The following is a 56,337-nucleotide window of genomic DNA, read 5'->3' as shown; positions in this document are numbered from 1 at the left end:
CGGCCGTCGCCAGGACACCGCCCGCCCGGACCGTGCGCACCGCCCCGAACCGGTCCACCACCCGGTCGCCGGCCAGCCGCGCCCCGGCCATGGTCAGTGCGAACGCGGTGGTGGAGGCGGCCGCAAGGCCCGCGTCCGTGTGCAGGACGTCCCGCAGGTAGACCGCCGACCAGTCCAGGCTCGCACCCTCCGCGAAGACCGCGGCGAAGCCGATCGCGCCGATGAGCAGGGCCGAGCGGGGCGGCAGCGCGAAGTGCGGCGGCGCCTCCTCGCCGGCCGCGCGGCGCAGGTCGAGCACCCCGCGTACGGCGACCAGCCCGGCCGCGGTCAGCACGAGCGCGGCGATCAGGTGGTGCAGCCGGGCGTCGGCGCCGGCGTGCGCGGCGACCGTACCGGCGGCCGAGCCGAGCAGGGCGCCGACGCTCCACATGCCGTGCAGCGAGGACATGATCGAGCGGCCGAGCCGGTTCTCGGTCTCCACGCCGAGCGCGTTCATGGCGACGTCCGACATGCCGGCGGTGGCGCCGTAGACCAGCAGTGCGAGGCAGAGGGTGAGCAGGTTCGGGGCGAGGCCCGGCAGGATCAGCGACAGCGTCCACATCGCCAGCAGCCCGCGCAGCGCGGCGCGGGCGCCGAAGCGGTGGTTGATCCGGCCGGCCAGCGGCATCGCGAGGGCCGCGCCCACGGCGGGAAAGGCGAGCGCGAGCCCGAGGGTGCCGGCGCTGAGCTGGGCGTGCTCCTGGATCCAGGGGATCCGGGTGGCGAAACTGCCGGTGACGGCGCCGTGCGCGCAGAACACGGCGGCGATGGCGAACCGGGCGCGGCGCAGGCGCTGGGGAGTGGGATCGGGGGCTGGGGCAGGCAGGGCGGCTGTCATGAGCGCTAAACTATCAGGGAGCCTGCCTGATAGATAAGACCCGGAGGCCGATCACGATGCCTAGGATGAGCGCGTGACCCCTGTCGTGCCCGCCGCCACCGCGCCGTCCCCCGCCTCGCCGAGCACGGCGCGGGCCCTCAACGACCGGCTGGCACTGCGGCTCCTCCAGGACGAGGGCCCCCTGACGGCCACCCAGCTCAAGGCCCTCACCGGACTGTCGCGCCCCTCGGTGGCCGACCTCGTCGAACGCCTCGCGGCGGCCGGGCTCATCGAGGTCGTGGGGGAGTCGGGCGAACAGCGGCGCGGCCCGAACGCCCGCGTGTACGGGATCGTCGCCCACCGCGCCCATCTCGCGGCGCTCGACGTACGGACCGACAGCGCGATGGCGGTCGTGACCGACCTGCTGGGGCGGGTCGTGGCCGAGGCGGAACTCCCGGTGGACGCGCCCCGGGCGGCGGTGGGCGAACTCCTGCGGGTGGCCCGCGCGGCGGGCGCGGCCGAACTGCACACCGTCGTGGTCGGCGCGCCCGGCCTGGTCGCACCGGCGACGGGCGAGCTGCGCGACACGTCCGGGCTGCCCGCCTGGCACCGGGAACTGGTCGCGGTGCTCCAGCGGGAGCTGCCCGCGCGGGTCCTGGTCGAGAACGAGACCAACCTGGCGGCGGTCGCGGAGCAGCGGGTGGGGGCGGCGCGCGATCTGGACTCGTTCGTGCTGCTCTGGCTGGGGGCGGGCGTCGGAGCGGCCGTGGTCCTGGACGGACGGCTGCGCCGCGGGGCGTCGGGCGGGGCGGGCGAGATCGGCTTCCTGCCGGTGCCGGGTACCGGCGGCCTGCCCTCGGCGACCGACTGCGGGGGCGGCTTCCACGCCCTGGTGGGGCGCGAGGCGGTGGCGGAACTGGCCGCCGGGTCCGGCTTCGCGGGCCCGGTGGAGGAAGCGGTGGCGGGTGCGGCGGGACCCGGGTTCCTGGACGCCCTGGCCGAACGGCTCGCGCTGGGAGCGGCGGCGGTGGCGGCGGTCCTCGACCCGGGATGCGTCGTCCTGGGCGGCGGCCTCGGCCTGGCGGGCGGCCCGCCCCTGGCGGCCCGCGTGGCGGCCCGCCTGCGCACGCTCACCCCGGTCCCGACGGAGGTCCGCGCCACGACCCTGGGCGACGGCGCGGTCCTGGAGGGCGCGCGCCTGGCGGGCCGGGACGCGGCACAGGAGGCGGTGTTCGGGGGGTAGCCGGTGGGGTGGTAGCCGGTGGGGTGGTGGCCGGTGGGGTGGTGGCCGGTGGGGTGGTGGCCGGTGGGGTGGTGGCCGCCACCCTTGTCCGCTGCGCGTTGGGCGTTGGAGGGGATAAGGGTCTCAACGCCCGCCGGAGCCCAACACCCGCCCCCGCTCCGCCGCGAAGTCGCGGAACGTGCCCTTGCCCACCGCGCGGTGGGGGGTCAGGTGGCCGCCGCGCCGGAAGGCGGCGTAGGTCCTGCCCGCCAGGGGGATCTCCACCACTCGCTTCGTGCTGCCCTTCGCCGCCAGGTAGGTGCGGGTCAGCGCGGCCAGGGTGAAGGTCTCCGGGCCGCCCATGTCCTCCACGCGGCCCGCGGGGGCGCCCGCCGCGAGGTCCGCCAGGCGGGCGGCCACCTCATCGGCCGCGATCGGCTGGCACCGTACGCCCTTGGGCACGGGGACGACCGGAAGCCTGCCCAGGGCGTCCGCGACCCGGCCCACCAGGTCGTGGAACTGGGTGGTGCGCAGGATCGTGAGCCCCAGCCCCGACTCCTCCAGCATCCGCTCGACCTCGAGCTTGGTCTTGTAATAGGGGAGCGGGACCACGTCCACTCCCACGATCGAGATGTAGACGATGTGGCCGACGCCGGCGCGGCGGGCGGCCTCGATCAGGTGGCCCGCCGCCTTCGCGTCGGCGCCGCCGCGCGGCGAGGTGGCGCAGTGCACCACGCAGTCCGCGCCCGCCATGGCCGCGTCCAGGCCCGTGCCCTCCATCAGGTCGACGGGGTGGTCCGGGGCGTGCCGGCTCAGGACGCGGACCTCGTGGCCCGCCTCCCGCAGCCGTGCCACGACCAGGGTGCCGAGGGTGCCGGTGCCGCCGGTCACGAGGATGCTTGTCATGATGTCCTGTCCTTTCGCCGAAGCCTGAAGCCCGAGGCCCGAAGTCCGGAGCCTGGAGTCCTGTCATCAGTAGAGACCGGACAGCCCTGCGGAATCTGACAGCCCACGCCACGCTCCGGGCGTGCCGCAGGGCCCGGCGGCTCATGGCCGCCGGGCCCTGCGGGCCTCAGGTCACCTGATCACCGCGTCAGCAGGCTCCCTGGTCCTTCCAGACACCCCATTCACCGGTGGTGCCGGGCTCTTCGTTCTGCGTCCACCACTGCGCCTTCCAGTAGCGGCCCTTGTGCGAGACGACCGTGCCGCCGTTGTAGACCGTGCCCGCCGTGTACGCCGGGCCCGTGCAGGTCCCGCCCGGGGGCGTGGTCGGGGGCGTGGTGGGCGGGGTGGTGGGAGGCGTCGTCGGGGGCGTGGTCGGAGGTGTGGTCGGGGGCTGGGTGCCGCCCGGCTGGGTCAGCGTGGTGCCGCGCGCCAGGTCCCCGGCGAGGGCGTAGGTGGTGCCGGAGATGGTCACGGTCCAGTTGGAGGGCGTGGACACCGGCAGGTAGTAGTTGAAGGCCAGGTCGACCGAGGCGCCCGGGGCCAGCGTCTGCCAGGCCGGCAGCTTCAGGGAGACCCGCTGGAAGTCGCCCTTCAGGCCGCCGATGTTGTTGCCGGTGTGGCCGCTGCTGATCACCTTCGTGCCGAAGCCGGACTGGTCGGAGGCGTTGTTCGGGGCCGAGGTGCCGTAGTCGAACTGGAACTCGGTGCCGCCGGGCAGCGTGGCGTTCGTGTTGTTGGTGATCTTGAGCTTCGGGGTGAGCGGGTAGTTGGAGTCGCCCAGCTTGAACTCGGTGAACTCCGTCTTGATGTCCACGGCCTGGGTCGGCAGGGCGGTCGCGCCCGCCTTCTTCGCGCCGTAGGGGGTGGCGGCCTTGAACTTGTCGTACATCAGGGAGGTGAGCGTGTCGCCCATCTCGTACTGGCCCTTGGCCGCGTTGTAGGAGTAGTCGCCCGCGAGTTCCCACACCATGGTGCCGCCGATGCCCTTGTCCACCACGTAGTCGGCCTTGGCGGCCACCGACTGCTCGTCCTCGGTGGACAGGAAGACCTTCTTCTGCGCGTTCCACAGCCACGGCGCCACCAGGGTGGAGTCGTACTTGCGGGCGTAGGTGCCGGTCAGCGTGGTGTTCGCGGGGAAGCCGTAGCGCGTGACGTAGTCGCCGACGACGCCCTTCTCCAGGTTCTTGGCGTGCCACATCGGGTTCGAGCCCGCGGGGGACTCGACGCCGTTGGTGTCCTTGTCGTGCCACAGGTTGTCGATGCCGACCGCGCCGTCGCCGCACTTGGTCAGGCCCGCGCCGGCCGGGCAGCTGGTGGCCGGGGCCTTGCCCCACAGGCCGTCGGTACCGCCCTGCACGTTCTTGAAGCCGCGGGTGTAGTACGGCAGGCCGATGTTGATGCGGCCGGCCGGCATGGAGCCGCGGAAGTAGTGGTAGGCCCAGTCGGTGTTGAGGTAGCCGACGCCGCCGTACTGGGAGGTGGAGTAGACGCCGGCGGCGGCGAGTTCGCCGTCCTTGCCGTCGTCGAAGAGCGAGGCGTTCGGGCCGACGTACTCGTTCCAGGCGCCGTGCAGGTCGTAGGACATGATGTTGACGTAGTCCAGGTACTGCTGCATCTGGAAGGTCTCCATGCCCCGCAGCAGGTAGCCGGAGGAGGGGGCGGCGACGGTGAGCAGGTAGTGCTTGCCATCGGCGGCGCCGGCCCGGTCGAGCTTCTCGCGCAGCGTCTTCATCAGGGCCGCGTAGCCCTTGACGAGGCCGGCCCGGCGGGCGTTGGCGAGCTGCCAGTCCAGCGGGTTGCCCGCGTCCTTCATCGTGGTCGGGTACTCGTAGTCGATGTCGACGCCGTTGAACCCGTACGTCTTGATGAACGCGACGGTGGAATCGGCGAACGTGTCGATGCCGGCCTGGTTGACCGAGCCGTCGGCGTTCGTGGCCATGGAGTAGAAGCCGCCGGAGGCGACCCGGCTGCCGTCGTCCGCGAAGTAGCCGCCGGTCTCGGCCCAGCCGCCGACGGAGACCAGGGTCTTGACGTTCGGGTACTGCTTCTTGAATTTGTTCAGCAGATTGAAGTGGCCCTTGTAAGGCAGTGCCGGGTCCATCTCGGCGCCCGCGACGCCCGGCCACGTCATGCCGGTGGCGGCGTTCAGCGGGCCGTCGGAGCCGACCGAGATCTTGTTGTCGGAACCGACGTGGGCGAAGGCGTAGTTGAGGTGGGTGACCTTCGACCACGGAATGTTGTTCGCGAGGTAGGCCGGGGTCCCGTCCTTGCCGGTACGCCAGCCGGTGAAGTAGCCGATGACGCGGCGCTGGTGGTCGGCGCCCATCTTCTCGCGGCCCTCGGTGTCGTAGACCGAGCAGTACGGGACGTCCACGCCCGCGGTCTTGTAGAGCCCGTCGGGGCGACAGCTCTCCTGGTCGGCGGCGTGCGAGACGCCGGAGGAGAGCCCGCCGACCAGCAGCCCGGCGATCGCGGCGCCGGATGCGAGGAGCATCGCTCTCGTACGTGTGGGGGACAGCATTGTGCCTCCTGGGGAGGGGAGGATGGCAGGACACAACGTGCAGGGGGTGGCGCAAGGGCCCGCGACGTGCGCACATCTGACGGGCTGTCTCCCTCGGAAGATGAAGCAGACGTTAAGAGGACTAGACCACCCCGTCAATAGGTCTGGACCAACGCGGGGCGGATGAGGCATCTCCGCGATCCGGTCGGCGCCCTTCCGGTTTTCCCGCCCGCCTCTCGGCCATCCGGTCGAGTACCGCTCGGATCCCGGCAGGTTGTGAGCCAGCCCACAGCGCTTCCCCGTCATGGGCCTTGACCGGCCGTGGCACACTGGCCCTGTACCAGTAGCAGCGCACTCCGGGGTCGGTGCAATTCCGAACCGGCGGTTATAGTCCGCGACCCGTCCGCAGCCAGCGGCCGGTTGACCAGGTGAAATTCCTGGACCGACGGTTAAAGTCCGGATGGGAGGCAGTGCGCGGCGGGCAGTCACCGGTACGCCGCCGCCGGCGGTTCGTTCCGTGCGTTCTCCGTACGGGCCGACCCGTTCCTTCGGCCTCGGCGTCCCCGTGTGCGCTTGTCCGCTTCTTCTGTCGTATCCCGACAGGCCCCGGAGTCCGTGCCCGATGAGGCAGGAGGACCCGGTGGCTCACCACGCCGACGCGAACGCCGCGCACGCACCGCACGAGAACGACGTGCGGGCCATGCGCCGTGCCGTCGCGCTCGCGGCCCGCGGCCTCGGGTCCACCAGCCCCAACCCCGTCGTCGGCTGCGTCATCACCGACGCCGCCGGCGCGGTCGTCGGCGAGGGCTGGCACGAGCGGGCCGGCGGCCCGCACGCCGAGGTGAACGCCCTGCGCGCGGCGGGCGACGCCGCCCGCGGCGGCACCGCGTACGTCACCCTCGAACCCTGCAACCACACCGGCCGCACGGGCCCCTGCGCGCAGGCGCTCCTCCAGGCCGGCGTCGCCCGCGTCGTCTACGCCGTCGCCGACCCGAACCCGCAGGCCAGCGGCGGTGCCGCCACCCTGCGCGCGGCCGGCGTCGCGGCCGAGGGCGGCCTGCTGGAGGCCGAGGCCGAGGCGGGCAACACCGCCTGGCTCACCTCCGTACGCCTGGGCCGGCCCCACGTGACCTGGAAGTACGCCGCCACCCTCGACGGCCGCAGCGCCGCCGCGGACGGCAGCAGCCGCTGGATCACCGGACCCGACTCCCGCGCCGACGTCCACCGGCTGCGCGCCGAGGCCGACGCCGTCCTGGTCGGCGCCGGCACCCTGCGCGCCGACGACCCGCACCTGGCCGTACGCGGGGTCGACGGCGTCACCCAGCCCCTGCGGATCGCCCTCGACACCCGCGCCGAGATCCTGCCGACCGCCCGCATCCTCGACGACGCGGCCCCCACCCTGCTCGTCGTCGGCGAGGACGCCGACACCCGGCACCTGCCCGGCGCCGGCGTGCTGCGGCTCCCGCTGCGCGACGGCCGCATCGGCGTCCACGACCTGCTCGACCGCCTGCACGCGCGCGGCGTGCGCTCCCTCCTCCTGGAAGGCGGCCCCACCCTCGCGGGCGCCTTCCTCGAAGGCGGCGCCGTCGACCGTGTCATCGGCTACCTCGCGCCCGCCCTGCTCGGCGCGGGCCCGGCCGCCCTCGCCGGCGCCGGCATCACCACCATCGCCCACGCGGTACGCCTCGACATCACCGAGGCCGTCCGCGTCGGCACCGATCTGCGCATCACCGCCGTACCCACCACCGCCCCCAAGGAGCACTGAGTGTTCACCGGAATCGTCGAAGAACTGGGCGAGGTCACCGCCGTCGAGCAGCTCGAGGAGGCCTCCCGCTTCCGCCTGCGCGGCCCCCTCGTCACCGAGGGCGCCAAGCACGGCGACTCCATCGCCGTCAACGGCGTCTGCCTGACCGTCGTGGACACCGCGGACGGCGAGTTCACCGCCGACGTGATGCAGGAGACCCTGAACCGCTCCAGCCTCGGCGCCCTGACCGCGGGCTCGCGGGTGAACCTGGAGCGCCCCATGGCCCTCGGCGGCCGCCTCGGCGGCCACCTGGTCCAGGGACACGTGGACGGCACCGGCGAGATCCTCTCCCGTACCCCCTCCGAGCACTGGGAGATCGTCAAGGTCTCGCTGCCGGCGGCGTTGTCCCGGTACGTCGTCGAGAAGGGCTCCATCACGGTCGACGGCGTCAGCCTGACCGTGGTCGAGGCCGCCGCCGACCACTTCACCATCAGCCTCATCCCCACCACGCTCGCGCTGACCACCCTGGGCCGCAAGCAGCCCGGCGACCCGGTCAACCTGGAGGTGGACGTCCTCGCCAAGTACGTCGAGCGGCTGCTCGCGGCCGGCGTGGACCCGCTGCACGCGCAGGCGCAGGAGACCTCCCGGTGAGCGCGGTCGACTGGCTGAACTCCGAGGCGTTCAGCGCCTTCGGGCAGCACATCAAGTGGTCCGACATGGTCGGCAACATCATCGGCCTGGCCGCCCTCGCGCTCGGCTGGCGCCGCTCCATATGGACCTGGCCCGCCCAGTTCGCCTCCGGCGTCATCCTCTTCGTGGCCTTCGCCGCCGGGCACCTCACCGGCAGCGCCGGCAAGCAGGTCGTGGTCATGCTGGTCGCCGTCTGGGGCTGGGCGCAGTGGAGCCGCGGCCGCCGCCAGGCCCAGGACGGCACGATCGCCGTCCGCTTCGCCACCTGGCGCGAGCGCGGTGTCCTCGTCGGCGCCGCGGCCCTGGGCACCCTCGCCGTCGGCGGCCTGTTCACCGCCTTCCCGGCGCTGTCCTGGGACCCCTGGCCGGACGCCTACATCTTCGTCGGCACGATCGTCGCGATGTACGCCCAGTCCCGCGGCATGGTCGAGTTCTGGTTCGCCTGGCTGCTGGTCGACCTGGTCGGCGTCCCCCTGAACTTCGCCAACGGCTACGCCTTCTCCGGATTCGTCTACGTCATCTACGGCGCGCTCGTCCTGTGGGGCATGCGCGACTGGTGGCTGCGCTCCCGTACCAACTCCGCCCCCGCCCTGGAAGGAGCAACGGCATGACGCTCAAGGCAGTACGTGACGTCGACGTCGACACCGAGGAGAGCTTCCGCCTCGACCCCGTCGAGCAGGCCATCCGCGACATCGCGGCCGGCCGCCCCGTGGTCGTCGTCGACGACGAGGACCGCGAGAACGAGGGCGACCTCGTCATCGCCGCCGAGATGGCGACCCCCGAGATCGTCGCCTTCATGATGAGCGAGTGCCGCGGCCTGATCTGCGCCCCCATGGAGGGTCCGGAACTGGACCGCCTGGAACTCCCGCAGATGGTCCTGCGCAACACCGAGTCGATGCAGACCGCCTTCACCGTCTCCGTCGACGCGAGCGCCGCCCACGGCGTGACCACCGGCATCTCCGCCGCCGACCGGGCCACCACCCTGCGCCTGCTCGCCGACGGCGTCAGCGGCCCCGGCGAGTTCGTGCGCCCCGGCCACATCTTCCCGCTGCGCGCCAAGCCCGGCGGCGTCCTGGCCCGGAGCGGCCACACCGAGGCCGCCGTCGACCTCGCCCGCCTCGCGGGCCTGCGCCCCGCCGGCGCCATCGTGGAGATCGCCGGCGAGGACGGCGTCATGCTGCGCCTGCCCGAGCTGATCCCGTTCGCCCGCAAGCACGGGCTGACGATCATCTCCATCGAGGACCTGATCGCCTACCGCCGCTCCGCCGAGCCGACCGTGCGCCGCGAGGCCGAGGTCAGCCTGCCGACGGCCTTCGGCGAGTTCACCGCGTACGGCTACCGCTCCACCGTGGACGGCGTCGAGCACGTGGCGCTCGTCCACGGCCCGATCGGTGACGGCGAGGACGTCCTGGTCCGCATGCACTCCGAGTGCCTGACCGGCGACATCTTCCACTCCCTGCGCTGCGACTGCGGCCCCCAGCTGCACGCCTCCATGGAGCGGATCAAGGCGGCCGGCCGCGGCGTGGTCGTCTACCTGCGGGGCCACGAGGGCCGCGGCATCGGACTGCTGTCCAAGCTGCGCGCGTACGAGCTCCAGGAGCGCGGCCGCGACACCCTCGACGCCAACCTGGAGCTCGGCCTGCCCGCCGACGCCCGCGACTACGGGGCGGGCGCCCAGATGCTGGCCGACCTCGGGGTGCGCAGCGTCCGGCTGATGACCAACAACCCCGACAAGGCCGACGCCCTCACCCGGCACGGCATCGAGGTCGCCGGGCGCGAGCCGATGCCCGTCGAGGCGGGCGAGCACAACCTGCGCTACCTGCGCACCAAGCGCGACCGGATGGGGCACGACCTGCCCTGGCTCGACGCGAGCGCCGTCTCGGCCTGCGGCAGCCAGTAGCACCCCGTCACCCACGAGCAGTACCCGTACAACCCGTACCGAGAACCCGTATCAGAACCTGTGAAGCACCGAGGAGAGCTGTGAGCGGCAAGGGCGCACCCGAACTGAGCGTGAAGAACTGTGGCGACCTGCGGGTCGCGGTCGTCGCGGCCCAGTGGCACGAGAAGGTCATGGACGGCCTCGTCGACGGTGCCCTGCGCGCCCTGCACGAGCTCGGCATCGACGAGCCGACCGTGCTGCGGGTCCCCGGCAGCTTCGAGCTCCCGGTGGTGGCGAAGGTACTGGCCGGTCGCGGATACGATGCCGTCGTCGCCCTCGGCGTGGTCATCCGTGGCGGCACCCCCCACTTCGACTATGTGTGCCAGGGCGTCACCCAGGGCCTGGTGCAGGTATCGCTCGAGACCGGAGTCCCCGTCGGCTTCGGCGTTCTGACCTGCGACAACGAGGAGCAGGCGCTGGACCGCGCCGGACTCGAGGGGTCGAACGAGGACAAGGGGCACGAAGCGGTCACCGCCGCCGTCTCCACCGCGATGACCCTGCGGACGGTCAGCGAACCCTGGCGCTGAGTGGCGCGGGGGAACCCCGTATTCTGAGGACCATCATGGCGAACGAATCCTCCAAGACCTTCGAGGAGCTCTTCTCCGAGCTCCAGGCCAAGGCGACCGGCGACCCCATCACCTCCCGCACCGCCGAGCTGGTCGGCAAGGGCGTCCATGCCATCGGCAAGAAGGTCGTCGAGGAGGCCGCGGAGGTCTGGATGGCCGCCGAGTACGAGGGCAGGGAAGCCGCCGCCGAGGAGATCTCCCAGCTGCTCTACCACGTCCAGGTGATGATGGTGGCGCGCGGGATCTCCCTCGACGACGTCTACAAGCACCTCTGACACCTCCGGGCCGGCCGGCACCACATCTCCCGGCCGGCCCCGGCCGACCCCTCGCCGTGCGTCCCCACGCCCCGCACAGCACCACTTCTTGATCGCGAACAAAGGAACCGCATCATGCTGCGCATCGCCGTCCCCAACAAGGGTTCACTCTCCGGACCTGCGTCGGAGATGCTCCATGAGGCCGGTTACCGGCAGCGCAAGGAGTCCAAGGAACTCGTCACGGTCGACCCCGAGAACGAGGTCGAGTTCTTCTACCTGCGGCCCAAGGACATCGCGATCTACGTCGCGTCCGGCAAGCTCGACATCGGCATCACCGGCCGTGACCTCCTGCTCGACTCCGGCGCCAACGCCGAGGAGATCCTCCCGCTGAACTTCGGGCGCTCCACCTTCCGCTACGCCACCCGGCCGGGCACCGCGAAGGGCCCCGAGGACTTCCACGGGATGACGATCGCCACCTCGTACGAGGGGATCGTCGCCAAGCACCTCGCCGAGGCCGGCATCGACGCCTCCGTGGTCCACCTGGACGGGGCCGTCGAGACCGCGATCAAGCTCGGCGTCGCCGAGATCATCGCCGATGTCGTCGAGACCGGCACCAGCCTGCGCAACGCCGGCCTGGAGGTCATCGGGGAGCCGATCCTCCAGTCCGAGGCCGTCGTCATCAGGCGCAACGGCGCCGACGCCGACCACCCGCAGGTCCAGCAGTTCCTGCGGCGCCTCCAGGGCGTCCTGGTCGCCCGGTCGTACGTGATGATGGACTACGACTGCCGCGCCGAGCACCTGGAGCGCGCGGTCGCCCTCACCCCGGGCCTGGAGTCGCCGACCGTCTCCCCGCTGCACAACGAGGGCTGGGTCGCCGTCCGCGCGATGGTCCCCGCCAAGGAGGCCCAGCGGGTCATGGACGACCTCTACGAGCTCGGCGCCCGCGCGATCCTGACCACCTCGATCCACGCCTGCCGCCTGTGAGCGCCGCCGACCTGCCGGCCGTGCCGGCCCTGCCCGTCACCTTCCGCCCCCAGCGCACCCGCGCGGTGCTGCTGGGCGTCGGCGCGGCCATGTTCGCCACCATCACGGCGGTCGCGCTGCTGCTGGAGCGGCTGAGCACCGGCGAGCGGATCAGCTTCGTCTTCACGGCCGCCCTGCTGACGTCCGTCCTGGTCCTGCTGGCCCGCCCCAAGGTGGTCGCCGACGAGAACGGCGTGACCGTCGTCAACCTCACCAACCGGCGGCGCCTGGCCTGGGCCGAGATCCTGCGGGTCAACCTCCGCCCGGGCGACCCCTGGGTGTTCCTCGACCTCAGCGACGGCACCAGCCTGCCCGCCCTCGGCATCCAGCCGGGGATCGGCCGTGCCCAGGCCATCGGCGACGCCCGCGCCCTGCGCGCGCTCGCCGAGAGCCGCGGATCCGGCGCCCACGACCGCTGACGCCCCGCCCCGGCACCCGCCCGTGCCATTGCGGCGGCGATCTCAATGACTACCCTGGTGGCGGGGCGCGTCCGTGCGCCCCGCTCGTGGCCCCGGACCCCCGGGGCCCATGGGCACCTGCGACTTGAGGAGTGACTCCCTCCAGCAATGGACGGATCGTCCGGTAGTACCCGCGCCGCCCTCTCCCCAGGGGTGGCGGCATGACCATCCCGCTACTCCTGCTCGTGGCGGCATTCGTTCTGATCCTCGCCAACGGCTTCTTCGTGGCGGCCGAGTTCGGCCTCGTCACCGTCGAGAAGCCCGAGGCGGAACGCGCCGCGGCCGACGGTGACCGCCGCGCCCGCCGGGTCGTCACGGCCCTGCGGGAGCTGTCCTTCCAGCTCTCCGGCACCCAGCTCGGCATCACCCTCACCTCCCTCGTGGTCGGCATGCTCGCGCAGCCCGCCCTGGCCGGCCTGCTGTCGGGGCCGCTCGGGGCCACCGGCCTGCCCGAGGGAGCCGTCTCCGGCGTCGCCGTCGTCATCGGCATGCTGCTCGCCTCCGCCGTCCAGATGGTCGTCGGCGAGCTGGTCCCGAAGAACTGGGCGGTCTCCCGGCCGCTCCAGGTGGCCCGCTTCGTCGCCGGCCCGCAGCACGCCTTCTCCCGTGTCTTCCGCCCGGTCATCGCCGGCCTGAACGCGGTCGCCAACCGGCTGGTACGGGCCCTGGGCGTCGAGCCCGCCGAGGAGCTGGCCTCCGCCCGCACCCCCGGCGAACTGGTCTCCCTGGTCCGCCATTCGGCCCAGGCCGGCGCCCTCGAACAGGACACCGCCGACCTGTTCGTCCGCACCCTCTCGCTCGGCGAGCTCACCGCCCAGCACGTCATGACCCCCCGCGTGAAGGTCAGCGCCCTGCAGTCCACCGCCACCGCGGCCGACGTGCTGAACCTGACCCGCGCCACCGGCCTGTCCCGCTTCCCGGTCTACCGCGAGCGCATCGACGAGATCACCGGGGTCGTCCACCTCAAGGACGCCCTCGCCGTGCGCGAGTCCCAGCGCGCCCGCACCACCGTCGACCGGATCTGCGTCCCCCCGCTGCTGGTCCCCGGCACCCTGCCGGTCCAGCCGCTGCTGGAACGGCTGCGCAGCGAGCAGCCCATGGCCGTCGTCGTCGACGAGTACGGCGGCACGGCCGGCGTCGTCACCCTGGAGGACATCGTCGAGGAGCTCGTGGGCGAGGTCCGCGACGAGCACGACCTCGCCGAGGACGCGGGCCCCGAGCTGGCCGCCGTCGCCACCGAGGACGGCCGCCCCTCCTGGGAGGCCGACGGCAGCTGCCGCGTGCAGACCCTGCGCCGGATAGGCCTGGAGGTACCCGAGGGCCCGTACGAGACCGTCGCCGGCCTCGTCGCGGACCTGCTCGGCCGGATCCCCGCCCCCGGGGACCGCGCCGAACTCCCCGGCTGGCGGCTCTCCGTCCGCCAGGTCGGCCGCAACCGCGCCGAGCGCGTCCGGCTGGTCCCGCTGGTCCCCGCGCCCGCCCTCGGTGCGTACGGGGACCCCGGCACCGCCGCCCCCGGCACCGTCGTCGCCCCCGGCCGCGCGGCCGTCCCCGCCACCGCGGGCATACCGGCCGCCACCGCGGCCCGGACCGCCCGTACCGCGGAGCAGCGGTCCGCCGCGCTCGAGGGGGCCGGCCGGTGAGCGTCCTCCAGCTCCTCTTCGCCCTGCTCCTGGTCCTGGCCAATGGTTTCTTCGTGGGCGCCGAGTTCGCCCTGGTCTCCGTGCGCCGCAGCCAGATCGAGCCGCTCGCGGCCTCCTCCAAGCGGGCCCGCCAGGTCCTGCACGGCCTGGAGAACCTGCCGCGGATGATGGCCGCCGCCCAGTTCGGCATCACCGTCTGCTCCCTCACCCTGGGCGCGGTCGCCGAACCCACCGTGGCGCGGCTGCTGGAGCCCGTCTTCCACGCCGCCCACGTCCCGCAGGGCCTGATCCACCCCCTCGGCTACGCGTTCGCGCTCGCCGCCGTGGTCTTCCTGCACCTGGTCATCGGCGAGATGGTCCCCAAGAACCTCGCCATGGCCGCCCCCGAGAAGACCGCCCTGTGGTTCAGCCCCGGCCTGGTCGCCTTCGCCCGCCTCTGCGGGCCGGTCACCACCGCGCTCGGCGCCTGCGCGCACTGGGTGCTCCGCCTCTTCAAGGTCGAGCCGAAGGACGAGGTCGAGGCCGTCTACACCAGCGCCCAGCTGGGCCGCCTCGTCCAGGACTCGCGGCAGGCCGGGCTGCTGGAACCGCAGGAGCAGGAGCGCCTGGAGGACGCCCTGGAGCTGGGCAGCCGCCCGGTCACCGACGTGCTCCTGGCCCGCGACCGGCTGGTCACCGTCGCCCCGACGGCGACCCCCCGCCAGATCGAGCAGCTGACCGTGCGCACCGGCTACTCGCGCTTCCCGGTCCGCTCCGAGGGCGGCGCCTTCATGGGCTACCTCCACGTCAAGGACGTCCTGGACCTGGAGGAGCGGGAACGGGCGGTCCCGCAGCGCGTCTGGCGCCGCATGCCCACCCTGTGCGCGACCCTCCCGCTGGACGACGCCCTGACCGTCATGCGCCGGGACGCCACCCACCTGGCCCAGGTCGCGGACCCGGCCGGCCGGGTGCTCGGCCTGGTCGCGCTGGAGGACGTACTGGAGATGCTGGTCGGCGAGGTACGCGACCCCGCGCACCGCACGGCGGGACCCGTCGCCCTCGCCCGCTGACCCGCCCGGCACCGGCCCGCCGCGACCGGCCCGCGGCCGCCCCCGCTACAACGGGGGCGGCTCCGGGCGGCCGCGGTCCTGCGGGCCGCGCCCTGAGAGCACCTCGCCGTAGGCCTGCATCAGGTCCGGCAGCCGCAGCGTCGCCAGGTCCTCCCGGGACGGGGTCGCCGGATACCCGGCCAGCCGCAGGTCCCGGTAGGCGCAGCTCTTCTCGTACAGGGTGCGCAGGAAGCGGCCGTTGCCCAGCTCGTCGATCCAGCCCTGGTCCACCACGTGCCCGCTGATGCTGCGCAGCTCGTCCAGGGCCTCCTCGTCCCAGCGGTCGCCGTTCGCGTCGGCCAGCACCTCACCGATCGAGGTCAGCTCCAGCGGCCGGTAGCTGGGGAAGTCCACCCGCGTGGTGAACCGCGACGACAGCCCCGGATTGGCGGCCAGCAGCCGGTCCATGCCGGCCGGATAGCCCGCCAGGATCACCACCAGGTGGTCCCGGTTGTCCTCCGCGCGCTTGAGCAGCACCTGAAGGGCCTCGTCGCCGTAGGCGTCGCCCTTGCTGTAGCCGGAGTTGGACAGGCTGTACGCCTCGTCCACGAACAGCACCCCGCCGATCGCGGAATCGATCAGCTCGTTCGCCTTGACGGCCGTCTGGCCGAGGAACTCGCCGACCAGGTCCGCCCGCTGGGCCTCCACCAGGTGGTCCCCGCCCAGCAGCCCCAGCGCGTAGAACACCCGGCCCAGGATCCGCGCCACCGTGGTCTTGCCCGTCCCCGAGGGCCCGGAGAAGACGAAGTGGCGTTTCGGCGGCTGCACCGGCAGCCCCTGCCCGGCCCGCAGCCGCGCCATGTGCAGCTGCGCCGACAGTGCCTTCACCTGCCGCTTGACCGGCTCCAGCCCCACCATCCGCTCCAGCTCCGCCAGCGCCTGCGCCAGCAGCTCCGGGTCCGAGGGCCCGGCCGGCAGCCCCGCCGGCACTCCCTGCGGCGGCACGGCCACCTTGTGCCGTACGCCCTCGGGACGGCCCGCACCGCCCGTCGCCGGCGGTGGTACGGCCGGGGCCGCGCCCCCGAACCGCGGCTCGGGCGGCGGCTCCGGCGCCAGCACCGGCTCGGCCTCGCCGCCCAGCGCCACCGCCGCGAAGTCCCCGCCGACGGGGGAGAGGTCGTACCCGTCGAGCCCGTCCGCGCCGTCCGCCTCCGCGATCGCCGTCAGCCGGGCCGCGGTGTCCATGAACGCCGGGTCCACCCGGTGCACCGCCCGGTACAGCGGCAGGGCCGCCGCGCTGCGTCCGGTGCCCTCGTGCGCCCGCGCCAGCCAGTACCGCAGCTCCTTGCGCTGCGGCTGCTCGCTGCGGCACCGCATCAGCGCCGCCGACAGCATCGGCTCGGCCTGCCCGTACATCTCCAGCCGGACCCGCGCCATCCCGCCGAACAGCCCCGCCTCGATGCCCAGCAGCGGATCGTCCACCAGCGGCTCGGTCTGGCGCACCAGCTGCTCCCAGTCCTTGACCAGGTAGGCCCGGCAGGCGTGCAGGAACCGTACCTGCGGATCGGCGTCCACCGGCGGCAGCGCGGCCAGCGCCTGGTCCAGCTCCGGCACGTGGCGGCCGTCCAGCCAGTGCGAGGCGTGCGCCAGCAGCAGGTCGCGCCGGCTCTCCAGCACGGGCTGGACCCACCAGCCCAGCCAGTACCAGGAGTTCAGGGTGCGCCGGTGCCGGGCGCGCTGCTCCCCGAACCGGTCCCGGTGCGCGTACATCCGCAGCAGCGCGTTGGCGGTGTCCACCCGCAGCGCGTGCAGCCCCAGCCAGGCGTCGGCCATCGTGGGATCCAGTCGCACGGCCGCCCGGAACTCCTCCTCGGCCTGCGGGTACGCGCCCATCGTGCAGGCGTCCACCCCGCGCAGCCAGGCGAGTTCGGCCGGGGCGTGCGGGCTTCCCTGCGTGCCGAAATCCATCACGTCCCCCACAAGCCTGCCCCCGTGGTGCGCCGCAACCCCCGCCTCGTGGCGTCGAGTTGTCGCGTGCGCCGATGAAATCAGGGTGGCATCGTACCTTCGGTCACTGGGCTTACGTAGGGTGTGACGGGCACCCGCCGGGAGGACACCGGCGCACGCAAGGTGACACAGGGTGAGGGTACGGTCCCGTTCGGGTGGCCCGCGGAACCGCGCGCGGGCAGAACGAAGCCCCCGATCACGGGGGAACAATCGGGGGCTTCGCGTCCACCGCGGCCCCGCAGGACCGCGCATTGAGAACGTAAGGCCGGTCCGGGCGTCTGGTCAAGCGCACTCGGAGGGCCGTCCGCAAGTGGATTTCCCGGACGCCTCAGGCCCGGGGCAACCCCTCACCGTCCGTGACGGAACGGGGGGTTCCCGCAGGCCCAGCGGCCCCGGAAGTCCACTCGTATCCCGTACCGCTCTGGCGCACCAGGGTGTCGGCGAAGGGGCGCGAAGGATCATCCGCGAAGTGCGCGCGCTCCGCGCGCTCCCATCCGTCCCAGAAGTCGGACAGTTCGCGCCCGTCCCGCAGCCTGCCCCGTTCCCACGCCTGCTCGCGCGGTGTCTCCATCCACAGCAGCCGCGCCAGGTACGGCCGCAGGGCCCGCCGCCCGGCCCCCACGCCCTCGATCAGCAGCACCGGCGCGGGCGGCAGCAGCCGCTCGGGGCCGAAGCGGCACGCCACCCAGTCGTAGGGGGCCCAGCGCGCCTCCCGCCCGGCCGCGAGCGGCTCCAGCACCTGGGCGCGCAGCCGCCCGGTCCACGCGAAGAGCTCCGCGTGGGTGGCGACGTCGTCCAGATGGAGGACCGGTGTGTCCTCGCCCAGGGCCCGCGCGAGGCGCTCCGCGAAGGTGCTCTTGCCGGACCCGGCGTGCCCGTCGACCGCGACCAGCCGCACCGGGCCCAGCGACGGCGGCAGGGCCGCCAGCTCGGCGGCCAGGCTGTCGAGGCTGTCCGGGGGCAGGGGGGTGCGCACACGATCCACCCGGCCAGCGTACGGCGCCCGCGACACGCGCCGTGCGCCCTGGCACAGGGCCCCCGGGATTTGCGACGCTGGCCGCACGACCGACCCCTGGGGGCTGAACGCCGATGACCGCACCCACCCCGCGCCGGGCCCTGCTGGCCGCCGCCCTCGCCGCCGCCACCGCCGCCACCGTCCCCGCGACCACCGCCCAGGCCGTCCCCGGACCCGCGGGTTCCGGCGGCTCGGGGAGCACGGCGGGCGGGGCCACCGGCCCGACGGTCGACAACCGGTTCTGGCACACGTACGGGCACTGGCGGGCCGGCACCCACCGGGGCACCGACGCCCTCGCCGGCGAGCGCCCCGCCCTGACCCTGTCGACGGCCGCCGGGCGCACCCCGTACGCCGACCCGCACACCGGCAGGACCGCCACCTGGGAGTACGCCACCTGGACCTCCCCGGTGCACCGCCCGGCCGTGCCCGCGACCGAGGCGATCGTCTCCTGGAACGCCCGCACCCCCGCCGGCACGTGGATCCAGGCCGAGCTGCGCGGCACCTACAGCGACGGCACCTCCACCCCCTGGTACGTGATGGGCCGCTGGGCCTCCGGCGAGGAGGACATCCGCCGGACCTCGGTGGACGGGCAGACCGACGGCCGGTCCACCGTGTGGACCGACACCCTCGCCCTGGACCACCCCGCCACCGGCCTGCGGCTGCGGGACTGGCGGCTGCGGCTGACCCTGTACCGGCGGCCGGGCACCCGCACCAGCCCCCTGGTGTGGCTGGCCGGCGCCATGGTCTCCGACGTCCCCAGCCGCTTCACCGTGCCCGCCTCCACCCCCGGTACGGCCCGCGAGCTGGCCGTACCGCGTTACTCGCAGGAGGTGCACGCCGGGCGCTACCCGCAGTACGACAACGGCGGCGAGGCCTGGTGCAGCCCCACCTCCTCCCAGATGATCATCGAGTACTGGGGGCGCAGGCCCGGCGCGCAGTCCCTGGCCTGGGTCGACCGCTCCTACAGCGACCCCCAGGTCTGCCACGCGGCCCGGTCCACCTACGACTGGGCGTACCGGGGCTGCGGCAACTGGCCCTTCAACCCCGCCTACGCCGCCACCTACCCCGACCTCGCGGGCGTGGTGACCCGGCTGACCTCCCTGACCGACCTGGAGACCCTGATCGGCGCCGGCATCCCCGCGATCACTTCGCAGTCCTTCCGCAAGGAGGAGCTCACCGGCGCCGGCTACGGCACCGCCGGGCACCTGATGACGGTCATCGGCTTCACGGACGCCGGCGACGTCGTCGCCAACGACCCGAACTCGCCGACCAACCAGGCCGTACGCCGCGTCTACCGGCGCCGGGAGTTCGAGAACGTCTGGCTGCGCTCCAAGCGGTACGACGCCACCGGCAAGGTCGTCTCGGGCACCGCGGGCGTCTGCTACCTGTACGCGCCGGCCCGCCCGAGCGCGGCCCAGCTCGCGGCGCTGGCCGCCGTCGGGGTGCTCGACCCCGTCTGAGCGGGCCCGGGACGGGCGTGACGAAGCTCTCCACCACGAAAGCGGCGATTACTGGCACATTGGACAGCAGCCGGGGGGCGTCCACCGCCAGTCCAATGATGTGAGACCGCCATGACCGCGAACAGCGCAGCCCCGACCCGTGCCCGCCGCCTCGTCCGCACCGGTGGCCCCGACGACGGCCCGGCGTGGCTGGAGAACGTCCTGGGCTGGACCCTGGTGGTCGTCGTCGCGATGTTCGTCACCCAGGTCGGCTGGCTCTAAGTAGTCCCTTCCGGCCACCGGGCCCTCCTCGGGCGCCCTCCCTGGGTCTTCCTTGGAGGGGCCAAGTACCCTCTGCCAGACTGACGTTGGCTGACCACCAGCACACGGGGACGGGCGAGGGGCGCGCACATGTGGGGACGGGGGACGGTCCTGGGGGACCGGTACACGCTGGCCGAGCGGATCGGCGGCGGGGGCATGGGGGAGGTCTGGCGCGCCGACGACGGCGTGCTCAGGCGGCAGGTGGCCGTCAAGGTCCTGCTCCCCGCGCTGCTCGACGACCCCGCGTTCTCGGCGCGCTTCCGCAGGGAGGCCACCGTCCTGGCCTCGCTCAGCCACCCGGGCATCGTCGACGTGCACGACTACGGCGAGAGCCGGATCGAGTCCGGCGAGCAGGTCGCGTACATGGTCATGGAGCTCATCGAGGGGCGGCCGCTGAACGAGGTCCGCGCCCAGGGCGGACCGCTCCCGGCCGAGCAGGCGCTCGACATCGCCGGACAGGCCCTGGACGCCCTGCACGCCGCGCACCTGCAGGGCGTGACGCACCGCGACATCAAGCCGTCGAACCTGATGCTGGGCGACGACGGCCGGGTGACCGTCACCGACTTCGGCATCGCCCGCTCCAGCGCGGCGAGCACCGGGATCACCGACTCGCACGCGGTGCTCGGCACGGCCCTCTACATGGCCCCCGAACAGGCGGAGGGCATCGGTGCCATCGCGGCCTCCGACCTCTACTCCATGGGCGTGGTCTGCTTCGAACTGCTCACCGGGGAGCCGCCGTTCACCGGCGAGTCGGTCGTCGAGATCGCCCTCAAGCACATCCGGGAGCCGGTGCCGGACCTGCCGGCCGAATTCCCCGGCCCGGTACGCGCGTTCGTCGCCCGGGCGCTGGCCAAGAAGCCCGAGGAGCGGTACGCCGACGCCTCGGTGATGGCCGCGGCGGCGCGCCGGGCCGCGGCGGGCCGGCCGCTGGGCGAGCTCGACGCCCCGGCGGGCCCGGCCGCCGCCGTCCCCGCCGCCGGTTCCGCTCCGGCGGGCGGCGGCACGGACGCGGATCCGGAGGTCTCCGGTACGCCGCGGCGCAAGCGGTGGGGCGGGCCGCGGCTGCCCAAGGTCGTCTTCGTGCCGGTCCTGGCCGCGGTGACGGTCACGTCCTCGGTGGCCGTCACCGTCTTCTACATCGCTCCCTGGGCCGGGGACACCGAGGCGCGGGGACCGGGGCGGCAGCCCTCCACCGCCGTCTCCGCACCCGCCGCCGACGGCGGGAACCAGGGGCCCGGCGCGGCCCCCTCGGGGAGTCCGGCGCAGGCGTCGCCGGGCGCGTCGGCCGTGCCGCCCGGCGAGACCCCCGGCGCTCAGGGCGGCGTCGGCGGCGCTCCCGCGGCGGGCGGCGCGGGTGGCGCGGCGCCCGTACCGAACCCCCCGCCGGGCGCGGGCGGCGCGGGCACCGGGAACGGCGCGGGCAACGGCGCGGGCAATGGCAACGGCGGCGGGAACGCCGGAAGCGGGACCGGCGCGGGGCCGGGCGGCGGCAGCGGGCCGGGCGGCGGCTCGACCACCCCCGGCGGGGCGGGCGGCGGCGGCTCCACCCCGCCCCAGGGCTGCGGCGGCACCGGCTGGGGCATCATCACCAACGTCGGCGACGGGCTCAGGATCGGCCTGAGCACCAGCTCTCCCCAGGGCGGCGCCAAGGTCATCATGGGCGGGACCACGGCGTACGGCTGGCTGCACGAGAAGGGCAGCTACGACACCCTGAAGGCCTGCGGTTCCGGCGGCCCCGCGATGAGCCGGGCGCTGGCGCAGTTCAACGAGACCGTGCGGGTCGAGCTCGCCGGCCCCTACGCGCAGGGCGTGTGGTGGAACCTGGAGAAGGCCCCCACGGCGGGCGCCTACTACATCAAGGACATCGCCTTCCAGGGCGGTTGCCTGACCGACAACGGCGCCGGCAACCAGCTCACGGTGGTGTCCTGCGTCGCCGGCAGCAAGGCCCAGCAGTGGCGGATCACCTGGGGGTAGGCCGTCTCTTCCGACCTCCGCAGCGGGGAAGGGCCGGCGGGGCCGGGGCGGACGTCCCGCCGGTACGCCTGATACGGGACACCTTGGCGGTGATCGGGGAGTTCGTCCCGGAGTGCCCGGCCCCGCCGCCCGCGCCCCGGATCCGCCCGGCCACCGGCCGATCTTGCACCCGTGACGGGAAGCGCCTGATCGGGCATACTCAACCCGCCGCAGCCGCTGACCTGCTTCTCCTGTGATCCAAGAGGGCAGCATCGGCTGTGGGAGTACCCAGACCCGGCGGCGTGTCCCACCACCTCACACGTCGCCGCCGTGCCCGACGAGGGAGGAGAGCGCCGCCATGACGGACCGCGCCACGCAGCCGGTGGACCGACAGCTGCCCACCGAGGAGTCCCGCGACCTCCTCACGCTCGTACGCGAGATCGCCGCGCGAGAGATCCGCCCCCGGGCCGCCGAGGAGGAGGAAGCCGGCCGCTTCCCCCGCGAGATCTTCACCCTGCTGTCCGAAGCCGGCCTGCTGGGCCTGCCCTACGACGGCGAGTTCGGCGGCGGCGAGCAGCCGTACGAGGTCTACCTCCAGGTCCTGGAGGAGCTCGCCGCGGCCCGCCTCACCGTCGGTCTCGGCGTCAGCGTCCACTCCCTGGCCTGCCACGGCCTGGCCGGATACGGCACCAAGGAGCAGCAGTCCCAGCACCTGCCCGCCATGCTCGGCGGCGGCCTGCTCGGTGCGTACTGCCTGTCCGAGCCCTCCTCCGGCTCCGACGCCGCGTCGCTGACCACCAAGGCCGTGCGCGACGGCGAGGACTGGATACTGACCGGCACCAAGGCGTGGATCACCCACGGCGGGATCGCCGACTTCTACACGGTGCTCGCCCGCACCGGCGGCGAGGGCCCCAAGGGCATCACCGCCTTCCTCGTCCCCGGCGACGCGGAGGGCCTGACCGCGGCCGTCCCCGAGAAGAAGATGGGCATGAAGGGCTCGCCCACCGCCCAGCTGCACTTCGACGGCGTGCGCGTGCCCGACTCCCGCCGCATCGGCGAGGAGGGCCAGGGCTTCACCATCGCGCTGGCCGCCCTGGACGCGGGCCGGCTGGGCATCGCCGCCTGTGCCATCGGCGTCGCGCAGGCCGCCCTGGACGAGGCCCTGGCGTACGCGCTGGACCGCAAGCAGTTCGGGCACCCCATCGCGGACTTCCAGGGACTGCGCTTCATGCTCGCCGACATGGCGACCAGGATCGAGGCGGGGCGTTCGCTGTACCTGGCGGCGGCGCGGCTGCGCGACGCGGGCCGGCCGTTCTCGCGGCAGGCCGCGATGGCGAAGCTGTTCTGCACGGACGCGGCGATGTCCGTCACCACGGACGCCGTCCAGGTGCTCGGCGGCTACGGCTACACCCAGGACTTCCCCGTCGAGCGCCTGATGCGCGAGGCGAAGGTCCTGCAGATCGTCGAGGGCACCAACCAGATCCAGCGCATGGTGATCGCCCGCCACCTCGCGGGGCCGGAGTCGCGCGGATAACGGCGGGCCCGCCCGCACCGGCGCTGGCAGGATGCCGGGGAGATGACCGGAATCCCTGACGCGGAACGCCCTGGCCGCGAGTGCCCTGGCGCCGGGCCGCCCGCCGCCGGACTCGCGCACGCACCCTGCGTGTCCTGCGGCGGGACCGTCGCTCCCGACGCCCGCTGCTGGGACTGCGGACGCCCCCAGCCCGGGTTCCGCGCGCACCTGGAGGTCACGGCGCCGGGTGGCGCGGCGGGCGTCTGCGACCGGGGCCTGCGCCGCGAGCTCAACGCCGACGCGCTGGCGGTGACCCGGGCCGGGGCGTGGACGATCGGCGTCGTCTGCGACGGCGTGTCCATGGCCCCGCGCGCGGACCGGGCGGCCCAGGTGGCCGCCGAGGCCGGGGCGTGCGCCCTCGCGTCGGCCCTGGCGGGCGGCGCGCTGCCGGAGCACGCCCTCGCCGACGCCGCCGTCCGCGCGGGCCGTGCGGTGAGCGCCCTGGCCGCCGGCCCGCGGTCCACCGGGGCGGGCCCGGCCGCCGCGCACCCGCCCGGCCCGGGGGCCTCCGGGGCACGGGTGCCCGGTGGGCCCGGCAGCCCGGGCGGTGGGTCGGACTCCGTCGGGGGCGCGCCCGCCTGTACGTACGCGGCCGGGATCGTCGGGCCCGAGGGCATCTGGACCTCCTGGGTCGGCGACAGCCGGGCGTACTGGCTCCCCGACGAAGGGCCCGGGTGGCTGCTCACCGAGGACGACGTGGGCGCGTACGACGCGCTCTCCGCCTGGCTGGGGGCGGACGCCGGCGACCCGGTCGCGGGTGTGCGCAGCCACCGGCCCTCCGGCCCCGGACGGCTCCTGCTGTGCACGGACGGCCTCTGGCGGCACCTGCCCGACCCCGCGTCCCTGCGGTCCGTCCTCGGCCACCGCCGCTCCGCCGACCTGCTGGCGGACGCGCGCACGCTGGTCGGCCACGCCCTCGGCGCGGGCGGCGAGGACAACATCACGGCGCTGCTCCTGCCGGTCGCGCCGGGCAGTCCCTAGGGTCCGTCCAGTCGTGATCCGCCGGACCGGCATCAGCCGCCGAAGAGAGGGCCGGTGGGCCAGACCGGGGACGAGGTGAGGTGGGACCACTCGGGGTCGCGGCGGCCCGGGACGGTGCGGCCCTCGCCCGCCCAGTGGGCGACCAGGTCGCGGTAGATGGGCGGATCCGGTAGCCGGACCGTCGGCGGATCCGGCTGCCGAACCGATTCTTCGAAGGCCGGGGGAGTCCCCCGGCGCCGTCTGCTGCCGGTCGGCGTATCAAGCACGGTCATGTACGGCCAACGCGGGGCCCGGCGCGCGGGTCACGGCGGGTATCCGTTCGAGGCGTCCCCTGGCGCGCCGCATGGCACGGGTTGCCGCCCTGTCAGGGCATGTCACGAGGCTGGCCCCGGGCGACTCTTCTGACGTACCGTCATATCCGCCGAGCCGACCCGTGCCCAGGAGGTTTGCCATGCCCGCGGACCGTCCCGTCGCCCTGGACGAATACCCCGTCCACCAGGCGCCGCTGTCCATGAAGTACGTCGCCACAGGCGACCGCAACGCCTACGACCGGTGCATCTTCCACGTCTTCGACCACGCCGGCCGCGCCGTCCTCATCCTCGGCCTCGGCGTCTACCCCAACACGGGCGTCATCGACGCCTACGCCACCTTGCGCCTCGGCGACGAACTCCTCGCCGTCCGCGCCTCCGACGCCCTGACCGACGACCGGATGAACCTCGCCGTCGGCCCGCTGCGGATCACCGTCGACGAACCCCTCAAGCGCCTCACCCTCCACTGCGACGCCGACCCCGCCGACCCCGGCGGCCTCTCGTACGACATCACCTGGACCGCCGAGTTCCCCGCCGTCTGGGAGCCCCACCACGTCCAGCGCCGCGGCGACCGCCTCATGCTCGAAGGCCGCCGCTTCGTCCAGGCCGGCCACGTCACCGGCACCGTCCGCGCCCGCGGCGAGGAACTGCGCCTGACACCGGGGGAGTGGACCGGCACCCGCGACCGCAGCTGGGGCGTGCGCCCCCTGCCCGGCGAGGAGGGCGGCCGCGCCGCCGAGGAGATGCGCCCCGAGGGGTTCCACTGGCTCTGGATACCCGTCCGCTTCGAGGACCGCTTCGTCATGGTCATCGCCCAGGAGGACGCTGACGGCCACCGCACCCTCAACGAGGCCGTCCAGGTCTTCCCCGAGGGCAGCGGCCGCCACGACGTCCAGCTCGGCTGGCCGCACACCGACATCCGCTACCGCCCCGGCACCCGGCACCCCGAGGCCGCCGTCGTCCACCTCACCGACCCGGCCCGCAAACCCCTCGAACTCGGCGTCGAGATCCTGAACTCCTCCCCGCTGGCCGTCGGCGCCGGCTACCCGCCCGCCACCGACTGGCAGCACGGCAGCTGGCAGGGCCGCGGCTGGACCGACCGCCGCTCCTACGACCTGTCCGACCCGGGCGCCCACCCCATGGCCGCCTTCGGCGTCACCGACCACTCCGCCCGCTTCACCCTCGACGGACGCACCGGCTTCGGCATCTTCGAGCACGGCACCTTCGGCCGCCACGACCCGAGCGGCTTCACCGACCACACCTCCGTCGCCCCGTAGGCACACCCATCACACCCGCCCGCCCCAGGGGGTCCACCATGGCCACGGCACCACGTCCCCGTACCTCCACCCGCGACCCCGAGGAGCTCGGCCGACGCCTCACGGCGTGGCTCGGCGCCCGGCTCCCCGGCGCCCGCGTCACCGGTGTCTGCGTCCCCGGCTCCAACGGCATGTCCAGCGAGACCCTGCTCTTCGACATCGAGCACCCCGACACCCCGCTGCGCGCCTGCGCCCTGCGGCTGGCCGCCGACCCCGACGCGTACACCGTCTTCCCCGCGTACGACATGCCCCGCCAGCACCGCGTGATGAGCCTGGTCGCCGAACACACCGACCTGCCCGTACCGCGCGTGCAGTGGCTGGAGGAGGACCCGGCCCCGCTCGGCGCGCCCTTCTTCGTCATGGCCCGCGCCGAGGGCCGGGTCCCGCCGGACGTCATGCCGTACACCTACGAGGGCAACTGGCTGCACGCCGCGACCGATGCCGAGCGCGCCGAGCTCCAGGAGGCGAGCATCGCCCTGCTGGCCCGCCTGCACGACCAGTTCCCGGCCAAGGAGGCCGCGTTCCTGCTGCCGGAGGGCACGGGCAGCCCCCTGCGCCGCCACGTCGAGGCCCAGCGCGCGTACTACGAGTGGGTCGTGCGCGGCCTGGCCCGCTCGCCGCTGCTGGAGCGGGCCTTCGACCGGCTGGCGGACCTGTGGCCCGCCGACGAGGGCGAGCCCGTCCTGGCCTGGGGCGACGCCCGGATCGGGAACGTCGTCTACGAGGCCGGCGGCTTCCGGCCCGTGGCCGTCCTGGACTGGGAGATGGCGGCGTACGTCCCGCGCGAGGTCGACCTCGGCTGGGCCGTCTACCTGCACCGCTTCTTCCAGGACCTCACGGTCGGTTTCGGCCAGGCGGGCCTGCCGGAGTTCTGGCGCCGCGAGGACATCGAGCGCCGGTACGCCGAACTCACCGGCCACACCCCGCGCGACATGGAGTTCCACACCCTCTACGCCGCCCTGCGGCACGGCATCGTGATGCTGCGCATCGCCTACCGCCAGGCGTACTTCGGCGAGGTCGAGATCCCGTCGGCCGCCGAGGACGTGGACGGCCTCATCCTGCACCACGCCAGCCTCGAGGCGATGGTGCGGGGAACCTACTGGTAGACCTCTGTAGGCCTCTGGCAGGCCTCAGGAGCCGGGTCGTCTCTTGCGGAACCCGGGCGGGATGGGCAAGAGACGACCCGGGGCCCGCCCTCAGGCGGCCTGTGCGTGCTGCTGGCGCAGCTGCGGCGCCGGCGGCGCCACCAGCCGTACGGGACGCGAGCCCGGCCCGCCGACGTGCGAGAAGGGCTGCGTCCGCCAGTCCAGACCCTGCGGGAGCGTCAGCACCACGACCGGCTCCAGCTCGGCGGGGCCGGCGGCGGCCTCCGGGGCGGCCGGCACGGCGTCGGCGGTGGGCCGTCCGGTGCCCGCGCACACTGTGAGCCCGAAGGGGTTCCACGGGGTCAGGCAGAGCGCGTGCTCCGGCAGGTACTCCTCGTCCGCGACGAGGGCGATCGCCTGCCCGCAGTCCGGGCAGGTGGCGTGGTGGACCTCGAAGGCGTCGGCGTCCTCGAGGCAGTCGTCGTCCTCCACGCCGATGAGTTCGAGTGGTTCCGGTTCGACGCGACCGGCGCGCTTGGCGTTCTGCATGGATGTACTCCCCCTTGGGTGGGCCGGGCGGGCATGTTCCTTTGCCTCGGCCACACCAGTCACTTCCCGTCGTGCGGCACGAGTAACCACGACTCCCCGGCGTACGACTGCATACCCCTGTGGGCTTGGTCACATGCCTGCCGCAGGTGCCACTTCCGGGCGGACACCACTGGGCCTGGACGGCCTCTGGGCAATAGGTTGAGCGGCTATGAGCGCAATGGAGGAGCTGGACCGCCAGATCGTGGACCTGCTCGTGCGGGACGGCCGCATGAGCTACACGGATCTGGGAAAGGCCACGGGACTGTCCACGTCGGCGGTCCACCAGCGAGTACGCCGCCTGGAACAGCGCGGGGTGATCCGCGGCTACGCCGCCGTCGTCGACCCCGAGGCCGTCGGGCTGCCCCTGACGGCCTTCATCTCGGTCAAGCCCTTCGACCCGAGCGCGCCGGACGACATCGCGGACCGGCTGGCGGGGGTTCCCGAGATCGAGGCCTGCCACAGCGTCGCGGGCGACGAGAACTACATCCTCAAGGTACGGGTGGCCACGCCGCTGGAGCTGGAGGACCTCCTGGGCCGGCTGCGTGCCCTGGCGCACGTCTCCACCCGCACGACGGTGGTCCTCTCCACCCCCTACGAAGCCCGCCCCCCGAAAATCTGACGCTCCGCCGCCCCCACCGGGGGCGGCCCGGTCGTACGGGGGAGACTGGTCCCCATGACCGAGCACACCCCTCACGCCGACCCCGCCGACCCGCAGCCCACCCGGCTGCTCCGCGGCGGCGAGGTCCACAGCCCCGCCGACCCCTTCGCCACCGCGATGGTCGTCGAGCGGGGGCGCATCGCCTGGGTCGGATCCGAGGGCGCGGCCGACGCCTTCGCGCAGGGCGTGGACGAGGTCGTGGACCTCGACGGCGCGCTGGTGACCCCCGCGTTCACCGACGCGCACGTGCACATCACCTCCACCGGGCTCACCCTCACCGGCCTCGACCTCTCCGGCGCCGGCTCGCTGGCCGAGGCGCTGGACCTCGTCCGCGCGTACGCCCGGAGCCGGCCCGCGGACCGCGTGCTGCTCGGCCACGGCTGGGACGCCGCCCGCTGGCCCGAGCGCCGGGCGCCGCGCCGCGACGAGCTGGACGAGGCGGCCGGCGGACGCCCCCTCTACCTCAGCCGGGTCGACGTGCACTCCGCCGTCGTCACCACCGCCCTCCTGTCCGAGGTCACCGGCATCCGGGACCGGGCCGGCTTCCGCGACGGCGAACCCCTCACCCGCGACGCCCACCACGCGGTGCGCGCCGCCGCCTTCGCCGCGGTGACCCCCGAGCGGCGCGCGGAGGCCCAGCGCGCCGCCCTGCGGCACGCGGCCTCCCTCGGCATCGGGTCCGTGCACGAGTGCGGCGGCCCCGACATCTCCTCGCCGGAGGACTTCACCGCCCTGCTGGAGCTGGCCCGGCAGGGCGAGGGCCCCCGGGTCTTCGGCTACTGGGCCGAGCAGGACCCGGCGCGGGCCCGGGAACTGGGCGCCGTCGGAGCCGCCGGCGACCTGTTCGTCGACGGCGCGCTCGGCTCGCACACCGCCTGCCTGCACAGCCCCTACCGGGACGCCGACCACACCGGCACCGCCTACCTGGGCGCCGCCGAGGTCGCCGAGCACGTCGCCGCCTGCACCGAGGCGGGCCTGCAGGCCGGCTTCCACGCCATCGGCGACGCCGCCGTCACCGCCGTCGTCGAGGGCGTGCGCGCCGCCGCCGAGAAGGTGGGCCCTGCCCGCGTCCGTGCCGCCCGGCACCGCGTCGAGCACGCCGAGATGATGACCCCGGCCACCATCGCCGCCTTCGCCGAACTGGGCCTGACCGCCTCCGTGCAGCCCGCCTTCGACGCCGCCTGGGGCGGCGAGGACGGCATGTACGCCGACCGTCTGGGCGCCGAGCGGGCCCGTACCCTCAACCCGTACGCGGCGATGCTCAAGGCCGGCGTCCCGCTCGCCTTCGGCTCCGACGCGCCCGTCACCCCGCTCGACCCCTGGGGCACCGTCCGCGCCGCCGCCTTCCACCGCACCCCCGAGCACCGGATCTCCGTCCGGGCCGCCTTCACCGCCCACACCCGGGGCGGCTGGCGGGCCCTGGGCCGCGACGACGCGGGCGTGCTCGTGCCCGGCGCCCCGGCCGACTACGCCCTGTGGCGCACCGGCGAACTCGTGGTCCAGGCCCCCGACGACCGGGTGGCCCGCTGGTCCACCGATCCGCGTTCCGGTACGCCCGGCCTGCCCGATCTCGGCCCCGGCCGGGAGCTGCCGGTGTGCCTGGCGACCGTCGTCGGCGGCCGGGAGGTATTCGTACGGCCACAGGGGTGATCCGGCGGTCGACCGCTCGGTACCGGCGGGCGGACCCGGATAGGTTCGGCCGGGTCCACCAGAGGTGGCCCCGCGTCGGGGTCCGGCGGTCCAGTAGACAACGGCCCCGGTGACCCGCAGCCGACGGGCGCCGGGCCGGCCCGAAGGACCGCGGGCCCCGGTACGCTGCTGCGCTGTTCTAAAATCGGCCTGCTGTGACAGGACCGTGTAAAGGGGAATCAGTGAGCAACGGCGGTGAGCGGAGCTACGGCCCGCTCGGCACGGTCCTCGTGATCATTCCGACGTACAACGAGTCGGAGAACATCGGGCCGATCGTCACCCGTGTGCGGAAGGCGGTTCCCGACGCCCACGTGCTCGTCGCGGACGACAACAGCCCGGACGGCACCGGCAAGCTGGCCGACGAGCTGGCGTCCTCGGACGACCACGTCCACGTCCTGCACCGCAAGGGCAAGGAGGGGCTGGGCGCCGCCTACCTCGCGGGCTTCGAGTGGGGCCTGGAGCGGGGCTACGGCGTCCTGGTCGAGATGGACGCCGACGGCTCCCACCAGCCGGAGGAGCTGCCGCGGCTGCTGACCGCGCTGCGCGGCGCCGACCTGGTGCTGGGCTCGCGCTGGGTGCCGGGCGGCCGGGTGGTCAACTGGCCCAAGTCGCGCGAGTTCCTCTCGCGCGGCGGGTCGACGTACTCCCGGCTGATGCTCGACGTGCCGATCCGCGACGTGACCGGCGGCTACCGCGCCTTCCGCCGCGAGACCCTGGAGGGGCTCGGGCTGACGGAGGTCGCCTCGGCGGGCTACTGCTTCCAGGTGGACCTGGCCCGGCGGGCGATCGCCAAGGGCTTCCACGTGGTGGAGGTGCCGATCACCTTCGTCGAGCGTGAGTTCGGCGACAGCAAGATGAGCCGGGACATCGTGGTCGAGGCCCTGTGGCGGGTCACGCAGTGGGGTCTGACCGCCCGCGCGAGCAAGCTCACGGGCCGCGACCGCCCCGGCACCGGCGACCGCTGACACCCGGGGCCGAGGGGCCACGGGGCCCTTAGGGGATGCCCGGTACCTCCGGCTGAGGTCGCTTTTACGCAGGCCCAGGCACACTGGGTGGTATGACGACCGGCGTTCCCAGCTCGACGGCCCCCCGGCGGCGCTCGCCCGCCCGCACGTTCCTCCCCCTGGCGGTCGCCGCCTGGCTGATCCTCGAGATCTGGCTGCTCAGCCTGGTCGCGGAAGCGGCCGGCGGGCTGGCGGTGGCCGGCCTGCTGCTCGGCGGCATGGTCCTCGGCGCGGTGGTGATCAAGCGGGCCGGCCGCCGGGCGTTCGCCTACATGACCCGGACCTTCCAGCAGGCCCAGGCCCAGATGCAGGCGGGGCAGCAGCCCACGGCCCCGCAGCCCGGCAAGGGCTCCGGCAACGGCATGACCATGCTGGCCGGCCTGCTCCTGATGATGCCGGGTCTGCTCTCGGACGCGGTCGGCCTGCTCCTGCTGGTGCCGCCGGTCCGGTCCTGGATCGGCCGCCGCACCGAGCGCGCCCTGGAGCGCCGGATGACCAAGGCCGCGCCCGGCAGCCTCGGCGACGCCTACCAGCAGGCCCGTATCCACTATCCGGACGGCAAGATCGTCCAGGGTGAGGTCATCCGCGAGGACCGGCCCGGGCAGCCGGGCCCGGCCTCCGGCCCCGGCCAGGACGGCGGCTACCGGCCGCCGCTCACGCCGTAATCGCCGCAGCCGTCAGCGCCGCACAGGCGGCCGCGCGCACGCCGAGGGGCCCCGCCACATGTTCTGTGGCGGGGCCCCTCGGCTTGTGCGGGTCCTGCTCGATACCGCTCGGTGGTGCTCTGCGTCCGCGCCTTACGCGGACTTGCGGCTGTCCCGCGGATGCACGGCAATGTTCATGGCGCCGGAACGAAGGACCGCGAGCCTCTCGGCCAGCACTTCCTCCAGCTCCTCGCGGGTGCGCCGCTCCATGAGCATGTCCCAGTGCGTTCGCGCAGGCTTGCCCTTCTTCTCCTCGGGCCCGTCCCCGTCCACCAGGAGTGCCTGGGCGCCGCACGCCTTGCACTCCCACTCCGGCGGAATCTCTGCCTCAACCGAGAACGGCATCTCAAATCGATGTCCGTTCTGGCATGCGTACTCCACCGCCTGGCGCGGGGCCAGATCGATGCCGCGGTCCGTCTCGTAGCTGGTAACCACGAGGCGCGTACCGCGGAGAGCTCGCTCACTCATGAATCGTGCCTCCCGGGCTTGTCGCCCACAGGACAGGTGTCGCTGTCGTCGTCATCCGGTCAACGTCCGGTCGGCGGTATAGATTCCCGCTCCGGGTCATGCGTCGCCCGTCGTGCCGCCCCTTGTTGTACCCACCAATGCCCGTTTTGTCACATCTGGCAGCAGATGTCACCCAGCGCCTTCACTAGATCAACACGCAGTAACGGTCCGCCTGGCAGGCCAAAGGCGTACACTACCGGCCCTTTGCTTCAACGTCTAAATCCGTTCAGGAACAGGATTCCCGGCCGCCTCGATCGCCCGCCGCACCGGCACCCTGGCGAGCAGGACGAATCCCAGTGCGAAGAAGACCACCAGCGAGATGATGGCGTCCCGGTAGCTGCCCGTGAGCTGGTACGTCAGGCCGAAAACGAGCGGCCCCACCCACGAGACCCCCCGGTCGCTGATCTCGTACGCCGAGAAGTACTCGGCCTCCTTCCCCCGCGGTACCAGGTGCGAGAAGAGCGAGCGGGACAGCGCCTGGCTGCCGCCCAGGACCAGCCCGATCATCGCCGCGAGTGCGAAGAACCACACCGGCGTCCGCGCGGGCAGGAAGTACCCCGCCGCCAGCGTCAGCGTCCACGCCGCCAGCGACCCCAGGATCGTCCGCTTCGCGCCGTACACCCGGGCCAGCCGGCCCATGCCCAGCGCACCCACCACCGCCAGTACCTGCACCAGCAGCACCGCCACGATCAGCGTCGACTGCTCCAGCTCCAGTTCCTCCGAGCCGTACACGGAAGCCTGCGAGATCACGGTCTGCACGCCGTCGTTGTAGATCAGGTACGCCAGCAGGAACGACAGCGTCAGCGGATGCCGCCGCATGTCCTTCAGCGTCGCCACCAGCTGCTTCCAGCCGGTGCCCACGGCCGCCGCGCCCGGCTCGCGCACCACCGCGCGGTCCCGCAGCCGGCGCAGCGGGATGATCGCGAAGGCGCCCCACCACAGGCCCGCCGAGGCCAGGCAGATCCGTACCGCCGTGCCCTCCGAGAGCCCGAAGGACTCGTGCCCCTGGTACAGCACCAGGTTCAGGACCAGCACGAGCGCACCCGAGGCGTACCCGAAGGCCCAGCCGCGCGAGGACACCGTGTCCCGCTCGTCGGGCTCCGCGATCTGCGGCAGATAGGCGTTGTACAGCACCATCGAGATCGCCAGCGAGGCGTTGGCCACGATCAGCAGCAGCCCGCCCAGCAGATACCGGTCGCCGCCCAGGAAGAACATCCCGGCCGTCGCCGCCGCGCCCGTGTACGCGGCCGCCGCCAGCAGCGGCTTCTTGCGGCCCGTGCGGTCGGCCAGCGCACCCACCAGCGGCATCAGCAGCACCGCCGTGAGCACCGAGAGGGACACCGTGTACGGGAAGAACGACCCGGCCCGCACCGGAATGCCCAGCGGGTGCACGAACCCCTCGGCGTCGGCGGCGGCCTTGGCCACCGCCGTCAGGTACGGCCCCAGGAACACCGTGAGCACGCTCGTCGAATAGACCGAGCACGCGAAGTCGTAGAAATACCAGCCGGTCTGCTCGCGCTTGCGCGCCGCTCTGCCGGCCGGGTCCTTCGACCCGGCTCCCGTCTCGTCCGTGGTCCGTGCACTCACGGCGCCCCCTCGCTGTTCCCCGTGCGGCCCGGCACCGGCCCGCGCCGGGGCCCCGCGGGCGTCCTACACCCAGGCCCCGCGCCGGTCCAGCACCGTGCGCAAGATGTCGATCCGGTCGGTCATGATGCCATCGACACCCAGGTCCAGCAGCGCTTCCATACGTTCCGGTTCGTTTACGGTCCACACGTGCACCTGCAGGCCCCGCTCGTGCGCGGTGCGCACGAAGCGCCGGTCGACCACCCGGATCCCCGCCTGGGTCTCCGGAACCTGCGCCGCCACCGCCCCGACCCGCAGCGCCGCCGGGATCGCGTAGGAGCGCAGCCGCAGCCCCACCACGCCGCGCACCCCGTAGGAGGTGGCCAGCCGCGGACCGGCGATCTTCTGGGCCCGGGCCACCCGGCTCTCCGAGAACGAGCCCACGCACACCCGGTCCCAGGCCCCGGCCCGCGCGATCAGGTTCACCAGCGGGTGCAGCGCCGACTCCGCCTTGATGTCGATGTTCCAGCGGGCGTCCGGGAACTCCTCCAGAAGCTCCTCGAACAGGGGCAGCGGCTCGTTGCCCGCCACCCGCGCCTCGCGCACCCGGCTCCACGGCAGGTCGCCGATCCGGCCCCGGGCGTCGGTCACCCGGTCCAGGGTCGCGTCGTGGAAGGCCACCAGCTTCCCGTCGGCGGTGGCGTGCACATCGGTCTCGAAATACCGGTAGCCCGCGTCGGCGGCCCGCCGGAAGGCCAAGGCGGTGTTCTCCAGCCCGTCGGCGGCACCGCCCCGGTGCGCGAACGGAATCGGAGTGGGGTGGTCCAGATACGGATGGCGAAGGCGTACGTGCGTCACACGCGCAGTATGGCTCCTCGGACCCCTGGGGCGGGAGCGACCCGGTGGCCGGACGGTGAACGACCGGCCGACCCCGCCCCCGCACCCCCGCTCCCCACCCCCGCCCCCCTGGCCGGAAGGGGCGGCCACATGACACCCTGTGGCCCGGGAACCAATCCAATACCGGCCCCGAGCGGAGCCGGTCGAGTCCAATTCGACAAGGTGGACCGGACAACATGGCTCAGTGGACCTCCGCCGTGGGCGCGACCCAGCTCGCCCGGCTGATCACCTCCCAGCAGCCGCGCCCCGCAGCGCCCGGCGCCCGCAAACCCCCCGCGTACCGCAGCCTCGCCGACGGCATCCGCCTCCTCGTCCTCGAGGGCCGCGTCCCGGTCGCGGCCCGGCTGCCCGCCGAGCGGGAACTGGCCGTCGGCCTCTCGCTCAGCCGGACCACCGTCGCCGCCGCCTACGAGGCCCTGCGTACCGAGGGCTTCCTGGAGTCCCGGCGCGGCGCCGGCAGCTGGACCTCCGTACCCGCGGGCAACCCGCTGCCCGCCCGGGGCCTGGAACCCCTGCCGCCCGAGGCCCTCGGTTCCATGATCGACCTCGGTTGCGCCGCGCTCCCGGCCCCCGAACCCTGGCTCACCCGGGCCGTGCAGGGCGCCCTGGAGGAACTCCCGCCCTACGCCCACACCCACGGCGACTACCCGGCCGGCCTGCCCGCGCTGCGCCGGATGCTCGCCGACCGCTACACCGAGCGCGGCATCCCGACCATGCCCGAACAGATCATGGTCACCACCGGCGCGATGGGCGCCATCGACGCCATCTGCAGCCTCTTCGCGGGACGTGGCGAGCGGATCGCCGTCGAATCCCCCTCCTACGCCAACATCCTCCAGCTGATGCGCGCCGCCGGCGCCCGCCTGGTCCCCGTCGCCATGGCCGACGGACTGGCCGGCTGGGACCTGCCCACCTGGCGGCAGGTGCTCCGCGACGCCGCCCCGCGCCTGGCCTACGTCGTCGCCGACTTCCACAACCCCACCGGAGCGCTCGCCTCCGAGGACCAGCGCCGCGCCATGGTCGAGGCCGCCCGCTCGGCCGGCACCGTGCTCGTCGTCGACGAGACCATGGCCGAGCTCAAGCTGGAGGAGGACCTGGAACTGCCGCGCCCCGTCTGCTCCTTCGACCCGGCCGGCAGCACCGTCATCACCGTCGGATCCGCCAGCAAGGCCTTCTGGGCCGGCATGCGGATCGGCTGGGTCCGCGCCGCCCCCGACGTCATCCGCAGCCTGGTCGCCGCCCGCGCGTACGCCGACCTCGGCACCCCCGTGCTCGAACAGCTCGCCGTGAACTGGCTGATGCGCACCGGCGGCTGGTCGCAGGCGGTCGCCCTGCGCCGTGCCCAGGCCCGGGAGAACCGGGACGCCCTGGTCGCGGCCGTCCGGCGGGAGCTGCCCGACTGGGAGTTCGAGGTGCCGCGCGGCGGCCTGACCCTGTGGGCCCGGGCCGGGGGCCTGTCCGGCTCCCGCCTGGCCGAGGTGGGCGAGCGGGTCGGCGTACGGGTCCCCTCGGGCCCGCGGTTCGGCGTCGACGGGGCCTTCGAGGGGTACGTCCGGCTGCCCTTCACCGTCGGCGGCCCGGTGGCCGACGAGGCGGCCGCCCGCCTGGCGGCCGCCGCACGGCTGGTCGGCACCGGTGCGGGCGGCAGCGGCGCGGAGCCGCCGCGCACCTTCGTGGCGTAGCGGACACCGGGCCGGCCGGCCACGGTGGGCCACCGGCCGCGGTGGCGTGACCGGCCGCGTCGGGCGCTACGGGGCCTCGGCCGCGACCTCGGGCAGCTCCGGGGCGTCGATCGCCGGGCCCTGCGCCTGGGCCGGGGGCTGGTGGTGCAGCGGTTTGCCGAGGATGCCGCGGCCCGGCCTGCCGGGCGCCGCCTCCCGCTCGGGCAGCAGGTCCAGCACGGCCTGGCGCAGCGCCTGGCCGGCCGCGTCGTCGTACGGGTCCGGGGTGGCCGGCACCTGGAGCCGGTGGACCGGGCCGCTGCCCAGCCGGGCGTAGCCGCGCCCGCGCGGGACCTGGGCGGTCGGCGTGGTGTGCGGGGGCACCCCCAGCACGTCGGCGATCTGCTGGATCCCGGCGGGCCCCAGGACCACCCGGGCCCGGGTGTGCGCCCATACGACGTCGTGCAGCAGCTCCAGGTGGTCGAACTGCTCGGCCACGGCCACCGTGACGTGCACCGCCCGGCCGTGCCGCAGCGGCACCTGGAGCAGCGCGAGCGGATCGGGGCAGCCCTCGGCGGACGCGAGGTGGCCGAGCACGCTGGGCCGGTCCAGCAGGATCCACAGCGGCCGCCGGGTGTCCTCCGGCGCGCCGCGCCCGGCCTCGCGCGCCCGGTGGGTCGCGATCAGCCGCCGCTCGGTCTCCTGGGCGGCCCACTCCAGGGCCGCCGTCGCACCGCTGGGGCCGCACTCGACGGCCAGCACGCCGCTGCGTCCGGCCAGGCACGTGAACTCGCCGCTGCCGCCGCCCTCGACGACCAGCACGTCTCCGCCGTGGAGCAGGGCCTGCAGTGCCAGGCTGCGCAGCAGGGTGGAGGTGCCGCTGCCCGGCTGGCCGACGGCCAGCAGGTGCGGCTCGGCGGAGCGGGGGCCGGTACGCCAGATCACCGCGGGCGCGTCCCTCGGCTCGTCGCCGTGCAGGACGGGCAGGGTGCGCGGTACGCCTTCGGGGTCGGTGAAGCCGAGGAGGCACTCGCCGGGGGAGGTCACGAACGCTTGCGCGGCGATGCCCGTCGGCAGCGGCGCCAGCACGCTCAGGTCGAGCTGGTTGCCCTCCTCGTCCCATGTGAAGAGGTACTCGCGGCCGCGGCCGGACTTGGCGTGCAGCAGGGCCTCGATGCGGGCCCGGGAGGCGGCCTCGCCGTCGGTGAAGTACGCCGGGTAGCGGATGCGCAGCCGGGTGACGCGGCCCGCCTCGTCGAACGCGTAGTCGCTGAAGGCCCGGTCCCACTCCCCGCCGTGGGCGAAGAGCGGAGCGGGGTCCTCCGCGATGGAGAAGTACGGCACGAGCGCCTCGTACAGCGAGCTGAGCCGCTCGCCCTCGGCCTCGCTGGGACCGGACGTCGCCTGCGTACGGTCGCGCCCGGCCCAGGCGGCCGCCGCCATGACGGTGATCAGGGCCAGCAGCGGCCCGTACGGGACCAGGGCGACCACCAGGACGCAGGCCGCCGCCAGGAACAGCGCGGGACCACGCTTGTCCTTGGGGGTGCCGGCCCACTTGCGGCGCCCGGCGACGGCCAGGACGCGCAGGCCGCGTCCGATGACCAGGAGCGGGTGGAGGACGTCCGTGGCGCTGTCGGCGGCCGTGCGCGCGAGCTCGCGGCCCCGGGCCAGCGAGGCGCTTCCGCTGGAGAGGATGCGGGGGAGTGGGCGCCGGGCCACGGGCGTCTCCTTTCGGTGCGGTGGGGGTGGGGCGGCGGACGGGCCCTAGAGCTTGATGCCGCCGAGGAGGCTGGCGAGGCTGGCCGTGCTGGCGGTGATGCTCGGCGCGATCGCGGAGCCCGCGAGGAAGAAGCCGAAGAGCGCGCAGACGAACGCGTGGGTGAGCTTCATCCCGTCCTTCTTGAAGAACAGGAAGCAGATGATGCCGAGCAGGACGACGCCTGAGATGGACAGGACCATGAGAGGTACTCCTGGTTCTCCTGGTGAGTGGGGGACAGTCACCATCAGTTGTTCCAGGCTCACAGGAAGTATCTATGCGACAAAAGGTGCATATGGGTGAATCTTCAAGTTTTTCACTGCACCGGCCCATCAGAAGTGGCGCGTTGCCGCCGGGCCCATCCCTTCCCCGGGTCCCGCCCGGCATGTGCGGTTACGCGCAGTACCCTGTCGATTCACCCGTACGGACCAGAGCGCCGTACCCGGTCCTGCCCGCCCGGCCTGGGGAAACTCCAGGCCGGAAGAGTCCCAGCGAAAGGCGGTACGCCCCGATGAGCGAGAGCCACCAGGAAGGCGCCGGCGTCCCGGACGAGGACGTCATCGAACTGGCCACCAAGATCTTCGACCTCGCCCGGCAGGGTGAGACCGCGACCCTCGCCGCCTACCTCGACGCGGGCGTCCCCGCCAACCTCACCAACGACCGCGGCGACACCCTCGTCATGCTCGCCGCCTACCACGGCCACGCCGACGCCGTCACCGCCCTGCTGGAGCGCGGAGCCGAGGCCGACCGCGCCAACGACCGCGGCCAGACCCCCCTCGCCGGCGCCGTCTTCAAGGGCGAGGAGTCCGTCATCCGCGCCCTCCTCGCCGGCGGAGCCGACCCGAACGCGGGCACGCCGAGCGCGGTCGACACCGCCCGCATGTTCGGCAAGGCCGACCTGCTGGAACTTTTCGGAGCCGAGTAGTCCGCATAGCTCCCCGTAAGCACCCCGCCGGCGGCCCGGGCAGGGTCTCGGGTAGGTCACGGCGACCGTAAATGTGGTCGCGGCGCACAAACCGCCTGGGTCATCATGGCGTCGGATCTGGAGAGCGCCCCGGGAGACGGGGTACAAACCCCGAAGGCCGGGGTACGGGGGAGCTCCGGGTCTCCGACGAAAGAGAGAAGTCAATGGTCTACATCGAGCGGAACATGACGGCGGACGCCCTCACATGCTGTTACGCGGCCTTGTGAAACCCGATTCCCGGTTGCGTCCCCAGCTTGATTTGAGGCCATTCCCATGTTCGAACCAGTCATAGCGCCCAGCGGTACCCTGCTCGGGCTCCTCCAGCGGGGCCGCGGCGACGGCACGCTCCACGCCCTGGCCGCCCCCCGGGCCGAGGCCCTCGCGGCGCTCAACCAGTGCGTGCTGCACGATCCGCGGCAGGACTGGCAGGTCGAGAACCGCTCCTTGTACTACGCCAGGCTCTACCTGGACCTCGACGGCCCGCTCGGCGAGATCGAATCCCACCTCTTCTGTCCCGACGACCTCGTGGACGAGGACGAGGGCCGCACCGGCCTCGCCCTCTCCGTGCTCGGCCACCTCGCCTCCTACGGCCGCGACGACGCGCTCATGCTGCTGCGCCGCTACGCCGCCTCCGGGGCGAGCTGGTCATGGGCCCTGGACGAGCTCGCCCTGCGCGACGACGACGCGGGCCTGCGCGGCCTCGCCGCGCCCGTGCTCGGCCGCTTCCCCGCCACCCCCGAGGGCGAGGCGCGGCTGGCCGCCGCCGTACGCGACGCCTACGAGCCCCGCCCGTGGTGGCTGTGGGAGGAGACGCCGGAGTTCGGCGACCGCCTGCGCGCCGCCCGCCGGCAGGGCTCCTTCGACCGCTGGCAGCGCCAGCTGACGCCGTCGGGGCCGCGCCCCGGGTGGGGTGTGGCCGCCGTCTTCGAATGGGCCGAGGACGGCCTGCGCCGCGGCACCCCGCTGCACGTCCCCGCCGCCCGCTGCCTGGCCGCCGTCGCCACCCCGGAGGACCGCGCGGAGATCTTCGCCGCGGCCGCCGGCGCGGCGGGCGAGGCCGCCCGCGCCACCGCCCTGCACCACCTGGTCCTCGCGGAGCCGGAGAATCCGGCCGTGCTGGACCTCGTCGAGGCCGCCGGCGACGAAGCCGCCGTCGCTGCGTACGCCCGGATGTGCGGGCCCGCCGCCGTGGCCCGGGCCCGGGTCTGGGTGCACCGCCCCGACGCCCTGGGGACCGCCGCGGCCACCCTCCTGGCGAGCCGGGGCGGGCCGCAGGACGCGGCCCTGGTCCTGGCCGCCCTGCGCATCACCGTCCGTACCGCCGGTCCGGACGCCGCCTCCCTCTTCGCCCTCGTCGACGGCGCGGGCCGGCTCGCCATCGCCTGCGCGGCGCCGATCCTGCGCCACGTCTACCGCGAGACCTCCTCGTCCCACCTGCGCGGCCGCACGGCCCGTGCCCTGGCCAGCACGGACCCGTCCTTCGCGGCGGGCTTCGCGGTCGAATGCCTCTGGGACTGCGAGGAGACCACCCGCGAGGTGGCGGCCCGCCACGCGGAGACGGCGGACGCCCGCGTCACGCCGCGGCTGCGCCGCCTGGCGTCGGATCCGGCGGAGGAGGAGGACGTGCAGTCGGCGGTGCGGAGCCGGATAGCGCCGGAGTCGGCCGTGTAGCCCCGCCGGCAGCCCCACCGACAGCGCTCGGCCCGGCCCCCTGCATGAGGGGGCCGGGCCGAGCGCTGTGACGGCACGCGGCCGCGGAGCGCGATCAGGGATCCATTGTGGGCGGTACGCCGGGGGGCGGCGGGGTGTAGCCGGGGGGCAGGGTGGGGGGCCCCAACCGCTGGGCCTCCCGGGCGGCCTCCGTCAGGTCGGTTGCGCAGTACGGGGCCCACTCGGTCCGCAGGACTCGGAAGCCGAGTCCCTGCTTCCCCTCCCACAACGGGGCGTAGTACGTCCACGCGAGCGCGAGTGTGTGTCCTGGGGGGACCGCCTTCGGATTGACCCTGAGGGTGCGTCCGTCATCGCCGAACGACAGACCGGCCGCGGGATCTGTGCGCGGCTTCAAGCCGCCCCACAGCCCAGCCGACCCGCACTCGCGTTCCGGCACCGGCTGGAGCGCGACGGCCTCGACCCCCAGTTGCTTCAGCCGGGCGGCCAGGGCCGGTACCTGCTCCCGCCGGGGCGGATCGAACCGCAGCGACCCGTCCCGCTCCTTCGTGATCCGGGGCGCGTCCGTCCCCGAAGGGCTCGGCGTGCCGGCGGGCAGCGAGCCGGTGTGGCTGCTGCCCGTCAGGGTCATGACGGCGACCACGGCGGCCGTGGCGACTCCCACGGCGAGCGGGAGGCCGTACCGCCGTGCGAAGGACCGGGCGGGGGGCGTCGGCGCGACCTCCGGGAGACGGGCCAGGAGCGCGGCCTTCAGCCGCTCCTCGAAGCCGGTGGGCCGGGTGCTCATCGGGCTGCCTCCAACTGGTGCTCGGTCATGGGGCCCGGGGCGCCCAGGGCGCGCCGCGCCCGGTGCAGGCGGACGCGGACCGTCGCCCGGGTGACGCCGAGGGCCTGCGCGGCCTCGGCGGGGGTGAGCTGGTCGACCACCACCAGGTCGAGTGCGGCCCGCAGCGGCTCGGACAGCGCGGCGTGGCGATCGGCCAGCTCGCGGAAGGCCCGCTCGGCGTCGATCCGCTCCTCCAGCGCCGCGACGTCCTCGTCGTCGAGGAGACGGCGGCCGCTCAGCCGGGCCAGCGCGCTGCTCTCGCGGGCCCGTCCGCGGGCATGGCCCGACAGCACGTTGCGGGCTATGCCGAACAGCCAGGCGACCGGAGCTCCCCTGTGGCCCCGGTAAGTGCCGGCCGATCCCATGGCCGCGAGGAAGATGTCCGCGGTCAGGTCCGCCGCCAGGTGCGGGTCCGCCACCCGGCGGGTGACGAAGCCGAGCACGGCGTCGATGTGTTCCTCGTAGAACGCCCCGAACCCCTCGGGCGTGGTGAGATCCGGTGGTCCGGTCTCGTGGCGTGGGCTCAGCACCCGGTTCCTCCCCTGCGCAGGGGGCCCGGTCGGCCCCCTCACCCTGTACTTGGCCGGAACCCGTCGAAGCGTTTCACCGGGCCCGTACGAAGCGCAGCGCGACCCCGGGCCGGGCCTGCGCGGCCGCGTCCAGGGCCGGCCCCGGCGGGACCACGCCCACCACCGGGTAGCCGCCCGTCACCGGGTGGTCGGCCAGGAACACCACCGGCAGGCCGTCCGGCGGGACCTGGACCGCGCCCAGCACCATGCCCTCGCTCGGCAGTTCCCCCGGGCGGGCGCGGACCAGCGCGGAGCCGGCCTCCGTGCGCAGGCCGATGCGGTTGGACAGCGCCGAGACCCGGAACACCGCGCGCCACATCCCGGCCAGCGAGACCCCGGTGAACCAGTCGGCGCGCGGGCCGAGCCGCAGCGGGAGGACCAGCTCCGAAGGCGGCCCGGGCAGCGGGCAGGGCTCCGCCGCGGGGGCCGGATCCGGTCCGGCCGGGCCCACCGGGAGCAGCGTCCCGGCCGACACGAGCGCCGGCCCCAGGCCCGACAGCAGGTCCGTCGAACGGCTGCCCAGCACCTCCGGCACCGCGAAACCGCCGCGCACCGCGACGTAGGCCCGCACCCCGCCCGCCGCCCGGCCCACGTCCAGCAGCGCGCCCGCCGGGACCCGCACCGGTGCGCCCCAGGCCGCCGGCCGGCCGGCCACCCGTACCGGGCACGGCGTGCCCGTGACCGCCACCGTCACCGGAGCCGTCGCGCGCAGCGCCACGCCGTCGAGCGTGGTCTCCAGGGCGGCCGCCCCGGCCGGGTTGCCCAGCAGCCGGTTGGCCAGGGCGTAGGCGCCCGCGTCCAGGGCGCCCGACCTCGGCACCCCCAGGTGCGCGTACCCGGGGCGCCCGCGGTCCTGGACCGTGGTCAGCGCCCCCGCCCGTACGACCTCCAGGGCGGCCCCGGCGCCGCCACCCCCGTGCACGCTCACCCCGCCACCTCCGTGAACCGGACCCGGACGCCCGGGGCGAACAGGGCCGCCGGTTCCCGCGCCGGGTCCCACAGGACCGCGTCGGTCGTGCCGAGGAGCTGCCAGCCGCCGGGGGAGGAGCGCGGGTACACCCCCGCGTACTCGCCCGCCAGAGCCAGGGAACCCGCCGGGACCGCCGTGCGCGGGGTGGCGCGGCGCGGGAGGTGCAGGTGCGGCGGCAGTCCCGTCAGGTAGCCGAAACCGGGAGCGAATCCGCAGAACGCCACGCGGAACGGCGTACCGGTCACGATCCCCGCCACCTCCCGCGGCGCCACCCCCCACAGCGCGGCCACCTCGGCCAGGTCGGGGCCGTCGAACCGGACCGGCACGGTGACCTGCGGCCCCTGGGCCGGCGGGAGAACCGGGACGTCCCAGCCGGTCACGCGCGCCGCGAGGGCCGCCGGATCCGGCACCCCGTCCAGCAGGACCGTCCGGGCCGCGGGCACGATGTCCACCACCCCGTCCAGCTCGTCGCGGCGGCGCAGCAGCTCGGCGTGGAGCGCCGCCACCTCCGCCGCCGAGTCCGCCTCCAGCAGCAGCGCGCCCGCCCCCACGGGCAGCGCCCTCACGTGAACGCCTCCACCCGTACCCCGGCCCCGGCCAGCGCCCGCCGTACCCGCAGCGCCAGGTCCGCCGCGCCCGGGGTGTCCCCGTGCAGGCACAGCGACCGCCCGGCGCCGCCCCGGACCAGGGCCAGCGCCTGGGCCTCGACGGCCTCCGGATCGTGCAGCACCGCGCCCGGCTCACCGCGCGGCACCAACGTGCCGTGCGGGGTGTACGCGCGGTCCGCGAACGCCTCGGGCACAGCCGTCAGTCCCGCGTCCGCCGCCGCCGTCAGCAGCAGCGACCCCGGCAGCCCCAGCACCGGCAGCCCGGCGCCGGCCCCCGTGGCCAGCCGGACCCCGGCCACCACGGCGCGCGCCTGCGCCTCGTCGTGCACCGTGCGGTTGTACAGCGCGCCGTGCGGTTTCACGTACGACACCCGCGATCCCGCGGCCCGCGCGAACACCTCCAGCGCCCCGATCTGGTACGCCACCTCGTCCGCCAGCTCCTGCGGCGGCACGTCCATCGCGCGCCGCCCGAAGCCCGCCAGATCCCGGTACGAGACCTGCGCCCCGATCCGTACGCCCCGCGCGGCCGCCAGCTCGCAGACCCGCCGCATGATGGACGGGTCCCCGGCGTGGAAACCGCACGCCACGTTCGCGCTCGTCACCACCGACAGCAGCGCCTCGTCGTCGGTGAGCGCCCACCGCCCGAACCCCTCGCCCAGATCGGCGTTCAGGTCGATCACGAGGTCGGCCGCGCCCTCAGCAGGTGTGATCATGGAAGCCATGCGGTGAGCGTAGAACAGCCGCCGCGCGGCCGACGCACGGCTGCCGCGCACCCGGGGACGATCCGGCCGAACCGTGCCGTTTGGGTTGTTGTCCGTGGGAGCGCCTAATCTTTCCGTCGTGACGTTTCCCGCCCCGGCCAAGACCCTCCCCTCCCCGGCGCCGGGCCCGGCCGCTGACGAGGGCCTGGCCCGGCGGCTGCGTGCCCTGGCCTGCACGGCCCCGCTGCACGACCTCGACGCGCGCAAGGCCAACCTCGCCGGCGAGTACGGCGTCTACGCCATGGCGGAGGTCGCGCTCGCCGCGATCGACCTGGTCACGCTGAACATGGACTTCGACACCGGCGCCGACCACGAGCAGATAGTGGCCCGGCTGCTGCCGCGCGTCGCCGCCCAGGCCCCGGACCGCCCCGCCGCCGAGCACGAGCGCGTGGCCCGCTGGGTCCTGGAGAACCTGATCAACGTCGGGAGCGTCGACCGCGGCTTCCGCGCGATCTACGGCACCTTCGGGCCCGACGGCGTCTACGTGCGCCGCGACTACGACTTCAAGCTCATCGAGGAAGTCCCCGGCTACGGCGGCGCCGTCTACCTGCGCACCACCGACGAGGCCGTGAACGTCCTCGTCGGCGCCCTCGACACCGACGTCACCAGCGCCCAGATCGCCGCCGAGGTCAAGCTGGAGGTCCTCATCAGCCGCGGCCGCCTCGCGGACGCGCAGCTCGCCGCCGAGCAGGCCCGCTACCGCACCGTCCAGTACGCCGAGACGCTGCGCCGCACCCTGGACGCCACCCGGCGCAACGTCCGCGCGGTCGACTGGCTGGAAGCCGTCCCCGACATGATCGCCGAGGCGCTGGACCACGTCGCGGACCGCTACCGCCACGAGAACGCCATCCTCACCAACATCCGCAAGGCCCGCGACGAGGCCGAGGACCCCGAGCACAAGCGGCGCGCCGCGGAGCTCGTCGACATCGTCAAGGACTGCATCCGCCGCCACACCCAGCTGCAGTCCCGCCTGCTGGAGGCCGGCCCGCTCTTCCGCGCCGAGCAGGACCGCCAGGCCTTCGCCGCGCCGGCACCGCGCTCCGGCATCGACCTGTACGGGCAGCTGGTCGCCCCGGTCCTGCCGCTGCCGGTGTCGCAGGCCCGCCGGGTCACGGATGCCTTCTTCGCCGCCGGCACCGGGCTGCGCACCCCCGTCTCGGTCCGCGTCACCGACCTCGTCGACATCCTGCTGACCCCGCCGCTGGAGCGCGAGCACCTGGGCATCGAGATGCCCGAGCCGGACCTGATCGCGACGCCGGACGACAGCCGGTTCAGTGAGGAGCAGCTGGCGGCCGCCATGCGCCTGCTCGACCTGCCGCACGACGCCCCGCGCCGGCTGTCCGGCCTGCTGGCCGAGGCCCGGCCGGTCGACCCCGACCTGCCCTACCTGGTGGCCCTGCTGGCCGTCCACGCCGCCAGCCCGGCCGTGGGCACGGCGTACCGGCAGGGCGAGGAGCGGCTGCTGTTCGCGGTGGACGACGGCACGGAGCTCGACGACCCCGAGTTCGGCGGCGCCGACCTGATCGTGGGCACGGCCCTGCTGGACGCGGCCGGCATGGCGGCGGCCCGCGCGGAGGCGTCATGACCCCGCCCCGGCCCCCGGCGCCCAGTCCCCCCGCCGGCCCCACTGCCACTCCCGTCGTCGCCGCGACCCCCGTCGCCGCCGCCGCGCGCGACGTCCGGGGCGGGCCCGCCGCCCACCCCGCACACCGCCCCACCCACCGCCCCACCCCCGCCAAGGAGCCCCAGCCGTGAGCGAGACCCACGCCGAGTACCCCGCGTGGAGCGAGCCCGACGCGCCGTCGGCCCCGGCCACCACCACCCCCGCCGCCGTGACCGGTGTCACCCCGGCCGACGCCGCCGACGCGGCCCGGCTCGTGGCGTACGGGCTCCAGCCCAAGCTGCTGCCCGCCCGTGACGCCGACTACGCCGAACTGCTGCGCCGCTACCGCGAGGACCCCGGCTTCGCCCGCCTCGCCGACGCCGTCGCCACCGGCCTCGGCCTGGTCGTGCTGGAGGTCTCCACCCGCGCCGGCATGGCCGTGGCCGCCGCCGAGGACTCCGTCTTCGCGGTCCGCATGGGCGACTACGCCCGCCGTACCGCCGCCGACTCCGCCGACCGGTTCCTGCACGGCCTGGCCCACCTCGCCGTCGCCGCGCTCGCCTTCCCCCGCCCCGAGGACCTCGCCGACGACGGCTACATCGGCCGGATCACCGTCAACGGCGTCGACGCCTTCGTGCGGCAGACCTGCCGCCGCCTGGAGGAGCGCGCCGAGGAGCAGGGCGAGAACACCGACCCCGCCACCGACGCCCCCGGCCTGGAGGCGGCGTGGCGGGTCTACGCCCGCCGCAGCGCCACCGGCGCCACCAAGGACGCCCGCCGCCTGGCCGGCTCCACCACCGGCATCGTCGGCAAGGCCGTCGCCTTCCTCACCGACTCCGGGTTCCTCCAGCGCACCGGCGACGACGCCGGCGGCGCGTACCGCACCACCCCCCGCTACCAGCTGCAGGTCCGCGACATGGCGGGCAGCGCGGCGATGGCCGAGCTCCTGGAGCTCGGCGTGGTCGCGGTCAGCGACGGCTCCGCGAGCCTGCTGCCGCCGCCCGAGGGCGACGACCTGGAACTGGCGGCCGACGCCGGACTGCCCTTCCACGCCTGACCCCCCGACCGCCCGGGCCTCCGGGCGCCCGACCGCCCCACCACCCGGGCGGGAGAGCGCCCGCCCCCCGCCGGCCCCGTCCACCCGCCGTTCCCGCACCCGTACACCCCCGTACACACCACGAGAGTCCGCCGCCATGTACGAGCTGTCCCGGATCCGCCTCTACTCGATCGGTCCCGCCGGTGCGCGCTACGCCGACACCGTGCTCGACCTGCGCGGGGTCGGCGAGATGGTGCCCCATCCGGCGCCGACGCAGGCGGAGTTCTTCCAGGAGGAGCCGTCCGGCCCGCCGCGCCGGCCCGCGCCCGCCGGTGTGCTCTTCCTGGAGAACGGCGGCGGCAAGTCCGTCCTGCTGAAGCTGATCTTCTCGGTCATGCTGCCCGGCCACCGCAACACCCTCGGCGGCGCCAGCTCGGGCGTCCTGCGCAAGTTCCTGCTCGCCGACGACTGCGGGCACGTCGCGCTGGAGTGGCAGCACACCCAGACCGGTGAGTGCGTGGTCGTCGGCAAGGTCAGCGAGTGGCGCGGCCGCCAGGTCTCCAACGACCCGCGCAAGTTCGCCGAGGCCTGGTACTCCTTCCGGCCCGGCCCGGGCCTGAGCCTGGACAACCTGCCGGTGGCCGAGTCCACCGCCGTCCGCCCGCCCGTCGAGGGCGCCTCGGGCGCGCAGGGCCGACGCCGCACCATGAAGGGCTTCCGGGACGCGATCACGGACGCGGGCAAGGCGTACCCGCACCTGGAGGTGTACTGGGAGGAGATCCACGACCGCTGGAACGAGCACCTCGGCGAGCTCGGCCTGGACCCGGAACTCTTCCGCTACCAGCGCGAGATGAACGCCGACGAGGGCGAGGCCGCCGGCCTCTTCGCGGTCAAGAAGGACTCCGACTTCACCGACCTGCTGCTGCGCGCGGTCACCGACACCCGCGACACCGACGGCCTGGCCGACCTGGTCCACGGCTTCGGCAACAAGCTGGGCCGCCGGGCCGAGCTGATGGCCGAACGCGACTTCACCGCGGGTTCGGTGGACCTGCTGACCCGGATCGTCGAGGCCGCCGGCACCCGCGCCCGGGCCCGCGACATCCACGCGGGCGCCGAGCGCCGCACCCGTACCCTGGCCCGCCGGCTGTCCGCGCGGGCCGGGCAGGAGCGGGGCCGGGCCGCCGACCTCGCGCTGCGGGTCACCGGCGCCGCGCACGAGGTGACGGCCGCCGATGCCGCCCGCGCCCGCAGCGCGGCGATCTCGGCCGAGCTCGCCTACCGGCACGCCTCGCTGGCCCTCACCGTCGCCGACAAGGCGGCCGCGGCGCAGCGCCGCGAGCTCCTGGAGGCCCGCACGCTGCACTCCGCGTGGCAGGCGGCGGAGTCCGTACTGCGCCACCGGGCCGCCGCGGACCGCTCCGCGCGGGTCGCCGCCGCGATCCGGGAGGCCGAGCGGGACGCCGCCCCCGCGCTCGCCGCCCGCGCCACGGCCGCCGCGGCCCTCGTACGGGCCCTGCACACGGCCGCCGAGGACGGCGAGCGGGTGGCGAACGAGGAGGAGGAGCGCTCCGCCGCGCTCCAGACCGCCGGCGAGAGCGCCCACCGTGACGCCACGGCGGCCGCGACGGCCGCCCAGCGCGCCCGCAGCGAGTCCGAGCACCTGCGCGCCCGGCTGTCCGAGGTCGAGCAGGAGACGGCCGAGGCCGTCCGCGCCGGCTGGCTGGACGACTCGGCCCCCGACGCGGACCCGGCCCGCGCCGCGCTGGCGGCGAGCGACGCCGAGAAGACCGCGGTCGCCGCGTGGGACGCGGCCCGCGAGGCGGCCCGTACGACGTCCGAAACGGCCCGTGAGGCGGCCGCCTCGGAGTCCCGCGCCGAACTGACCGCGGCCCGTGCGGCGGACGCCGCGGAGGCGGCGGAGGCGGCGTACGAGGCCGAACGGCGGGCGGCGGCCTCGCTCGCCCGCGCCCCGCGCCTGGCGGAGCTGCTGGGCCTGCCCGCCGCCCCGGACACCTTCCTCCCGCACCCGCGGGGCGGCTCGGCGGCCGGTGCCACCGGTGCCGCGGCCGTGGGACCCGTCCCGGGCACGCCCGGCGCCGGCTCCGCGGGCTCCGACGTCGCAGTCACCGGTACGCCGGCCCACCGCGCCGGCGGCCACGGCGGCCACCCGGGCGGGCCGGGCAACTCCGGCACCGGCGCGTCCGGTTCCGACCCGGCGGCTCCGGGCGCCGACGTGGCCGAGGCCTGGGCCCAGGCCCTGACCGCCGAAGACCTCGACCGCAACGCCGACGAGCTGCGCGACCTGCTCGACCAGGGCGTCGCCGCGGCCGAGCGGCAGCTGTTCGAGCTGCGCACCGCCGCCGCCGACGACGCCCGGATCCTCGGCGCGCTCGGTGACGGCGGCCTGCTGCCGCCCGGGCCCGACGTGCTGGCCACCGTCGAGTACCTCGGTGAGCACGGCATCCCCGCCCTGCCCGGCTGGCGCTACCTCGCCCAGGCCGTCGACCCCGCCGACCACGCCACCGTGCTCGCCGCCCGGCCCGAGCTCGTCGACGGCGTCGTCATCACCGACCCCGACACCCACAGCCGGGCCCGCGAGGTGCTCGCCGGTGCCGCGCTGCTGCCCCGCTCCACCGTCGCCGTGGGCACGGCCGCCGCGCTGCTGGCGCCCGTCCCCGCGGCCGGGGACGACGCCGGGACCGGTGTCTTTCTCGTCCCGCCGAACCCGGCCATGCACGACGAGCTCGCCGCCGACGAGGAGCGCCGGACCCTGCGCGCCCGCGCCACCGAGCGCGACGCCGAGATCCGCGAGCTCGCCGCCCGCCTCGCCGGGGACCGGGAGCTGGCCGCGCGCCTGGCCTCCTGGCGCACCGGCTGCCCGCCCGGCCGCCTCGCCGAGCTCGCCCAGCAGGCCGCGGCCGCCCGGACGTTCGCGCAGGAGGCGGACGCCGAACTCGCCGAGGCCCGTACCGCGCGCGCCGAGGCCGACGAGGCCGCCGCCGACGCCGCCCGGGTGCGTGACGAGCGCCAGGACACCGCCCAGCGGGCCCGCCGGGCCGCCGACGCCCTCGCGGGCCTGGCGTTCCGGCTGCGCGAGCGCGCCGGCTGGCAGGCCCGGCTGCGCGAACTCGGCGACGAGGCCGCCGAGTCCGAGGCCCGCGCCGAGGTCTGCCTGGACCGCGCCCGCGCCGCCGACGAGGACCGCCGCGCGGTCCAGCGCGCCGCCGACGACGCCCGCCGCACCGCACGCGCGCTGCGCGCCGAGCGCGCCGAGATCGCCGGCGCCCCCGAGACCCTGCCCGCCGAGGAGGCGGGCGCGGCCAGGATGCCGCTGCCCGACCTCCGCGAGGCCTACCGCGCCGCCTCCCAGCTGTACGAGAAGGTCGGCGTCGGCGCCGACCTGCGCGCCGAGCAGGCCCGCGCCGAGAGCGACGAGAGCGCCGCCCTCGCCGAACTCGACCGGCTCACCAACAAGGTCCGCACCCGCGCCGCCCAGCTCCTCGAAGGCACCGACGGCGCCGACGGCCCCTCCCGCCAGGCGGCGGCCGCCCGCGCCGAGCAGCTCGTACAGATGCTGGAGTCCCGGGCCTCCACCGCCAGTGAGCAGCTCGGCCGCCTGCGCGGCGAGTCCGAGCGGCTCGCCCCGGCCGAGGGCGAGGCGCACACCGAGCTCCCCGAGGAGCTCGTCCCCGCCGACGTCGAGCAGGCCCAGGGCCTGCTGCGCACCGCCACCGCCCAGTTGGCCGCGCACACCACCGCCGTGGAGAGCGCCCGCGCCGCCCACGCCGACCTGCTGCGCTCCCACCGCACCGCCGAGGACTCCGCGGCCGGCTTCGACGAGACCGCCGCCCTGCTGCGGGACCTGCTGCGCGACCACAGCGCGCACCAGGACGAGGACGAGCAGGAGACCGGCCCCTACCCGGGCACCCTGGAGGAGGCCCGGCAGTCCGCCGCCGAGACCCGCCGCTCCCTGCGCGGCTGCGCCGGCGACCTCTCGGGCGCCGAATCGGCGGTCCGCGAGGCCTGCGACGTCCTGGTCCGGCACGCCAACGCCACCCGTTACGAGCAGGTACGCACCCCCGCGCGCCAGCAGATCCGCGAGCTGCCCGCGTCCGCGCTGCCCGAGCACGCCGCCGCCTGGGCGGCCGCCTTCGCGCCGCGCCTGCGGGTCCTGACCGACGAGCTGGCCCAGCTGGAGCGCAACCGCGACAGCATCGTGGACCGGCTGCGCGGCCTGGTGGAGTCGGCGCTGGCGACCCTGCGCTCCGCCCAGCGGCTGTCCCAGCTCCCCGAGGGCCTGGGGGAGTGGTCGGGCCAGGAGTTCCTGCGGATCCGCTTCGATGAGCCCGACCAGGCCACCCTCACCGAACGGCTCGGCGAGGTCATCGACGAGGCGACCCGCTCGGCCGTGAAGAAGAACGCCGCCTTCGGCGAGGGCCGCCGCGACGGCATGTCCCTGCTGCTGCGCGGCGTCCAGGCGGCGCTCCAGCCGAAGGGCATCGCGGTGGAGATCCTCAAGCCCGACGCGGTGCTGCGCGCCGAGCGGGTGCCGGTGGGGCAGATGGGAGACGTGTTCTCCGGCGGCCAGCTGCTGACCGCCGCGATCGCCCTGTACTGCACCATGGCGGCGCTGCGCAGCAACGACCGCGGCCGCGACCGGCAGCGGCACGCGGGCACGCTGTTCCTGGACAACCCGATCGGCCGCGCGAACGCCACGTACCTGCTGGAGCTGCAGCGGGCGGTCTCGGACGCGCTCGGCGTCCAGCTCCTGTACACGACGGGCCTGTTCGACACGACCGCCCTGGCGGAGTTCCCGCTGGTGATCCGGCTGCGCAACGACGCCGACCTGCGGGCGGGGCTGAAGTACATCAGCGTGGAGGAGCACCTGCGGCCGGGCCTGCCGCAGCAGCCGACGGAGGGCGAGACCATCCACGGCGAGATCACGGCGACCCGGATGTTCCGCCGCACCGGCGCCTCCTGACGGGTCGCACCCACCCGGCGTCCCGCCGGCCCCCCCCGTTCGGTGCTACTGGGCGGGAGGGCTACGCCGGCCCGAAGCGCTGGTGCCCGCCGGGGTGTCCGCCCGGGTGACCGCCCTGCTGCTCGCGGGTGTGCCCGCGGGCGGCCTGCCCCCGGGCGCCGTGTTCCCGGGCGGTCTGCTCGCGGGCGGCGTGCTCGCGGGCGCGGTCGCGCGCCGCGCCGCGGCCCCGTGCCGTACTGCTCGGTACGGACACCACTCCGTTGCGCTGGTTCCACATCTGCCGAGTGATCCACACGTCGAGCACGCCCCACGTGGCGACCACGATTCCCGCGATCCCCGTGAGCACCATCGGGAACGCCAGCCACGACCGGCTGAGGGTCAGGAAGAACGCGACGGACGCCACCGTCAGCGTCACAGCGACGATCATGACCGCCCGCACCGCCGCCGTCCGCACCGGGTCCGGCATCCGGCGGCCGCGGGCCGGCTCCTCCACCCACAGCGTCCGCCGCCCGCCCGCCTCCGCGCCCCCGCCGCGCTCCCAATGCCACGCCCCGGGCCCGGGCCACTCCCCGTCCCCGCGCCGGTCGTACCCGCCCCGGTCCGCGCCGTATCCGTCGTCGTCCGGTACCTCGTACCTGCTGCTCATGGTCCGCTCACTCCCCACACCACGGCCCGCCATGCCGCCCTCGCACACAAAGACGCTCGAGGGCCGTTCGAGATTCCCCTGCCACCGCTGTCCACACCGCCCCCGTTCGTGCCGGAACGAATAATTCCAGCCATCCATTCGACTACGGGAACTGAGGCCCCACCAAGTGTCATGTGCCACATATCGGGCCGCACTTGACCGGAAGTATCGGACAACTCGTGATCTTCGTTCTGGCTCCCGGCTGAAAACGTCCGGACAGGCCTTCGAGGGTGCTCCACCGCAGTAGTAGGCTCACGCCGTTTAATTGACGGAACACCGACCCCCGCCCGCGGGGTTGAGCTGGGGGAGGCTGGGGAGGCCATGCGCTTTCGCGGGAAGTCGATCCGCCGGAAGATCGTGGCGCTGCTGCTCGTGCCGCTCGTCTCCCTGACCGCGCTGTGGGGCTTCGCCACCGTTCTGACCGGCCGTCAGGCCCTGCAACTCCTCGACGTCGCCTACGTCATCGACAAGGTCGGCTACCCCATCGAGGACGTCGCCCGGGTCGTCCAGAAGGAGCGCCGCCAGACCCTGGTCGTGCTCGGTGACCCCCGGGCTTCCGCCGCCACCGCCGAACTCACCAAGCGCCGTGCCGAGACCGACGCGGTCGTCCGCAAGGTGACGACGAACGCCAAGGACCCCGAGGTCGTCGACGAGCTCAGCGCCGACGCCCTGCGCCGCCTGCGCTCCATCCTCGACGCCCTCCACGGCATCGAGGCCCTGCGCTCCTCCGTCGACCAGACCCGCCTCGACCCGGGCCAGGCCCTGGAGCTCTACAACCGCCTGGTCGACCCCTGCTACGACTTCCTGCAGAACCTCCACGCGCTGGAGGACGTCCAGATGGACAAGGAGGGCCGCGCCCTCGTCGGCATCACCCGCGCCCGCGAGACCCTCGCGCGCGAGGACGCCGTGATCGCCTCCACGCTGGCCGCCCGCAACGTCGGCGCCGCCGACATCCGCCGGATCTCCGACTTCGCGGCCAACCGCCAGCTGCTCTACCAGGTCAACCTGGCCATCCTGCCCGCCGACGAGCGCGAGGTGTTCGAGCAGTACTGGGCCGGCCCGCAGAGCAAGCCGCTGCGCGACGCCGAGGAGAAGATCATCGTCGCGGGCCCGGCCAAGAACCCGCGCACCCTGACCGCCGCGCAGTGGGACGAGGCGGCGGGCAAGGTCTTGGACGAACTCGCCACGATGGGCACCGCCGCCGGCGACCGCTACCAGGAGCGCGTCGAACCGGTCGCGATGGACGTCCTGGTCAAGGCCGCCGTCGCCGGCGTCCTCGGCTTCCTCGCGCTGATCGTCTCCCTCGTGCTCTCCATCCGCATCGGCCGTGACCTGGTCCGCGACCTCTCCCGGCTGCGCAAGGAGGCCCACGAGTCCTCCGGTGTCCGGCTGCCGGGCGTCATGCGCCGGCTGGCCGCGGGCGAGCACGTGGACGTCGAGACCGAGGCCCCGCGCCTGGAGTACGAGAAGGACGAGGTCGGCCAGGTCGGCCAGGCCCTCAACACCCTCCAGCGCGCCGCCGTCGAGGCCGCCGTCAAGCAGGCCGAACTGCGCCGCGGGGTCTCGGAGGTCTTCGTCAACCTCGCCCGCCGCAACCAGGTGCTGCTGCACCGTCAGCTGACCCTGCTGGACACCATGGAGCGGCGTACCGAGGACACCGAGGAACTCGCCGACCTGTTCCGCCTCGATCACATGACCACCCGCATGCGCCGACACGCCGAGGGCCTGGTGATCCTCTCCGGCGCCGCGCCCTCCCGGCAGTGGCGCAAGCCCGTCCAGCTGATGGACGTCGTCCGGGCGGCGGTCGCCGAGGTCGAGGACTACGAGCGCATCGAGGTCCGCAGGCTCCCCCGGCTCGGCATCGCCGGCCCGGCGGTCGCCGACGTCACCCACCTGATCGCCGAACTGCTGGAGAACGCCACGGTGTTCTCGCCCCCGCACACCGCTGTGCAGGTGCACGGCGAGCGCGTCGCCAACGGCTTCACCCTGGAGATCCACGACCGCGGCCTGGGCATGACCCCGGAGGCGCTGCTCGACGCGAACCTGCGGATCGCCGATTCCCCCGAGTTCGCGCTGTCCGACACCGACCGGCTCGGCCTGTTCGTCGTCAGCCGCCTCGCCCAGCGCCACAGCGTCAAGGTCTCGCTCCAGCCCAGCCCGTACGGCGGCACGACCGCCGTGGTCTTCCTGCCCGCGGCCCTGCTCACCGACGCCCCCGACACCAACGGCACCGGCCTGCGCATCCAGGGCCGGGACCGCAACGGGCGCCCCACCCCGGCCGCGGTCGGCCGTGGCCCGTCGGCGGGCCGCGGAAACGGTACGGCAACCCGGCGGACGGTCCCGGCGGCGCTCCTGGAGGGCCCCGTCGAAGTGGAACCCCCGCTCAGCGTCCTCGGTCTCGGTGACGCGGCCCCCGCCCGGGGCGACCTGCCCGCCCTGACCGGCGGCGCCCGCCCGGGCATGGCCACCCTCGACGACGAGACGCCGCCCGGCGGTATCGCGCGCAGCGCCCTGATGGGCCTGCGGGCCGCCGAGGTCTCGCGGGCCGGCCGGGACTCCGCCGGCCGCGCCACGGCCCCCTGGGACGCCGCGGACCGCGACAAGGGCGAGCGCCGCGCCGACCACGACCCGGTGGGCCCCACCGGGCCCGTCCGGCTGGAGAGCACCCGTCCGGAGCCGCCGCGTCCCGACGGCCCCCGCCCGGCCTCCGGCGCCGTACCGCTGCCGCGCCGCCGCCGTACGCCCACGCTCGTCGCCGAGCACGGCCGCCGCGTGGAGCCCCGGCCGGCGCCGGTGGTCCGCCACCCCGCCGCCGAGGCCGCCGCGCCCGGCGCGGATCCGCAAGCGCACGCCGAGCGGCCCCGGACGTCCGGCCAGGAGCCGCAGGCGGGCTCCCCGCGGGCGCCCCAGGGCACGCCCGCCACCGGGCCGGGGGGTCTGCCCCGCCGGGTCCGCCAGGCCAACCTCGCCCCTCAGCTCCGCAACGCCCCGGCCGCCGCGGCCGCCGAGTCCGCCGCCGCAAGCCCGGTGGACCGCGACGCGGAGGAGGTGCGGACCCGGATGGCCGCTCTCCAGCGCGGCTGGACAGCAGGCCGCAAGCAGCACGCACAGCAGTCCCAGGCCGGGTCCGGCGACGCCGCCGCGACCGGTCCCGGGCACGAGAACGAGGGGGACGGTCGATGACCGCACCGCAGAGCGCAGGCAACGACTCCAAGGGCCGCGGCTCCGGCCAGCTCAACTGGCTCCTGGACGAGCTGGTGGACCGGGTCGCCAGTATCCGCAAGGCGGTGGTCCTCTCCGGCGACGGACTGCCCACCGGCAGCTCCCAGGAACTGACCCGCGAGGACAGCGAGCACCTGGCCGCCGTCGCCTCCGGCTTCCACAGCCTCGCCAAGGGCGTCGGCCGGCACTTCGAGTCCGGCCAGGTCCGCCAGACGGTGGTGGAGCTGGACGAGGCGTTCCTGTTCGTGATGGCGGCCGGCGACGGCAGCTGCCTGGCCGTGCTGTCCGACGCGGACTCCGACGTCGGCCAGGTCGCGTACGAGATGACGCTGATGGTCAAGCGAGTGGGCGCCCACCTGGCGACCGCCCCGCGCACCGGGCTGCCAGCCGGAGGGTGAGGGCGGACGGCATGAGCGACCAGGGCCAGGAGCCCGCCGGGGGGGGGGGGGGGGGGGCCCCCGGGGGCCCCCCCCCCCCCCCCCGGCCCCCCCCCCCCCGGGGGGGGCCCCCCCGGGGGCGGCCCCCCCCCCCCCCCCCCGGCACCCCCGCCCGCC

General features: G+C 74.7%; 49 protein-coding genes and 1 riboswitch (1 of these 50 only partly in view). Of the genes, 31 read left to right on the top strand and 18 right to left on the bottom strand.

All coding sequences use genetic code 11. The annotated features are described in order from the left end of the window. On the bottom strand, nucleotides 1-877 hold the 5' portion of the coding sequence (locus ACZ6KO_RS22430; RefSeq protein ID WP_469305782.1) for an MFS transporter. The gene continues 377 nt to the left of window position 1, outside the view; only the first 877 of its 1,254 coding nucleotides appear in the window; it begins with the start codon at nucleotides 875-877; the stop codon falls past the left edge of the window. A gap of 73 nt (nucleotides 878-950) precedes the next feature. Here ACZ6KO_RS22430 and ACZ6KO_RS22425 point away from each other — a divergent pair, with 73 nt between their 5' ends. After that, nucleotides 951-2,099, top strand: coding sequence for an ROK family transcriptional regulator (locus tag ACZ6KO_RS22425; RefSeq protein ID WP_469305781.1), 1,149 nt, complete (start codon nucleotides 951-953; stop codon nucleotides 2,097-2,099). 123 nt (nucleotides 2,100-2,222) lie between these two features. Here the strand turns inward: ACZ6KO_RS22425 and ACZ6KO_RS22420 are convergent, their stop codons facing one another. Beyond that, nucleotides 2,223-2,984, bottom strand: a complete 762-nt coding sequence (locus ACZ6KO_RS22420) for an SDR family oxidoreductase (RefSeq protein ID WP_469305780.1) — start codon at nucleotides 2,982-2,984, stop codon at nucleotides 2,223-2,225. 187 nt (nucleotides 2,985-3,171) lie between these two features. Further along, nucleotides 3,172-5,544, bottom strand: coding sequence for a chitinase C-terminal domain-containing protein (locus ACZ6KO_RS22415; RefSeq protein WP_469305779.1), 2,373 nt, complete (start codon nucleotides 5,542-5,544; stop codon nucleotides 3,172-3,174). A gap of 326 nt (nucleotides 5,545-5,870) precedes the next feature. After that, a riboswitch (FMN riboswitch) is annotated at nucleotides 5,871-6,001 on the top strand. A 222-nt stretch (nucleotides 6,002-6,223) separates the two neighbouring features. Between ACZ6KO_RS22415 and ribD the strand changes: the two genes are divergently transcribed. The 10 genes from ribD (at nucleotide 6,224) to ACZ6KO_RS22365 (ending at nucleotide 14,889) form a co-directional block, all read left to right on the top strand. Then, on the top strand, nucleotides 6,224-7,288 hold the full coding sequence (gene ribD, locus ACZ6KO_RS22410; protein ID WP_469306070.1) for a bifunctional diaminohydroxyphosphoribosylaminopyrimidine deaminase/5-amino-6-(5-phosphoribosylamino)uracil reductase RibD: 1,065 nt from the start codon (nucleotides 6,224-6,226) through the stop codon (nucleotides 7,286-7,288). Further along, nucleotides 7,289-7,918: a riboflavin synthase gene (locus ACZ6KO_RS22405; RefSeq protein ID WP_469305778.1), complete on the top strand. Its 630-nt coding sequence runs from the start codon at nucleotides 7,289-7,291 to the stop codon at nucleotides 7,916-7,918. After that, entirely contained in the window at nucleotides 7,915-8,568 is a 654-nt protein-coding gene (locus tag ACZ6KO_RS22400) for a nicotinamide mononucleotide transporter family protein (RefSeq protein WP_469305777.1), read from the top strand. The genes ACZ6KO_RS22405 and ACZ6KO_RS22400 overlap by 4 nt, the downstream gene beginning before the upstream one ends. After that, nucleotides 8,565-9,857 carry a bifunctional 3,4-dihydroxy-2-butanone-4-phosphate synthase/GTP cyclohydrolase II gene (locus ACZ6KO_RS22395; protein WP_469305776.1) on the top strand — a complete coding sequence of 431 codons (1,293 nt, stop codon included), beginning with the start codon at nucleotides 8,565-8,567 and terminating at the stop codon, nucleotides 9,855-9,857. The genes ACZ6KO_RS22400 and ACZ6KO_RS22395 overlap by 4 nt, the downstream gene beginning before the upstream one ends. Nucleotides 9,858-9,937: 80 nt before the next feature. Then, on the top strand, nucleotides 9,938-10,423 hold the full coding sequence (ribH, locus tag ACZ6KO_RS22390) for a 6,7-dimethyl-8-ribityllumazine synthase (RefSeq protein ID WP_469305775.1): 486 nt from the start codon (nucleotides 9,938-9,940) through the stop codon (nucleotides 10,421-10,423). Between the two features lie 35 nt (nucleotides 10,424-10,458). After that, nucleotides 10,459-10,737: a phosphoribosyl-ATP diphosphatase gene (locus ACZ6KO_RS22385; protein ID WP_469305774.1), complete on the top strand. Its 279-nt coding sequence runs from the start codon at nucleotides 10,459-10,461 to the stop codon at nucleotides 10,735-10,737. A gap of 114 nt (nucleotides 10,738-10,851) precedes the next feature. Next, the gene (hisG, locus tag ACZ6KO_RS22380; RefSeq protein WP_469305773.1) at nucleotides 10,852-11,700 is read left to right on the top strand and encodes an ATP phosphoribosyltransferase; all 849 of its coding nucleotides are present in this window, start codon (nucleotides 10,852-10,854) and stop codon (nucleotides 11,698-11,700) included. Further along, nucleotides 11,697-12,158, top strand: coding sequence for a PH domain-containing protein (locus tag ACZ6KO_RS22375; protein WP_469305772.1), 462 nt, complete (start codon nucleotides 11,697-11,699; stop codon nucleotides 12,156-12,158). Before hisG ends, ACZ6KO_RS22375 begins: the two co-directional genes overlap by 4 nt. Before the next feature lie 200 nt (nucleotides 12,159-12,358). Further along, nucleotides 12,359-13,840, top strand: a complete 1,482-nt coding sequence (locus tag ACZ6KO_RS22370; RefSeq protein WP_469305771.1) for a hemolysin family protein — start codon at nucleotides 12,359-12,361, stop codon at nucleotides 13,838-13,840. After that, the gene (locus ACZ6KO_RS22365; RefSeq protein WP_469305770.1) at nucleotides 13,837-14,889 is read left to right on the top strand and encodes a hemolysin family protein; all 1,053 of its coding nucleotides are present in this window, start codon (nucleotides 13,837-13,839) and stop codon (nucleotides 14,887-14,889) included. The genes ACZ6KO_RS22370 and ACZ6KO_RS22365 overlap by 4 nt, the downstream gene beginning before the upstream one ends. A gap of 45 nt (nucleotides 14,890-14,934) precedes the next feature. Here the strand turns inward: ACZ6KO_RS22365 and ACZ6KO_RS22360 are convergent, their stop codons facing one another. Beyond that, entirely contained in the window at nucleotides 14,935-16,836 is a 1,902-nt protein-coding gene (locus tag ACZ6KO_RS22360) for an AAA family ATPase (protein WP_469305769.1), read from the bottom strand. 367 nt (nucleotides 16,837-17,203) lie between these two features. Continuing rightward, entirely contained in the window at nucleotides 17,204-17,860 is a 657-nt protein-coding gene (locus tag ACZ6KO_RS22355) for a uridine kinase family protein (protein ID WP_469305768.1), read from the bottom strand. A 104-nt stretch (nucleotides 17,861-17,964) separates the two neighbouring features. Here ACZ6KO_RS22355 and ACZ6KO_RS22350 point away from each other — a divergent pair, with 104 nt between their 5' ends. From ACZ6KO_RS22350 to ACZ6KO_RS22330, 5 genes are all read left to right on the top strand, one after another. Continuing rightward, complete coding sequence (locus ACZ6KO_RS22350; protein ID WP_469305767.1) at nucleotides 17,965-19,350, top strand: peptidase C39 family protein; 1,386 nt, start codon at nucleotides 17,965-17,967, stop codon at nucleotides 19,348-19,350. 111 nt (nucleotides 19,351-19,461) lie between these two features. After that, nucleotides 19,462-19,611: an SCO1431 family membrane protein gene (locus ACZ6KO_RS22345; protein WP_401449492.1), complete on the top strand. Its 150-nt coding sequence runs from the start codon at nucleotides 19,462-19,464 to the stop codon at nucleotides 19,609-19,611. A gap of 129 nt (nucleotides 19,612-19,740) precedes the next feature. Further along, a complete protein-coding gene (locus tag ACZ6KO_RS22340) occupies nucleotides 19,741-21,624 on the top strand; it encodes a serine/threonine-protein kinase (RefSeq protein WP_469305766.1) in 1,884 nt (627 codons plus the stop codon). Between the two features lie 337 nt (nucleotides 21,625-21,961). Beyond that, complete coding sequence (locus ACZ6KO_RS22335) at nucleotides 21,962-23,137, top strand: acyl-CoA dehydrogenase family protein (RefSeq protein ID WP_469305765.1); 1,176 nt, start codon at nucleotides 21,962-21,964, stop codon at nucleotides 23,135-23,137. A gap of 42 nt (nucleotides 23,138-23,179) precedes the next feature. Continuing rightward, nucleotides 23,180-24,157, top strand: a complete 978-nt coding sequence (locus tag ACZ6KO_RS22330) for a PP2C family protein-serine/threonine phosphatase (protein WP_469305764.1) — start codon at nucleotides 23,180-23,182, stop codon at nucleotides 24,155-24,157. A gap of 32 nt (nucleotides 24,158-24,189) precedes the next feature. Here the strand turns inward: ACZ6KO_RS22330 and ACZ6KO_RS22325 are convergent, their stop codons facing one another. Continuing rightward, nucleotides 24,190-24,429, bottom strand: coding sequence for a hypothetical protein (locus ACZ6KO_RS22325; protein WP_469305763.1), 240 nt, complete (start codon nucleotides 24,427-24,429; stop codon nucleotides 24,190-24,192). Between the two features lie 179 nt (nucleotides 24,430-24,608). Here ACZ6KO_RS22325 and ACZ6KO_RS22320 point away from each other — a divergent pair, with 179 nt between their 5' ends. Then, a complete protein-coding gene (locus tag ACZ6KO_RS22320; protein ID WP_469305762.1) occupies nucleotides 24,609-25,742 on the top strand; it encodes an Rv3169 family protein in 1,134 nt (377 codons plus the stop codon). 38 nt (nucleotides 25,743-25,780) lie between these two features. After that, nucleotides 25,781-26,887, top strand: coding sequence for a phosphotransferase family protein (locus tag ACZ6KO_RS22315; RefSeq protein ID WP_469305761.1), 1,107 nt, complete (start codon nucleotides 25,781-25,783; stop codon nucleotides 26,885-26,887). A 90-nt stretch (nucleotides 26,888-26,977) separates the two neighbouring features. Here ACZ6KO_RS22315 and ACZ6KO_RS22310 read toward each other — a convergent pair whose 3' ends face one another. Further along, nucleotides 26,978-27,415, bottom strand: a complete 438-nt coding sequence (locus ACZ6KO_RS22310; protein WP_469305760.1) for a hypothetical protein — start codon at nucleotides 27,413-27,415, stop codon at nucleotides 26,978-26,980. Between the two features lie 217 nt (nucleotides 27,416-27,632). Between ACZ6KO_RS22310 and ACZ6KO_RS22305 the strand changes: the two genes are divergently transcribed. The 4 genes from ACZ6KO_RS22305 to fxsA all read left to right on the top strand — a co-directional run bounded on the left by ACZ6KO_RS22305 (nucleotide 27,633) and on the right by fxsA (nucleotide 31,470). Next, nucleotides 27,633-28,073 (top strand): Lrp/AsnC family transcriptional regulator, encoded by a 441-nt coding sequence (locus ACZ6KO_RS22305; protein WP_469306069.1) that lies wholly within the window; start codon nucleotides 27,633-27,635, stop codon nucleotides 28,071-28,073. A 54-nt stretch (nucleotides 28,074-28,127) separates the two neighbouring features. Continuing rightward, a complete protein-coding gene (locus ACZ6KO_RS22300; RefSeq protein WP_469305759.1) occupies nucleotides 28,128-29,762 on the top strand; it encodes an amidohydrolase in 1,635 nt (544 codons plus the stop codon). Between the two features lie 221 nt (nucleotides 29,763-29,983). Further along, on the top strand, nucleotides 29,984-30,766 hold the full coding sequence (locus tag ACZ6KO_RS22295; RefSeq protein WP_469305758.1) for a polyprenol monophosphomannose synthase: 783 nt from the start codon (nucleotides 29,984-29,986) through the stop codon (nucleotides 30,764-30,766). Nucleotides 30,767-30,858: 92 nt separating this feature from the next. Continuing rightward, nucleotides 30,859-31,470, top strand: coding sequence for an FxsA family membrane protein (gene fxsA / locus ACZ6KO_RS22290; RefSeq protein ID WP_469305757.1), 612 nt, complete (start codon nucleotides 30,859-30,861; stop codon nucleotides 31,468-31,470). Nucleotides 31,471-31,602: 132 nt separating this feature from the next. On the opposite strand, the gene ACZ6KO_RS22285 is transcribed toward fxsA, so the two are convergent. The 3 genes from ACZ6KO_RS22285 to ACZ6KO_RS22275 all read right to left on the bottom strand — a co-directional run bounded on the left by ACZ6KO_RS22285 (nucleotide 31,603) and on the right by ACZ6KO_RS22275 (nucleotide 34,437). After that, a complete protein-coding gene (locus ACZ6KO_RS22285; RefSeq protein ID WP_003959706.1) occupies nucleotides 31,603-31,977 on the bottom strand; it encodes an RNA polymerase-binding protein RbpA in 375 nt (124 codons plus the stop codon). Nucleotides 31,978-32,232: 255 nt separating this feature from the next. Further along, nucleotides 32,233-33,603 carry an MFS transporter gene (locus ACZ6KO_RS22280; RefSeq protein WP_469305756.1) on the bottom strand — a complete coding sequence of 457 codons (1,371 nt, stop codon included), beginning with the start codon at nucleotides 33,601-33,603 and terminating at the stop codon, nucleotides 32,233-32,235. Nucleotides 33,604-33,666: 63 nt separating this feature from the next. After that, on the bottom strand, nucleotides 33,667-34,437 hold the full coding sequence (locus ACZ6KO_RS22275; protein ID WP_469305755.1) for a glycerophosphodiester phosphodiesterase: 771 nt from the start codon (nucleotides 34,435-34,437) through the stop codon (nucleotides 33,667-33,669). A gap of 215 nt (nucleotides 34,438-34,652) precedes the next feature. On the opposite strand from ACZ6KO_RS22275, the gene ACZ6KO_RS22270 reads away from it, so the two are divergent. Beyond that, nucleotides 34,653-36,155: an SCO1417 family PLP biosynthesis transcription factor gene (locus ACZ6KO_RS22270; RefSeq protein ID WP_469305754.1), complete on the top strand. Its 1,503-nt coding sequence runs from the start codon at nucleotides 34,653-34,655 to the stop codon at nucleotides 36,153-36,155. Between the two features lie 66 nt (nucleotides 36,156-36,221). Here the strand turns inward: ACZ6KO_RS22270 and ACZ6KO_RS22265 are convergent, their stop codons facing one another. Together ACZ6KO_RS22265 and ACZ6KO_RS22260 are read right to left on the bottom strand one after the other, a co-directional pair. Next, nucleotides 36,222-37,853 (bottom strand): P-loop NTPase family protein, encoded by a 1,632-nt coding sequence (locus tag ACZ6KO_RS22265; RefSeq protein WP_469305753.1) that lies wholly within the window; start codon nucleotides 37,851-37,853, stop codon nucleotides 36,222-36,224. A gap of 45 nt (nucleotides 37,854-37,898) precedes the next feature. Further along, entirely contained in the window at nucleotides 37,899-38,093 is a 195-nt protein-coding gene (locus ACZ6KO_RS22260) for a hypothetical protein (RefSeq protein ID WP_007262923.1), read from the bottom strand. Between the two features lie 308 nt (nucleotides 38,094-38,401). On the opposite strand from ACZ6KO_RS22260, the gene ACZ6KO_RS22255 reads away from it, so the two are divergent. Both ACZ6KO_RS22255 and ACZ6KO_RS22250 read left to right on the top strand, forming a co-directional pair. After that, on the top strand, nucleotides 38,402-38,815 hold the full coding sequence (locus tag ACZ6KO_RS22255; RefSeq protein WP_401449535.1) for an ankyrin repeat domain-containing protein: 414 nt from the start codon (nucleotides 38,402-38,404) through the stop codon (nucleotides 38,813-38,815). Between the two features lie 312 nt (nucleotides 38,816-39,127). Then, entirely contained in the window at nucleotides 39,128-40,525 is a 1,398-nt protein-coding gene (locus tag ACZ6KO_RS22250; protein ID WP_469305752.1) for a HEAT repeat domain-containing protein, read from the top strand. Between the two features lie 94 nt (nucleotides 40,526-40,619). On the opposite strand, the gene ACZ6KO_RS22245 is transcribed toward ACZ6KO_RS22250, so the two are convergent. From ACZ6KO_RS22245 to ACZ6KO_RS22225, 5 genes are all read right to left on the bottom strand, one after another. Further along, nucleotides 40,620-41,309, bottom strand: coding sequence for a hypothetical protein (locus ACZ6KO_RS22245; protein WP_469305751.1), 690 nt, complete (start codon nucleotides 41,307-41,309; stop codon nucleotides 40,620-40,622). After that, nucleotides 41,306-41,878: an RNA polymerase sigma factor gene (locus ACZ6KO_RS22240; RefSeq protein WP_469305750.1), complete on the bottom strand. Its 573-nt coding sequence runs from the start codon at nucleotides 41,876-41,878 to the stop codon at nucleotides 41,306-41,308. The genes ACZ6KO_RS22245 and ACZ6KO_RS22240 overlap by 4 nt, the downstream gene beginning before the upstream one ends. Before the next feature lie 73 nt (nucleotides 41,879-41,951). After that, complete coding sequence (locus ACZ6KO_RS22235; protein ID WP_469305749.1) at nucleotides 41,952-42,845, bottom strand: 5-oxoprolinase subunit C family protein; 894 nt, start codon at nucleotides 42,843-42,845, stop codon at nucleotides 41,952-41,954. Then, nucleotides 42,842-43,453 carry a 5-oxoprolinase subunit B family protein gene (locus tag ACZ6KO_RS22230; protein WP_469305748.1) on the bottom strand — a complete coding sequence of 204 codons (612 nt, stop codon included), beginning with the start codon at nucleotides 43,451-43,453 and terminating at the stop codon, nucleotides 42,842-42,844. The genes ACZ6KO_RS22235 and ACZ6KO_RS22230 overlap by 4 nt, the downstream gene beginning before the upstream one ends. Then, nucleotides 43,450-44,175, bottom strand: coding sequence for a LamB/YcsF family protein (locus ACZ6KO_RS22225; protein ID WP_469306068.1), 726 nt, complete (start codon nucleotides 44,173-44,175; stop codon nucleotides 43,450-43,452). The genes ACZ6KO_RS22230 and ACZ6KO_RS22225 overlap by 4 nt, the downstream gene beginning before the upstream one ends. Nucleotides 44,176-44,335: 160 nt before the next feature. Here ACZ6KO_RS22225 and ACZ6KO_RS22220 point away from each other — a divergent pair, with 160 nt between their 5' ends. From ACZ6KO_RS22220 to ACZ6KO_RS22205, 4 genes are all read left to right on the top strand, one after another. Then, on the top strand, nucleotides 44,336-45,841 hold the full coding sequence (locus tag ACZ6KO_RS22220) for a hypothetical protein (protein WP_469305747.1): 1,506 nt from the start codon (nucleotides 44,336-44,338) through the stop codon (nucleotides 45,839-45,841). Further along, nucleotides 45,838-46,011 carry a hypothetical protein gene (locus ACZ6KO_RS22215; RefSeq protein WP_469305746.1) on the top strand — a complete coding sequence of 58 codons (174 nt, stop codon included), beginning with the start codon at nucleotides 45,838-45,840 and terminating at the stop codon, nucleotides 46,009-46,011. The genes ACZ6KO_RS22220 and ACZ6KO_RS22215 overlap by 4 nt, the downstream gene beginning before the upstream one ends. After that, nucleotides 46,008-46,916, top strand: coding sequence for a hypothetical protein (locus tag ACZ6KO_RS22210; RefSeq protein ID WP_469305745.1), 909 nt, complete (start codon nucleotides 46,008-46,010; stop codon nucleotides 46,914-46,916). The genes ACZ6KO_RS22215 and ACZ6KO_RS22210 overlap by 4 nt, the downstream gene beginning before the upstream one ends. 136 nt (nucleotides 46,917-47,052) lie before the next feature. Continuing rightward, nucleotides 47,053-51,876 (top strand): hypothetical protein, encoded by a 4,824-nt coding sequence (locus ACZ6KO_RS22205; protein WP_469305744.1) that lies wholly within the window; start codon nucleotides 47,053-47,055, stop codon nucleotides 51,874-51,876. A 61-nt stretch (nucleotides 51,877-51,937) separates the two neighbouring features. Here ACZ6KO_RS22205 and ACZ6KO_RS22200 read toward each other — a convergent pair whose 3' ends face one another. Beyond that, nucleotides 51,938-52,522 (bottom strand): hypothetical protein, encoded by a 585-nt coding sequence (locus ACZ6KO_RS22200; RefSeq protein ID WP_469305743.1) that lies wholly within the window; start codon nucleotides 52,520-52,522, stop codon nucleotides 51,938-51,940. Nucleotides 52,523-52,882: 360 nt separating this feature from the next. Between ACZ6KO_RS22200 and ACZ6KO_RS22195 the strand changes: the two genes are divergently transcribed. Then, nucleotides 52,883-55,744, top strand: coding sequence for a nitrate- and nitrite sensing domain-containing protein (locus tag ACZ6KO_RS22195; RefSeq protein ID WP_469305742.1), 2,862 nt, complete (start codon nucleotides 52,883-52,885; stop codon nucleotides 55,742-55,744). Continuing rightward, nucleotides 55,741-56,181 (top strand): roadblock/LC7 domain-containing protein, encoded by a 441-nt coding sequence (locus ACZ6KO_RS22190; protein WP_401449561.1) that lies wholly within the window; start codon nucleotides 55,741-55,743, stop codon nucleotides 56,179-56,181. Before ACZ6KO_RS22195 ends, ACZ6KO_RS22190 begins: the two co-directional genes overlap by 4 nt. Nucleotides 56,182-56,337 lie beyond the last annotated feature (156 nt).

Source organism: Streptomyces sp. NPDC042102 (genome assembly GCF_055582305.1).
Note: the sequence above shows the minus strand (reverse complement) of the source record. Positions and strands in the feature narration are given on the sequence as shown.

What these genes read in the sequence shown, in the direction of transcription:
- ACZ6KO_RS22420 (WP_469305780.1), bottom strand. Translation starts at nt 2,984, where the DNA reads ATGACAAGCATCCTCGTGACCGGCGGCACCGGCACCCTCGGCACCCTG.
- ACZ6KO_RS22415 (WP_469305779.1), bottom strand. Translation starts at nt 5,544, where the DNA reads ATGCTGTCCCCCACACGTACGAGAGCGATGCTCCTCGCATCCGGCGCC.
- ribD (WP_469306070.1), top strand. Translation starts at nt 6,224, where the DNA reads ATGCGCCGTGCCGTCGCGCTCGCGGCCCGCGGCCTCGGGTCCACCAGC.
- ACZ6KO_RS22395 (WP_469305776.1), top strand. Translation starts at nt 8,565, where the DNA reads ATGACGCTCAAGGCAGTACGTGACGTCGACGTCGACACCGAGGAGAGC.
- ACZ6KO_RS22385 (WP_469305774.1), top strand. Translation starts at nt 10,459, where the DNA reads ATGGCGAACGAATCCTCCAAGACCTTCGAGGAGCTCTTCTCCGAGCTC.
- hisG (WP_469305773.1), top strand. Translation starts at nt 10,852, where the DNA reads ATGCTGCGCATCGCCGTCCCCAACAAGGGTTCACTCTCCGGACCTGCG.
- ACZ6KO_RS22370 (WP_469305771.1), top strand. Translation starts at nt 12,359, where the DNA reads ATGACCATCCCGCTACTCCTGCTCGTGGCGGCATTCGTTCTGATCCTC.
- ACZ6KO_RS22360 (WP_469305769.1), bottom strand. Translation starts at nt 16,836, where the DNA reads ATGGATTTCGGCACGCAGGGAAGCCCGCACGCCCCGGCCGAACTCGCC.
- ACZ6KO_RS22350 (WP_469305767.1), top strand. Translation starts at nt 17,965, where the DNA reads ATGACCGCACCCACCCCGCGCCGGGCCCTGCTGGCCGCCGCCCTCGCC.
- ACZ6KO_RS22345 (WP_401449492.1), top strand. Translation starts at nt 19,462, where the DNA reads ATGACCGCGAACAGCGCAGCCCCGACCCGTGCCCGCCGCCTCGTCCGC.
- ACZ6KO_RS22340 (WP_469305766.1), top strand. Translation starts at nt 19,741, where the DNA reads ATGTGGGGACGGGGGACGGTCCTGGGGGACCGGTACACGCTGGCCGAG.
- ACZ6KO_RS22335 (WP_469305765.1), top strand. Translation starts at nt 21,962, where the DNA reads ATGACGGACCGCGCCACGCAGCCGGTGGACCGACAGCTGCCCACCGAG.
- ACZ6KO_RS22330 (WP_469305764.1), top strand. Translation starts at nt 23,180, where the DNA reads ATGACCGGAATCCCTGACGCGGAACGCCCTGGCCGCGAGTGCCCTGGC.
- ACZ6KO_RS22325 (WP_469305763.1), bottom strand. Translation starts at nt 24,429, where the DNA reads ATGACCGTGCTTGATACGCCGACCGGCAGCAGACGGCGCCGGGGGACT.
- ACZ6KO_RS22320 (WP_469305762.1), top strand. Translation starts at nt 24,609, where the DNA reads ATGCCCGCGGACCGTCCCGTCGCCCTGGACGAATACCCCGTCCACCAG.
- ACZ6KO_RS22315 (WP_469305761.1), top strand. Translation starts at nt 25,781, where the DNA reads ATGGCCACGGCACCACGTCCCCGTACCTCCACCCGCGACCCCGAGGAG.
- ACZ6KO_RS22310 (WP_469305760.1), bottom strand. Translation starts at nt 27,415, where the DNA reads ATGCAGAACGCCAAGCGCGCCGGTCGCGTCGAACCGGAACCACTCGAA.
- ACZ6KO_RS22305 (WP_469306069.1), top strand. Translation starts at nt 27,633, where the DNA reads ATGGAGGAGCTGGACCGCCAGATCGTGGACCTGCTCGTGCGGGACGGC.
- ACZ6KO_RS22300 (WP_469305759.1), top strand. Translation starts at nt 28,128, where the DNA reads ATGACCGAGCACACCCCTCACGCCGACCCCGCCGACCCGCAGCCCACC.
- fxsA (WP_469305757.1), top strand. Translation starts at nt 30,859, where the DNA reads ATGACGACCGGCGTTCCCAGCTCGACGGCCCCCCGGCGGCGCTCGCCC.
- ACZ6KO_RS22285 (WP_003959706.1), bottom strand. Translation starts at nt 31,977, where the DNA reads ATGAGTGAGCGAGCTCTCCGCGGTACGCGCCTCGTGGTTACCAGCTAC.
- ACZ6KO_RS22270 (WP_469305754.1), top strand. Translation starts at nt 34,653, where the DNA reads ATGGCTCAGTGGACCTCCGCCGTGGGCGCGACCCAGCTCGCCCGGCTG.
- ACZ6KO_RS22260 (WP_007262923.1), bottom strand. Translation starts at nt 38,093, where the DNA reads ATGGTCCTGTCCATCTCAGGCGTCGTCCTGCTCGGCATCATCTGCTTC.
- ACZ6KO_RS22255 (WP_401449535.1), top strand. Translation starts at nt 38,402, where the DNA reads ATGAGCGAGAGCCACCAGGAAGGCGCCGGCGTCCCGGACGAGGACGTC.
- ACZ6KO_RS22250 (WP_469305752.1), top strand. Translation starts at nt 39,128, where the DNA reads ATGTTCGAACCAGTCATAGCGCCCAGCGGTACCCTGCTCGGGCTCCTC.
- ACZ6KO_RS22245 (WP_469305751.1), bottom strand. Translation starts at nt 41,309, where the DNA reads ATGAGCACCCGGCCCACCGGCTTCGAGGAGCGGCTGAAGGCCGCGCTC.
- ACZ6KO_RS22215 (WP_469305746.1), top strand. Translation starts at nt 45,838, where the DNA reads ATGACCCCGCCCCGGCCCCCGGCGCCCAGTCCCCCCGCCGGCCCCACT.
- ACZ6KO_RS22205 (WP_469305744.1), top strand. Translation starts at nt 47,053, where the DNA reads ATGTACGAGCTGTCCCGGATCCGCCTCTACTCGATCGGTCCCGCCGGT.
- ACZ6KO_RS22200 (WP_469305743.1), bottom strand. Translation starts at nt 52,522, where the DNA reads ATGAGCAGCAGGTACGAGGTACCGGACGACGACGGATACGGCGCGGAC.
- ACZ6KO_RS22195 (WP_469305742.1), top strand. Translation starts at nt 52,883, where the DNA reads ATGCGCTTTCGCGGGAAGTCGATCCGCCGGAAGATCGTGGCGCTGCTG.
- ACZ6KO_RS22190 (WP_401449561.1), top strand. Translation starts at nt 55,741, where the DNA reads ATGACCGCACCGCAGAGCGCAGGCAACGACTCCAAGGGCCGCGGCTCC.